42 protein-coding genes (1 of these 42 only partly in view) are annotated in these 45,439 nt (G+C 44.0%); 34 read left to right on the forward strand and 8 right to left on the reverse strand.

Annotated features, from left to right (window positions below; translation table 11 throughout):
* The 13 genes from ABDW33_RS08375 to ABDW33_RS08435 all read left to right on the forward strand — a co-directional run.
* On the forward strand, window positions 1-392 hold the 3' portion of the coding sequence (locus ABDW33_RS08375; protein ID WP_343689604.1) for a hypothetical protein. Its footprint begins 388 nt before the window's first position; the window shows 392 of its 780 coding nt (coding positions 389-780); its start codon lies beyond the left edge, outside the window; its stop codon occupies window positions 390-392.
* Window positions 393-523: 131 nt separating this feature from the next.
* Window positions 524-1,129 carry a hypothetical protein gene (locus tag ABDW33_RS08380; protein WP_343689605.1) on the forward strand — a complete coding sequence of 202 codons (606 nt, stop codon included), beginning with the start codon at window positions 524-526 and terminating at the stop codon, window positions 1,127-1,129.
* Window positions 1,130-1,149: 20 nt separating this feature from the next.
* Window positions 1,150-1,938, forward strand: a complete 789-nt coding sequence (locus tag ABDW33_RS08385; RefSeq protein WP_343689606.1) for a glycosyltransferase family 2 protein — start codon at window positions 1,150-1,152, stop codon at window positions 1,936-1,938.
* Between the two features lie 95 nt (window positions 1,939-2,033).
* Window positions 2,034-3,143, forward strand: a complete 1,110-nt coding sequence (locus ABDW33_RS08390) for an EpsG family protein (RefSeq protein ID WP_343689648.1) — start codon at window positions 2,034-2,036, stop codon at window positions 3,141-3,143.
* Window positions 3,124-4,212 (forward strand): glycosyltransferase family 4 protein, encoded by a 1,089-nt coding sequence (locus ABDW33_RS08395; RefSeq protein ID WP_343689607.1) that lies wholly within the window; start codon window positions 3,124-3,126, stop codon window positions 4,210-4,212. The genes ABDW33_RS08390 and ABDW33_RS08395 overlap by 20 nt, the downstream gene beginning before the upstream one ends.
* Window positions 4,213-4,217: 5 nt before the next feature.
* A complete protein-coding gene (locus ABDW33_RS08400) occupies window positions 4,218-4,943 on the forward strand; it encodes a glycosyltransferase family 2 protein (protein WP_343689608.1) in 726 nt (241 codons plus the stop codon).
* On the forward strand, window positions 4,928-5,686 hold the full coding sequence (locus tag ABDW33_RS08405) for a glycosyltransferase family 2 protein (protein WP_343689609.1): 759 nt from the start codon (window positions 4,928-4,930) through the stop codon (window positions 5,684-5,686). The genes ABDW33_RS08400 and ABDW33_RS08405 overlap by 16 nt, the downstream gene beginning before the upstream one ends.
* A complete protein-coding gene (gene glf / locus ABDW33_RS08410) occupies window positions 5,683-6,801 on the forward strand; it encodes a UDP-galactopyranose mutase (RefSeq protein ID WP_343689610.1) in 1,119 nt (372 codons plus the stop codon). Before ABDW33_RS08405 ends, glf begins: the two co-directional genes overlap by 4 nt.
* A 4-nt stretch (window positions 6,802-6,805) precedes the next feature.
* Entirely contained in the window at window positions 6,806-7,918 is a 1,113-nt protein-coding gene (gmd, locus tag ABDW33_RS08415; RefSeq protein ID WP_343689611.1) for a GDP-mannose 4,6-dehydratase, read from the forward strand.
* A 5-nt stretch (window positions 7,919-7,923) separates the two neighbouring features.
* Entirely contained in the window at window positions 7,924-8,865 is a 942-nt protein-coding gene (locus ABDW33_RS08420) for a GDP-L-fucose synthase (protein WP_343689612.1), read from the forward strand.
* Window positions 8,847-9,947 (forward strand): mannose-1-phosphate guanylyltransferase, encoded by a 1,101-nt coding sequence (locus tag ABDW33_RS08425; RefSeq protein ID WP_343689613.1) that lies wholly within the window; start codon window positions 8,847-8,849, stop codon window positions 9,945-9,947. Before ABDW33_RS08420 ends, ABDW33_RS08425 begins: the two co-directional genes overlap by 19 nt.
* 76 nt (window positions 9,948-10,023) lie before the next feature.
* On the forward strand, window positions 10,024-11,595 hold the full coding sequence (locus ABDW33_RS08430; RefSeq protein ID WP_343689614.1) for a hypothetical protein: 1,572 nt from the start codon (window positions 10,024-10,026) through the stop codon (window positions 11,593-11,595).
* Window positions 11,596-11,662: 67 nt separating this feature from the next.
* Entirely contained in the window at window positions 11,663-13,558 is a 1,896-nt protein-coding gene (locus ABDW33_RS08435; protein WP_343689615.1) for an ABC-F family ATP-binding cassette domain-containing protein, read from the forward strand.
* 75 nt (window positions 13,559-13,633) lie between these two features.
* Here the strand turns inward: ABDW33_RS08435 and ABDW33_RS08440 are convergent, their stop codons facing one another.
* Complete coding sequence (locus tag ABDW33_RS08440; RefSeq protein ID WP_343689616.1) at window positions 13,634-13,933, reverse strand: hypothetical protein; 300 nt, start codon at window positions 13,931-13,933, stop codon at window positions 13,634-13,636.
* A gap of 150 nt (window positions 13,934-14,083) precedes the next feature.
* Here ABDW33_RS08440 and ABDW33_RS08445 point away from each other — a divergent pair, with 150 nt between their 5' ends.
* The 8 genes from ABDW33_RS08445 (at window position 14,084) to ABDW33_RS08480 (ending at window position 24,935) form a co-directional block, all read left to right on the forward strand.
* Window positions 14,084-14,368: a hypothetical protein gene (locus tag ABDW33_RS08445; protein WP_343689617.1), complete on the forward strand. Its 285-nt coding sequence runs from the start codon at window positions 14,084-14,086 to the stop codon at window positions 14,366-14,368.
* Window positions 14,369-14,587: 219 nt separating this feature from the next.
* A complete protein-coding gene (locus ABDW33_RS08450; protein ID WP_343689618.1) occupies window positions 14,588-15,625 on the forward strand; it encodes an aldo/keto reductase in 1,038 nt (345 codons plus the stop codon).
* 121 nt (window positions 15,626-15,746) lie between these two features.
* Window positions 15,747-16,364: a sigma-70 family RNA polymerase sigma factor gene (locus tag ABDW33_RS08455; protein ID WP_343689619.1), complete on the forward strand. Its 618-nt coding sequence runs from the start codon at window positions 15,747-15,749 to the stop codon at window positions 16,362-16,364.
* Between the two features lie 54 nt (window positions 16,365-16,418).
* Window positions 16,419-17,588, forward strand: coding sequence for a FecR domain-containing protein (locus ABDW33_RS08460; protein ID WP_343689620.1), 1,170 nt, complete (start codon window positions 16,419-16,421; stop codon window positions 17,586-17,588).
* Window positions 17,589-17,872: 284 nt separating this feature from the next.
* Window positions 17,873-21,421, forward strand: coding sequence for a SusC/RagA family TonB-linked outer membrane protein (locus tag ABDW33_RS08465; RefSeq protein WP_343689621.1), 3,549 nt, complete (start codon window positions 17,873-17,875; stop codon window positions 21,419-21,421).
* A gap of 115 nt (window positions 21,422-21,536) precedes the next feature.
* On the forward strand, window positions 21,537-23,135 hold the full coding sequence (locus ABDW33_RS08470) for a SusD/RagB family nutrient-binding outer membrane lipoprotein (protein WP_343689622.1): 1,599 nt from the start codon (window positions 21,537-21,539) through the stop codon (window positions 23,133-23,135).
* A 10-nt stretch (window positions 23,136-23,145) separates the two neighbouring features.
* Window positions 23,146-23,652, forward strand: coding sequence for a redoxin domain-containing protein (locus ABDW33_RS08475; RefSeq protein ID WP_343689623.1), 507 nt, complete (start codon window positions 23,146-23,148; stop codon window positions 23,650-23,652).
* Entirely contained in the window at window positions 23,652-24,935 is a 1,284-nt protein-coding gene (locus ABDW33_RS08480; RefSeq protein ID WP_343689624.1) for a cytochrome c, read from the forward strand. The genes ABDW33_RS08475 and ABDW33_RS08480 overlap by 1 nt, the downstream gene beginning before the upstream one ends.
* Before the next feature lie 338 nt (window positions 24,936-25,273).
* Here the strand turns inward: ABDW33_RS08480 and ABDW33_RS08485 are convergent, their stop codons facing one another.
* Window positions 25,274-26,932, reverse strand: coding sequence for a 7TM diverse intracellular signaling domain-containing protein (locus tag ABDW33_RS08485; RefSeq protein ID WP_343689625.1), 1,659 nt, complete (start codon window positions 26,930-26,932; stop codon window positions 25,274-25,276).
* A 121-nt stretch (window positions 26,933-27,053) separates the two neighbouring features.
* Here ABDW33_RS08485 and ABDW33_RS08490 point away from each other — a divergent pair, with 121 nt between their 5' ends.
* Both ABDW33_RS08490 and ABDW33_RS08495 read left to right on the forward strand, forming a co-directional pair.
* On the forward strand, window positions 27,054-27,857 hold the full coding sequence (locus tag ABDW33_RS08490; protein ID WP_343689626.1) for a hypothetical protein: 804 nt from the start codon (window positions 27,054-27,056) through the stop codon (window positions 27,855-27,857).
* Window positions 27,858-27,987: 130 nt separating this feature from the next.
* A complete protein-coding gene (locus ABDW33_RS08495; RefSeq protein WP_343689627.1) occupies window positions 27,988-31,251 on the forward strand; it encodes a carboxypeptidase regulatory-like domain-containing protein in 3,264 nt (1,087 codons plus the stop codon).
* Window positions 31,252-31,393: 142 nt separating this feature from the next.
* Here the strand turns inward: ABDW33_RS08495 and ABDW33_RS08500 are convergent, their stop codons facing one another.
* Genes ABDW33_RS08500 through ABDW33_RS08520 form a run of 5 tightly spaced genes read right to left on the reverse strand, consistent with a single transcriptional unit; the run spans window position 31,394 to window position 35,535 of the window.
* Window positions 31,394-32,062 (reverse strand): hypothetical protein, encoded by a 669-nt coding sequence (locus ABDW33_RS08500; protein ID WP_343689628.1) that lies wholly within the window; start codon window positions 32,060-32,062, stop codon window positions 31,394-31,396.
* Window positions 32,063-32,080: 18 nt separating this feature from the next.
* On the reverse strand, window positions 32,081-32,707 hold the full coding sequence (locus ABDW33_RS08505; protein ID WP_343689629.1) for a hypothetical protein: 627 nt from the start codon (window positions 32,705-32,707) through the stop codon (window positions 32,081-32,083).
* 9 nt (window positions 32,708-32,716) lie between these two features.
* Window positions 32,717-34,927, reverse strand: a complete 2,211-nt coding sequence (locus tag ABDW33_RS08510) for a TonB-dependent receptor (RefSeq protein ID WP_343689630.1) — start codon at window positions 34,925-34,927, stop codon at window positions 32,717-32,719.
* 21 nt (window positions 34,928-34,948) lie between these two features.
* Entirely contained in the window at window positions 34,949-35,329 is a 381-nt protein-coding gene (locus ABDW33_RS08515; RefSeq protein ID WP_343689631.1) for a hypothetical protein, read from the reverse strand.
* Between the two features lie 29 nt (window positions 35,330-35,358).
* Window positions 35,359-35,535 (reverse strand): hypothetical protein, encoded by a 177-nt coding sequence (locus ABDW33_RS08520; RefSeq protein WP_343689632.1) that lies wholly within the window; start codon window positions 35,533-35,535, stop codon window positions 35,359-35,361.
* A 309-nt stretch (window positions 35,536-35,844) separates the two neighbouring features.
* On the opposite strand from ABDW33_RS08520, the gene ABDW33_RS08525 reads away from it, so the two are divergent.
* A complete protein-coding gene (locus tag ABDW33_RS08525) occupies window positions 35,845-36,957 on the forward strand; it encodes a histidine kinase (protein ID WP_343689633.1) in 1,113 nt (370 codons plus the stop codon).
* Between the two features lie 2 nt (window positions 36,958-36,959).
* Window positions 36,960-37,697 (forward strand): LytTR family DNA-binding domain-containing protein, encoded by a 738-nt coding sequence (locus ABDW33_RS08530; RefSeq protein ID WP_343689634.1) that lies wholly within the window; start codon window positions 36,960-36,962, stop codon window positions 37,695-37,697.
* Window positions 37,698-37,731: 34 nt separating this feature from the next.
* On the opposite strand, the gene ABDW33_RS08535 is transcribed toward ABDW33_RS08530, so the two are convergent.
* The gene (locus ABDW33_RS08535) at window positions 37,732-37,908 is read right to left on the reverse strand and encodes a hypothetical protein (protein WP_343689635.1); all 177 of its coding nucleotides are present in this window, start codon (window positions 37,906-37,908) and stop codon (window positions 37,732-37,734) included.
* A gap of 268 nt (window positions 37,909-38,176) precedes the next feature.
* Between ABDW33_RS08535 and ABDW33_RS08540 the strand changes: the two genes are divergently transcribed.
* The 9 genes from ABDW33_RS08540 (at window position 38,177) to ABDW33_RS08580 (ending at window position 45,421) form a co-directional block, all read left to right on the forward strand.
* The gene (locus ABDW33_RS08540; protein ID WP_343689636.1) at window positions 38,177-38,584 is read left to right on the forward strand and encodes a hypothetical protein; all 408 of its coding nucleotides are present in this window, start codon (window positions 38,177-38,179) and stop codon (window positions 38,582-38,584) included.
* Window positions 38,577-39,980 (forward strand): class I adenylate-forming enzyme family protein, encoded by a 1,404-nt coding sequence (locus ABDW33_RS08545; RefSeq protein ID WP_343689637.1) that lies wholly within the window; start codon window positions 38,577-38,579, stop codon window positions 39,978-39,980. Before ABDW33_RS08540 ends, ABDW33_RS08545 begins: the two co-directional genes overlap by 8 nt.
* Window positions 39,977-40,582 (forward strand): hypothetical protein, encoded by a 606-nt coding sequence (locus ABDW33_RS08550; RefSeq protein WP_343689638.1) that lies wholly within the window; start codon window positions 39,977-39,979, stop codon window positions 40,580-40,582. Before ABDW33_RS08545 ends, ABDW33_RS08550 begins: the two co-directional genes overlap by 4 nt.
* Window positions 40,579-41,037, forward strand: a complete 459-nt coding sequence (gene fabZ / locus ABDW33_RS08555) for a 3-hydroxyacyl-ACP dehydratase FabZ (RefSeq protein WP_343689639.1) — start codon at window positions 40,579-40,581, stop codon at window positions 41,035-41,037. The genes ABDW33_RS08550 and fabZ overlap by 4 nt, the downstream gene beginning before the upstream one ends.
* Window positions 41,034-42,209, forward strand: coding sequence for a beta-ketoacyl synthase N-terminal-like domain-containing protein (locus ABDW33_RS08560; protein WP_343689640.1), 1,176 nt, complete (start codon window positions 41,034-41,036; stop codon window positions 42,207-42,209). Before fabZ ends, ABDW33_RS08560 begins: the two co-directional genes overlap by 4 nt.
* Before the next feature lie 2 nt (window positions 42,210-42,211).
* Entirely contained in the window at window positions 42,212-42,961 is a 750-nt protein-coding gene (locus ABDW33_RS08565; protein WP_343689641.1) for an SDR family NAD(P)-dependent oxidoreductase, read from the forward strand.
* A 14-nt stretch (window positions 42,962-42,975) separates the two neighbouring features.
* The gene (locus ABDW33_RS08570) at window positions 42,976-44,187 is read left to right on the forward strand and encodes a beta-ketoacyl-[acyl-carrier-protein] synthase family protein (protein ID WP_343689642.1); all 1,212 of its coding nucleotides are present in this window, start codon (window positions 42,976-42,978) and stop codon (window positions 44,185-44,187) included.
* Window positions 44,188-44,217: 30 nt separating this feature from the next.
* Window positions 44,218-44,493, forward strand: coding sequence for a hypothetical protein (locus ABDW33_RS08575; RefSeq protein WP_343689643.1), 276 nt, complete (start codon window positions 44,218-44,220; stop codon window positions 44,491-44,493).
* A gap of 805 nt (window positions 44,494-45,298) precedes the next feature.
* Window positions 45,299-45,421, forward strand: coding sequence for a hypothetical protein (locus tag ABDW33_RS08580; RefSeq protein ID WP_343689644.1), 123 nt, complete (start codon window positions 45,299-45,301; stop codon window positions 45,419-45,421).
* Window positions 45,422-45,439 lie beyond the last annotated feature (18 nt).

Genomic DNA, 45,439 nt, shown 5'->3' on the forward strand with positions numbered 1-45,439 from the left:
ATGAAAGCCAACCGGAGAAAAGGAATGGAGACGGGCTCAATTGTTATGATTCGATCATATCGGATTACAATAAGTTCTATGGAACGAATCATACACTCAGCGAACTGAATGGTAAAACAATCAATCTCTGTTCTTCTTTTATACTGAAGAAGCACGTTTTTTTTAAGATGATGGAGTATATTGCTGCGGTGATTGAAAGCGGTAAGCTGAATATATTCGATACCGCACACCAGTTCCGTATTCAGGGAGGTTTGCTGGAGAGATATTACGCTGTCTGGCTGGCTTTTAATGACCTTAATACAACGGTAGTGCCGTTAAAGCATCATTTTATAGAGAGTGTAAGACAGGATTCTTTATTTAACCGTATACTAAGAAAACTTGGTTTGAAATAATAATAATAATGGAGCTATTGATTATTACCTCTACTGTATATGTGAGTAGCTGTTTTACCGTATTGACAGATCCTACTTTACGTACAGCGCAATATTTAGATAGTATTCGGTTTTACCTGCATTCATCGATATTGAAAGATGTAATAGTGTGTGATAATAGTGGTTACGATTATTCCAGACATCCAGAGCTGATGCAGTTAGCTAATGAGCAGGGAAAGAGACTGGAGATACTTTATTTTTCAGGGGATAAGCTGAATATGGAGGTAAAAGGAAAGGGATATGGAGAAGGCGAAATACTGGAATATGTGCAAAAAAATAGTCGGTTATTGCATGATGCCCAATCATTTTGCAAAGTGACAGGGAGAATTCGCATCCTGAACATTGATAAACTGTTAAAGGAAATAAATCCCGCATATCCATATTTCCAGAAAATGAATTTCAATCCTTTTGTCAATCAGAAAAAAGTAGATACACGCTTTTATCATTGTACAAAAGATGTATTCAACAGGAATTTGCTCTATGCTTACAAGGCAGTAGATGATAAAGCTATTTATTACCTGGAGAATGCTTATTATGATTATCTTAAGCAAGGAGGAGTAGTTTATAAAAGCTTTTGGCATCTACCCAGGTTTGTGGGAGTTTCTGGCAGCACTGGTGAATCGTATACTGTTGGAAAGGCTAGATGGTGGAAAGAAAAAATATTGCATGCAATTTTAAAGGTGTCCGGACTTAGGTAAACCGGGAAGAAATAATTGGAATGAAAGAACATCAGCCGTTAATATCGATAATAACAGTAGTATATAATGGTATTATATCATTGGAAAAGACAATACTGAGTGTATTGGGGCAGTCCTACCAGAATATCGAATATATCATCATTGATGGCGGATCGACAGACGGAAGCGTAGACATTATAAAGAAGTATGCTGATCGGTTGGCATATTGGGTGAGTGAGCCGGATGGGGGCATATATTATGCAATGAACAAAGGTATTGATCGGGCCAGTGGGGAATGGATTAATTTTATGAATGTGGGTGACTGGTTTTATAATGCTGATTCGGTGAATGATGTATTTGGAGCTAACGATCTGAGTGATTATGATCTGGTGTACGGCAATACGGAGAAAAGACGGGAAGATAAAAGCGAAATATACATACCTGGTGATGCCAGCAATTTCTATAAAAGGCTCATGATTCATCAGAGCACTTTTAGTCGTACAGCGCTGAATAGGAAGTATAAATTTGATACTACATTCAAAGTATCAGCAGATTTTGATTTTATGTTCAAAGTCTTTTTATATAAGCATAAAACCCTGCATGTAAATGTAGTAGTCTCCAGCTTTGATCTGGTAGGATTTTCTCATGATAATCGTTATAGAGGTTTTTCAGAAGATAGGGTCATTGCGTTTAAACACAAAGGAAATTTATTGCTTAGCTGTAAGGTGTATCTTTTTTATGTGTATATCACAGGAATAGGAAAGACAATTGATTTAATGAAAGCTTATCTGCCAGGTGTTTACAAGAAATTAAAAAAGATGAAAGGATGATACCATACTATCTTTTTTTTATGTTTTTTGGACTTGGTGCATCTCTTGAGTATGTCAAGCAGGATGATCATAAGGTACAGCTGTTGAAGCGACTCATGATTGCTGTTGGGCTGTTTATTATACTTTTTTTTGTAGGGTTCAGATATAAAATAGGAAGTGATTGGGCTGTATACCTCCAGGGATATAATGAAGTTGTACCGCTTGGCCAATTATTAGGAGGTAAGAACCTTAATTTTTCGGATGACTTTACCGAGCCGGGTTTTAAAATCGTGTCATCTCTATGCAGCTATCTCGGGATGAACTTTTTTATGTTTGTATTCCTGATCACCGTATTTAATACGTTTTCCCTTTATTACTTTATATACAGAAATGACTTCCGGAATAAGTTGGTATTTCTTGCTATCATTCTAATCCTAACTGTTTTTCTTGAGTTTGATATTCTGCGTCAGTCTATAGCTTTTCATATCGTTTTGTTTGGATTTATTGGAAACAGAATTAAGCCTGTAAAGTTTATTTTACTGGTGGTATTGGCTATGATGTTTCATTATACCGCTATAATATTTTTATTTTTTTATGTATTTCAGCGAATGAAACTGACACGCAGGAAGATTCTTTTTTTTACAATAGTATATGTAATCTCCCTCTTTGTTACTATACCTATTATCACTTCGATATTACTTGCATTGAAACCATTGGCAGGAGGGGTATTATCTGCGGTAATTGAGAAAGGTAGTAATCTTGTGGCTAATTTCGAGCTTACCAGGAATATCAGTTTTACATCTATCTTGAACCTGGCCTTCCTCTGCCTGCTTTATATGCGTTGGAATAAATTGGAGTTGACAGCAATAGAATCAACTCTTGTGAAGATGTTCCTTTTTTACATTTTGCTGATCTCCACTTTAAAGGAAGTGCAGGAGGTAGCAGACAGGTTTTCTTATTATTACAATATTGGCATTGCCTTTATGTTTGCCTTGCTAAGCAGCCTGATTACATTCCGAGCCAGGAATAAAATATTGTTGTTGGTACCAATGCTATTTATCCTGATGCGGTTGTTTTTGCATTTCAGGCAGGAGGCAATTGTATATGGTCAGACACCGTACAGAAATTATTTTTTTATGGATGAGTCGGATGAGCTGGAGATTAGGGTGCGTTATGATAAGATGATGACTATAAAACAAGCAGAGAATGACGGAAAGAAAGATTAGGATATCATTCATTTTACCCGGGAGGGGAACTAAGCCGGTGGGTGGTTTCAGGGTGGTGTATGAATATGCCAACCGTTTATCGGCAGCAGGGTTTGATGTCCAGCTTATACACACGGCCTGGTTGTTCAAAAGAAACCCGTTTGTGGATGGAGTGATCAGGTATTTGTATTGTCTTTTCTTTTACAGGTTCATTCAGCCATGGTTTACGCTGGATAGAAGTGTTAAAAATAAATGGATCTTCGCACCGTATAATTTTCTATTGCCGGATGCGGATTTTGTAGTCGCTACTTCCTGGGAAACTGCCGAGCATGTAGCCGGGTTCCCGGCCAGGAAAGGCCGTAAGTTATATTTGATTCAAGCCAATGAATCTGAATTTACTTATGTTTCAAATAAGGGCTTAGAAGAAGCTTCGTTAGAGACATGGAAATTGCCTATGCATAAGATTGCTATTTGTACCTGGTTGCAGGAAAAAATAAAAGATTATTCCGGACAGGATAGCACAGTAATTTTTAACGGACTGAACTTCGATGAGTTTTTTATTGAACCAGGTATAAAAAGGAAGAAGAACACAGTAATGATGTTGCATCATCATTCTCCTCATAAAGGCAGTGCGGAAGGGCTGTCAGCATTGCGTCTTTTGAAAAACAGGGTAAAAGACCTGCAGGTAATATTGTATGGTATGCCAGCAGCTCCTGATGGTTTGGAAGAGTGGATGAAGTATTACCAGATGCCCGATAGGAAAGAGCTACGCAGGCTATACAATGAAGCGACGATATTTTTATCACCATCGCACTCAGAGGGATGGGGGTTGCCGGTTTCAGAAGCGATGCAGTGTGGATGTTTAGCGGTAACTTCTGATATAGGTGGGTTTAAGGATTTTGTAAGAAATGGTGAGACTGCCTGTTGTTTTCCGGTTGGAGATGTTGAATCAATGGCGGCAATATTGCAGGAATTGCTTTTGGATGATGAGAAAAGAGAGCAGCTGGCCAAACAGGGGCATGCTTTTATACAGCAATTTACCTGGGATCGTGCAGTGGCTGATTTTATCAAGATATTAAAAATGCAATAATCAGAATGGTATCAGTATGTATGGCCACCTACAACGGAGCTGCATTTATAGAGGAACAGATTCGTTCTATTTTAACGCAGTTGAGAGCTGAAGATGAGTTGGTTATCTCTGACGATGGCTCTGGTGATGGTACCCTGGATATTATATGCCAAATAGCAGATGATAGGATCCGGTTATATCATGGCAATTTTCGGGATGTTATCAGAAACTTTCAGTATGCCCTGAGTAAGGCAAAAGGAGACTATATTTTTTTGGCGGATCAGGATGACGTGTGGTTACCAGGCAAGGTAACGAAGATGATAGAGTTGTTGCAGAAATATGATCTGGTGATCAGTGATTCGGAAGTTGTGGACGAGCAGCTGCAACAGTTACATGCTTCATTTTTCGCTTATTTTGGATCTGGTAAGGGCTTGCTGAAGAACATCGCCAGGAGTACGTATTATGGTTCCTGTATGGCGTTTCGGAAAAGTTTACTGAAGAACGCACTACCTTTCCCTGCTACCCGGGAAATTGGTCATGACCTGTGGATAGGATTAGTTGCAGAGATGATAGGTACAGTTTATTTTTATCCGGAAGCCTTGATCAAATACAGAAGGCATGGAGAAACCTTTACGTCAGCAGGAACAGGGAAAAGCAAACGGGGTTTGATCAAAAAGTTGAAAGGACGGATGATAATGATGAAAGAAGTTATTAAATATTACCTGAAGTATAAAATATGCAAAAAGGTTTAGTATCTATAATTACACCGGTTTACAATGCGCAGCGTTTCATCCCGGAAACGATCGAAACAGTGTTAGCACAGACTTATGCTAATTGGGAGATGTTGATTATTGATGATGGATCAAAGGATGATAGTGCGAAAGTAATTAGTGAATATGTGCAAAGGGACGGTAGAATAAAGCTGTTTTCCCAGCAGAACGGTGGTTCCGCCGCTGCAAGAAACAACGGTATCAGGCGGGCCAACGGGCAGTACATTGCTTTGTTGGACGCAGATGACTTGTGGGAGCCAACCTTTTTGGAAAGACAGCTGGCGCTGATGAAAGAGAAAAATGCAACGCTTGTTTATGCCTCACACAAAAGGATCGATGAGTTCTCAAAAGAATGCATGAAACCTTTCATTGTTCCGGAGAAGGTCGACTATAATAGCATGTTGTGCACCTGTTCAATTTCCTGTTTGACAGGACTGTACGATACGGAGCGTTTTGGTAAGATTTATCTGCGTGAGGAGTTTAAAAGCCTGCGTGATGACTATATCTACTGGCTGGAGATTATTAAGCATTGTAAGGTCGCTTATGGTAACACTGATGTAATTGCCAGCTATCGTGTATTGAGTAATTCCACTTCAAGGAATAAAAAGAAGGTAATTAAGCCCCAGTTCATGGTGTATTATAAAGTTGAGAAGTTGGGCCTGATCAGGAGTATGTATTACTTAGTGAGATGGGCAATAAATGGTTATTCAAAATATAGTACATGACGGATATTAAGTATGATTATTTAATAGTTGGTGCCGGGTTATTTGGCGCTGTATTTGCATATGAAGCGGGCAAAGCAGGTAAAAAATGCCTGGTAGTAGATAAACGTTCCCATACAGGTGGTAACGTCTATTGTGAAAACATAGATGGTATCAATGTACATAAATACGGGGCGCATATTTTTCATACCAGCAACAAGGATATCTGGGATTATGTAAATCAGTTTGCCGTATTTAACAGGTATACCAATTCTCCTTTGGCGAATTATAAAGGGGAGTTATATAATCTTCCTTTTAATATGAATACTTTTTACCAGTTGTGGAAGGTTGCTACGCCTGAAGCCGCTCAGATGAAAATCAGGGAGCAGGTAGAAAAGCTAAATATTAAGGAGCCTAAGAATTTAGAAGAGCAGGCGTTATCTCTCGTCGGTCCGGATATTTATAATAAGCTGATCAAGGACTATACAGAAAAGCAGTGGGGCCGGCCGGCTACTGAATTGCCTGCATTCATTATAAAGCGTTTGCCATTGAGATTTACTTATGATAATAACTATTTTGATGATAAGTATCAGGGAATTCCAGAGGGAGGGTATAACGTAATAATTGATAAAATGCTTGCAAATGCAGATATTTGCCTAAATGTTGACTTCTTTGCGGAACGGGAAGCCCTGTCGGAAAGGGCACATAAAATTGTATATACCGGTATGATTGATCAGTATTTTAACTACTGCTATGGGAAATTAGAATACAGAAGTCTGCATTTTGAGCATGAACAAAGGAATATTCCTAACTATCAGGGTAATGCGGTCGTTAATTATACAGATAAGGAAACTCCATATACAAGGATCATTGAGCACAAACATTTTGAATTTGGTACCCAACCTGTAACTGTGGTGACAAAAGAATATCCTGCTGATTGGTCGGAAGGGAAGGAACCCTATTATCCAATTAATGACGATAGGAATAGTAATTTATATAAACAATATAAGGAACTGGCTGAGAAAGAGATGAATGTTATCTTTGGCGGCAGGTTGGCAGAATATAAGTATTACGATATGCATCATATCATAGCTCATGCTTTGAAAAAAGTCAGGCTAGAACTTGATAATTCCAAATAGTATCATGAAGAAAGCATTAATAACTGGTATTACAGGGCAGGACGGTGCGTACCTGACCGAATTGTTGCTATCTAAGAACTATGAAGTTCATGGCATCAAACGTCGCTCCTCGTTATTTAATACAGATAGGATAGATCATTTATATCAGGATCCCCATGAGCAGGGTGTGAATCTGAATCTCCATTATGGTGATCTCAGTGATTCTACAAATCTTATCAGGATCATTCAGCAGATTCAGCCAGACGAAATTTATAATCTGGGTGCTATGAGTCACGTTCAGGTCAGTTTCGAAACGCCTGAGTATACTGCAAATGCTGATGGTATTGGTACCCTGAGAATACTGGAAGCAGTAAGGTTACTTGGCCTGGTTAATAAAACAAAAATATACCAGGCATCTACCTCCGAATTATATGGATTGGTGCAGGAAGTGCCCCAATCTGAAAGGACTCCTTTTTACCCTCGTTCTCCATATGCTGTGGCTAAAATGTATGCTTACTGGATCACTGTGAATTACAGGGAAGCATACAAAATGTTTGCCTGTAATGGCATCCTGTTCAACCACGAAAGCCCTTTGAGAGGCGAAACATTTGTTACCCGCAAAATCACCCGTGGTGTATCTAAAATATTCCTGGGAATGCAGGAAAAACTGTTTATGGGGAATATAGATGCACAACGTGACTGGGGACATGCCAAGGATTATGTAGAAGCCATGTACCTGATTCTTCAGCAAGAACAGCCAGAAGACTATGTCATAGCGACCGGTATTACAACTCCTGTAAGAGAGTTCATTAAGATGGCCTTTGCAGAAGTTGGTATTGAACTGGAATTTACAGGGAAAGGGATAGATGAAAAAGGGATCGTGAAAAGCGTAAGTGCAGAAAACCTGCACGTGAAGCCGGGACAGGAAGTATTGGCTATTGACCCGCGCTATTTCCGTCCTACAGAGGTAGATCTGCTGATAGGAGATCCCACTAAAGCTCAGACAAAACTCGGGTGGAAACCCAGGTATAATTTACAGGCACTGGTAAAAGAAATGATGGCGGCAGATGTTGAGCTATTTAGAAAAGAACAGTTACTCAAAAATGCTGGATTTAAAGTGTTAAACCAATTTGAATAGAAAAGATGCAACAGCAGGATAAAATTTTTGTAGCCGGTCACAGAGGTATGGTAGGATCGGCCATTGTTAGAAGACTTCAGAAGGACGGTTTTAATAATATTGTGACCAGGTCTTCAAAAGACCTGGATCTACGCGATCAGCAGCAGGTAAGTAAGTTCTTTGCTGAAGAAAAGCCTGATTACGTATTCCTTGCAGCAGCTAAAGTAGGCGGTATTATTGCCAATAATACCTACAGAGCACAATTTATCTATGAGAATATGATGATACAGAACAACGTTATTCATCATGCTTATTTGAATAATGTAAAGAAACTAATGTTTCTGGGCTCCTCCTGTATTTATCCTAAATTAGCACCACAGCCACTGAAAGAGGAGTATCTGCTGACAGGACTGCTGGAACCCACCAATGAACCTTATGCTATCGCCAAGATAGCCGGTATCAAGATGTGCGATGCATATAGGGCACAATATGGTTGCAATTACATTTCTGTAATGCCTACCAACCTGTATGGTCCAAATGATAATTATGATCTGAATAACTCTCACGTTTTACCTGCTTTGTTGCGAAAATTTCATGAAGCAAAAGTTAATGGTATCCCTGAAGTGGTAGTATGGGGCACAGGTACCCCATTGCGCGAATTTTTGCATGCTGATGATATGGCTGATGCCTGCTTTTATCTGATGCAGCATTACAATGAAGAGGGATTGGTGAATATTGGCGTTGGGAAAGATATCAGCATTAAAGACCTGGCGCTGATGATTAAAGAGATTGTAGAATATGAAGGTCAGCTGGTATTTGATTCCTCCAAACCTGATGGTACCCCCAGAAAACTCATGGATGTTGCAAAACTACATGGTCTGGGCTGGGAGGCAAAAATTGAATTAAAGGAAGGTATTAAAGAGGTTTATAAGCAACTAAAGACCAGCCTATGGAAGGAGAAAATATGATGAATAACCACAACCACGTTTTTATTATGGCCGGCGGCGTAGGCAGTCGTTTCTGGCCTAAGAGCCGTAATAATTACCCCAAACAGTTCATAGACATACTGGGCATAGGTAAGTCATTGCTACAATTGACCTATGAGCGGTTTAATAAAATAGTCCCCGCTGGTAATATATATATCGTCACCAATATAGCCTATAAGGGACTTATCCTGGAACAGTTACCCGAAGTATCAGCCGATAATATACTTTGTGAACCTTCCAGGAATAACACAGCACCTGGTATTGCGTATGCCGCATTTAAAATATTAGCAAAGGATCCAGATGCCGCGATGGTTATCGCCCCTTCTGATCATTTTATTCTCAGAGAAGAAGTGTTCCTCGGAAAGATCCGACAGGCACTGAATATCATAGCAGAGAAGGATATATTATTGACACTTGGAATTACCCCTACCAGACCTGATACCGGTTATGGTTATATCAAGTTCGCAGAAAATGGGAAGGAGGATATTCAAAAAGTGGTGAAATTTACAGAAAAACCAGTCCTTTCCAAAGCGCTTGAGTTTTTGAACAGTGGCGATTATGTATGGAATGCAGGTATTTTCATCTGGAAGGCACAATCCATACTCAATGCCATCAGGCAGCTTACCCCCGAATTATATGACCTTTTCAGCAAAGGCGAGGGCGCTTACAATACCCCACAGGAACAGGCATTCATTGATCAGTATTATCCACAGTCACCCAATATTTCAATAGATTATGCGGTAATGGAAAAAGCAGAGAATGTTTACACCATGCCTGTTGAGTTTGGATGGAGTGATCTTGGTACCTGGGCTTCTCTGTTTATGGTAGCCGAAAAGCAGGATGAAAGCAATAATGTTTTTTCGGGTGGAGATGGACAACTGGAAGATACCTCAGATTGTATTATTCATATTCCTAAAGATAAGTTGGCAGTGATTCGCGGTCTGAAAGACTTCATCGTAGTAGATGATGGAAACGTATTACTGATTTATCCTAAAACAGCAGAACAGGAAATTAAACGTGTTACAGAACAGCTGAGGATACAGAATAAGATCAGCCATTTATAATGGCCTTTTAATTTACGTCGGCCCGGTTTTCATGTAAAAGAGGATATATTTGTGGCTGGCAAGCTAATTCTTATCTATGTTCAAATCGTGTTTCACCTCATTAGGATTCCTGGTATGCTGCCTATTGGCAGCATCTACGTCTGTACATGCTCAAAGCATTGGACGGCAGTATTCACTTGGGTTTTATCAAAATTCCGCTGATAGCCTGGGATACCATTCCTCCCAGCGTGACTACAGCCTGGAACCTTCGTTTGATCTTCCAAAAGGAGATACAACCCGTAAGCAAAGCTGGCTGTATCGCAAATTGTTTAGAGAACACCTGTTGGAATTAAAAGAAGATGATTATACCTTTTATGCAAGTTTCCTCCCGGATTTTCAGGTAGGGCATAGCAGTGTAAATGGTACAACATGGTTGAATACCCGGGGTGTAATAGCTGGTGGTACTATCGGGAAGAATCTCACATTCAGGACCGAATTTTACGAGAACCAGGGAAAATTTGCAGCCTATATCGATGAATACGGCCGGACAAATAAAATTGTACCCGGACAAGGCGAGTGGAAGCCGTATAATAAAACTGCGTTTGATTTCGCTTATTCGTCCGCACTCATAAATTATAAGGCTGGTCGTCATTTTGATTTCCAGCTGGGATATGACAAGAACTTTATCGGCGACGGTTACCGTTCAATGTTGATGTCCGACGCTTCGTTCAATTATCCATTCCTGAAAGTGATCGCTAATCTGGGCCGTGTACAGTATACTACCATGTGGGCACAGTTCGTGGATATGCGCTATCCTAAATCCTCTTATGACAACGGTTACCGGAAGAAATGGGGGGTATTCAATTACCTGGACTGGAACGTCAGCAAAAAGGTGTCCATTGGATTGTTTGAAGCCGTTATATGGCAGGACTCTGATTCTACCGGCAAACGCGGATTTGATGTCAGTTATCTGAACCCGATTGTTTTCCTCCGCCCCGTTGAATTCTCTGTAGGTTCTCCTGATAATGCACTGATGGGCTTAAACCTGAAGTATGCGCCTTCTGTGAATAGTACTTTTTATGGTCAGTTTATCCTGGACGAATTCGTCTTAAAGGAAATGACCAGCGGTTCCGGTTGGTGGGGCAATAAATATGGAGGTCAACTGGGTTTCCGTTCCAACAATATCTTCAAGGTGCCTAACCTGAATGTGCTGACAGAAGTAAATGCGGCTCGCCCTTATACATATTCTCAGCGTACCACACTCAATAACTATGGCCATTATAACCAGCCACTGGCCCATCCGTTAGGCGCCAATTTTGTAGAGTGGGTCAATATTGCAGATTACCGGTATAAGCGTTTCTTCCTGCGTGGACAAATCACCTATGCAAAGTATGGCCTGGACTCTGCAGGGATCAATTATGGGAAGAACATCTTTGAATCTTATTATTCCCGTGCAGAAGATTTTGGTAATCATATCGGACAGGGACTCAAAACAACCCTCACCAATGTACAGGGTACTGTTGCTTACCTGCTGAATCCAAAGTACAACCTGCGACTGGAAGCAGCTGTAACTGCCCGTCAGGAAAAGAACTACCAGTATACCAAGAATGAGCTGATCTTTAATCTTGGCCTGAGAGCAAGTTTCAGGCAGTTATACTACGATTTTTAAGCTATAACAGCTATAACTTAATAAACCCCGGGCCACTCGCCCGGGGTTTTTTTTATAACTTCGCCCTATGCATTATGTTACAGTAGAAGGGCTTACAAAGTCCTACGGCGCAGGCCCCTTGTTTAAAGATATTTCTTTCCATATCGAAGAAGGTGATAAAATAGCCCTTGTGGCGCTGAATGGTACCGGTAAATCCACGCTGCTGCGCATTCTGTGCGGTCAGGAAACTCCGGATGCAGGCACCGTGTGGATCCACAAGGATGTAACAGTGGTAATGCTGGAACAGCAAAATGCTTTCAACGCCGGAGAAACCATCTCCCGGCACATTTTCTCACAGGGACATCCTGTACTTGCCGCTATCAGGGATTATGAAATGCTCACTGAAGAAGGAGAGGAGCCGGATCTGGATAAACTCACCAAGGCAATTGAACGCATGGATGAGCTGAATGCATGGCACTTCGATTCCAAGGTGAAGCAGATCCTTGGCAAACTGAATATTCATCATATGGATCAGCTGATGGGTAGCCTGTCAGGTGGCCAGGTCAAGAGAGTTGCATTGGCCAAAGTGCTGATCGACATCGGTTTTGAGCACAGACATACCCTGCTCATCATGGACGAACCGACCAACCACCTGGACGTAGGCATGATCGAATGGCTGGAGAACTACCTGGATCAGGAGAAAGTGACCCTGCTGCTCGTAACCCACGACCGTTACTTCCTGGATAGCGTATGTAACGAAATCATGGAACTGGATCAGCAACAACTTTTCATATATAAAGGCGATTACGAGAACTATCTCGAAAAGAAAGCAGCCCGTGAGGAGATGGCAAAATCCAGCGTGGAAAAGGCACGCAACGTATTCCGGAAAGAGCTGGAATGGATGCGTAAGCAGCCTAAAGCCCGTACCACCAAGTCTAAGTCACGTATAGATGCTTTTACAGAAGTAAAAGAAAAGGCGAGTGTAAGACTGGAAAAACAACAGCTGGAACTGAATGTGAAAATGACCCGCCTGGGGGGCAAGATCATCGAAATGAAAAAGGTCTACAAAGCATATGGGGACCTTCAGATCCTAAAGGGCTTTGATTATACTTTTAAGAGAGGAGAACGGGTAGGTGTGGTAGGAAAGAATGGGGTGGGGAAATCCACATTCCTCAACATGTTGCTGGGACTGGAACAACCTGATTCAGGAAAGATCAATACCGGCGAAACAATTGTATTCGGTAACTATGATCAGCGTGGCCTGGTGATCAAAGAAGACATGCGGGTCATTGAATTCGTGAAGAATATCGCCGAAAACTTCCCGCTGGCCGATGGTACCAAGGTCAGTGCCGCACAGTTCTTACAGCTATTCCTGTTCCCACCGGAAAAGCAATATACTTACATCTCCAAGCTGAGTGGCGGGGAAAAGAGACGTTTACATTTGCTGAGCATACTCTTCCGTAATCCCAACTTCCTGGTGCTGGATGAGCCCACGAATGACCTGGACCTGCCTACTTTGAGCATCCTGGAAGACTTCCTGTTGGATTTCCAGGGTTGTCTGATCATTGTGAGCCACGACCGTTACTTCATGGATAAACTGGTAGATCACCTGTTCGTGTTTGAAGGACAAGGCGTAGTAAGTGACTTCCCCGGCAATTATACCCAGTATCGTGAATGGGAAAAGGATAAACCTGAACAGGAAAAAGAACCAGAGCCGCAGAAAGCAGCTACACCTGCTCCTGAAGTGGCAACCCCACCGGCAGAAAAAGGTCGCAAAATGTCTTTTAAGGAAAAGCGTGAAATGGAACTGTTGGAAAAGGAGATTGCTGACCTGGAAAAAGAGAAAGCAATGCTGGATGCAAAAATGTCGGCAGGTGATATTCCTTATGCAGAACTGGAGCCGATGGCACGCCGCGTAGGTGAGGTGATTGGCTTGCTGGATGAAAAGGGAATGCGCTGGTTGGAATTGAGCGAATTGAGTTAACTGCGCAAGCTAAAGTTAATATAATATTAAAAAGGGCTGACTATCCGAGGTCAGCCCTTTTTTTATATGGACGAATTAATCTTTCTTGTCCTTGATCTCAGATGGTTTCAGGTATACTTTTTTACCCTTATCATCTACATAGTATTTGTTGTCCTTTTTATCGATGTAGACGGTCTGACCACCCGGACCTACTTTTCCTTTATAGGTCTTGTCAGTAATCTTGCTGGCACCTTTCACCGCTATCGAAGCAGTCTTGTTACCTACCTTTTTAGCAGTACTGTCTATGCCCTGTGCCATACCTGCATGGCTGGAGAGTAAAGCGGCAGCAGTAATGGTCATAGCCACTAAACCTGCACGTATTGTTTTTGGTTTCATGATATCAGATTTTTATACTGGAGATTATTCAATTTTGATGCCAGTACATCATTTGATGAGTCGGGCTGCAATGGATTAGCCTGGTATGTTCGTTGAATGATATATTTACAATACATTTGTTTTACATCATCAAAAAAATAAAAAATTACTATGGCTAAGTTACCCAAGTTTATGATCGCAGATGATCCAGTGACGGATCCAGATAACGAATATATCTTTCATACAGAACAGCCTCGTTTCTTCGCTAAGCGTGTGGAGGAAGATGAAGAAAGCGCCTACATTGATATCGTTCATGAGATTGACAATGTAGAAGAATTCTTCAAGAACGATCCGGCTAAAAAAGAAGAGCTGCTGGATGAACTGGAAAACTGGTATTATGCTTATCTGGAATGGTTGGATGAAGATGAATTTGGTGATGAAGACGACGAAGAATAGTCTGCAATAACTTATCGGATAACAGAGGTTAGCTCAAAAGTAAGCTGAAGGCTTCGGGAATCGTAGATACGAAATTTCGTTCCATCAGGAGCCCCGTACAAAACCGGGGAAAACTACTTTTGAGCTAACCTCTTTCTATTTACTATTTAACAGGATAGTAAACAGGTTTTTCTGAGCGGGGGACTTAATTTTAGACATAGATCAAAAAGTTTTGAAACCATGGAATACAGACAATTAGGAGGATCCGGATTAAGAGTGCCCGTATTGAGTTTCGGGACCGCAACCTTTGGTGGGGGCAACGAATTTTTTAAAGCATGGGGTAGTACGCAGGTGGAAGAAGCGCGTCGCCTGATAGATATCTGTTTAGAGGCAGGCGTCAATTTTTTTGATACTGCCAATGTGTATTCTGCAGGTGCCTCAGAAGAGATTCTGGGTAAGGCGCTAAAGGGACTGCGCGACCAGGCTCTGATTTCTACCAAAGCAACCTTCCCTTTAGGAGAGGGGGTAAATGATTATGGTTCTTCCCGTTTTAACCTGATCAAAAGTGCCGAAGCAAGCCTTAAAAGATTGGGCACGGATTATATTGACGTCTATCACCTGCATGGCTTTGATGCCAATACACCGGTAGAAGAAACGCTGAATGCGCTGAATACCCTGGTACAGAGCGGCAAAGTCCGTTACATAGCATGTTCTAACTTCTCCGGCTGGCACCTCATGAAATCACTGTCTGTCTCTGAGAGATATGGCTGGTCTAAGTACATCGCGCATCAGGCATATTATTCACTGTTGAACAGGGACTTTGAGTGGGAACTAATGCCATTGGGTATTGACCAGCAGGTAGGTACCATCGTATGGAGTCCGCTGGCAGCTGGCAGACTGAGTGGTAAATACCGCCGTAACCAGCCAGCGCCTGCCGATGCAAGGGTAGCACAGGGTGGTAGTCCAATCCCGGCCACTGCTATTGCCGACGAAGTATTCTACAACATTATCGATGAACTGGAAGCAATCGCGAAAGAAGTAGAGAAGACGGTCGCACAGGTTGCTATCAACTGGCTACTGCAGCGGCCTACTGTTTCCAACATCATCATCGGGGCAAGGAATGAAGAGCAGCTAAAACAGAACTTTGGCGCTGTAGGCTGGAACCTGACCCTGGATCAGGTAAAACGACTCGATAAGGTAAGTGAAGTACCACCGGTATATCCGTACTGGCATCAACGGGAATTCCCGATGCTGAATGCAGCACCAAAATTATATTAAGCTTGAATGCTTCAAGTTGAAGAGGTTATATCTTTATAGATATAACCTCTTTTTTTATGTGCCCCCTTGACGATACGCGGATTTTTGTATTTTTATCCGGGTCACAATACAATTTATTTTCATGGATGCGGCAGCTACCAGTTTTAATCAAAACATGACGAGGCCACCATTAGATAGCGCCTTCTTTCAGCGTATCGCATCCGGTGATCAGACTGCATTTGCATTGCTGGTCTCCCACTATCATAAGCGGGTATACTCCGTGGCATACCGGCTTACCAGGTCGGTGCCCCTGTCGGAAGAGATTGTACAGGACGTATTCCTGAAGATCTGGTTGAAAAGAGAAATACTGGTAGAGATCGCCAACTTTTCGGGCTTTCTGCACACCGTATCTACCAACATGATCTACAGCGCCCTCCGCCAGCAACAACGGGATGTACTGAGCATCAGTGATACTGAACTGGATGCATGCTCGCCGGCCGCGAATGCTACTGAAGAAGTAGTACAGGACAGAGAATATGAAAACCTGCTCGAAAAAGCAATTCGCCGCCTACCAGAACGGCAGCAGCAAACCTATATCCTGATCAAAAAGGAAGGGATGAAAAGAGATGCCGCGGCAGCAGCCATGAATATCTCTCCCGAAACTGTAAAATCCAATCTGGAACAGGCAATGAAAAACATCCGGGCATTCTGTATGGCCAACCTGGATCTTATGATGATTATCATCTGGCTGGGCAGGTGAAATTTTTTTTACCCTTTACCCCCCAAACCTATTTTTTAAGCGTCAATATTAGTAATGGATTCATTAAACCGTCTGGAAGAGTTATTTAATCGCTGCATGAGTGAGCAGGCTACCGAAGCAGAAGTAGCCGAATTAACCCGCTTGATGCAGCTACCTGAGAACGAGGAGAAAGCCAGGCAGTTAATCGAAAAGGCACATGAGACAGCCCCGGAAATGGAGCTGCCTATGAGCACCATTGCCGCCATTACCACCGCCATCTTCCAGGCTGAAGAAAGGAAAGAACTGGTAGTGATGGAAAAGAAGAAGCATTCCCGCTGGTTACGCTATGCTGCCGCCATCCTTTTAATAATAGCGGCCAGCCAGAGCGGACACGTGTGGCAGTTTTATAAAAGCAAACCCGTCGCCAAATCACAAGCCGTACACGATATCATGCCTGGCGGAGATAAAGCAATCCTTACACTGGCAGATGGATCTACCATTGTGCTTGATAGTACGGGCAACAAACAGATCGCTAAACAGGGTGGTACCACCGTAGTCAAAGCCAAAGGAGGGGAGCTTACCTACAACGCCGCCGGTAACAGTAACGAAGTTTTATACAATAAGATCAGCATACCACGTGGAGGCCAGTTCCAGATCACATTGCCAGACGGTACGAAGGTATGGCTCAATGCCCTGTCTTCGCTGCGTTTTCCAACTGTGTTCAATGACAACAACAGAACAGTAGACCTAACAGGAGAAGCCTATTTTGAAGTACAGCAAAATGCAGCTAAACCTTTCATAGTGAAAGTAGGAAGCATGCAGATAGATATACTGGGCACCAGTTTCAACATCATGGCTTACCCGGATGAAAAACAAATTCAAACAACGTTAATAGAAGGAGCAGTGAAAGTCTCAGCCCACGGACAGTTTAAACTGCTGCAGCCAGGACAACAATCACAGTTAGAACAAGATGGAAGGCTCAATGTGTTAGCCACCACGGACATTGAAAGCGTTATCGCATGGAAAAATGGATATTTTAGGTTCAATCAGGCAGACATACAAACCGTCATGCGTCAGCTGTCACGCTGGTATGATGTCGATGTGAATTTTGATGGTCCTATACCCGGTTTTCGTTTTGTTGGAGAGCTTAAGAGAAAAGCTAGTTTATCAACCAATTTGAAGATCCTGAGTTATAGTCAGGTCAATTTTAAGATGGAGGGCAATACCATCACTGTAACACCATAGCGTAGCGTCTATATCTATTTAATATCTAACCAAAAACTAAATCATCATTATGAGCAGTAATCAAATGAAGCATCAAACTATTGTCTAAACTACTGAAGGCTTTACATAAGTAAGCCGGGATCGCTGCAACAATCCCGGCAGTAGTCTGGTCTGGCTATAAGCAAATAGCCATCATGAAGAACTATTTCATTTCGTAACCAAAACCTACTCAAGGTATGAATTTATCCATGCACGGCAAAGCCTGGCCTGGCAGCCGTTTTATGTCCTCCAAAATCTTTTTGATCATGCGCCTTGCTACTTACTTGATATTAGCTTGCTGCCTCCAGATCCACGCAAAGGGCTTCTCACAAAAAGTTACCTATTCCGGCAGGAATGTGGCTTTAACCAGTGTGCTGAACTCTATTAAGGATCAAACCGGTTTCCTCTTTTGGTACGATGCCCGCCTGCTTGACAACGCGAGGCCGGTAAATATTTCTGTTAAAGATGCATCGATCGAAGAGGCCATGAACATGTGCCTGAAAGATCAGCCCATCATTTATAAGATTGAAGATAATACGATCGTACTGAGCCCTAAAAGGCTGATCTCTCCTTCACTGGCTCCCCGCCAGGTGATTACAGGTGTCGTAAGAGACCAGGCAGGCAATCCTCTCCCTGGCGTTTCCGTACGAATCAAAGGCGCTCAGAAAGGAACCTTAACCAAAGCAGATGGTAGCTTCGAGCTGGATGGTCCGGCTGGTGCTACCCTCGTGTTTTCTTTTATTGGTATGGAGCAGAAAGAGGTGGTCGCAAATTCAGACGAACCACTCAAAATAATACTGCAGGCCAAGACCGGTGCACTGGGTGAAGTAGTGGTTACCGGCTTTGGAGAATCCCGCAATAAAAGTTCATTAGGATATGCAGTATCATCTGTAGGTGGTGCAGACATCCTGAAAGCCACCCCTATCAACCCGATCGCTGCCCTGCAGGGTATGGTGCCCGGCTTACAGGTACAGTCAGGTATCGGTGGCCCCCAGGGTACTACCCGCTTCCTCATCAGAGGTAGCGCATCCCTGGATCCATACGGCAACCAGCCACTCGTTGTGGTAGATGATATCATCATGGACCAGGACGTAATCATGCCAAACAAAGGCAGCGATCAGGACATGGGTAATATCCTGAAAGACATCAACCCCGATGATATCGAATCTATCAGTGTACTGAAAGGTGGTGCGGTGACTGCATTGTATGGCAGCCGTGCCGCAAATGGGGTTATCCTCATCAAAACAAAGAAAGGATTCAAACAAAGGGGGCTGGGTGTAAACGTGAGCGCTGACATGTACACTGCTACTCCTTATAAAACCGTTGACTTCCAGAACCAGTTCGGCTCAGGCTATGGCCTGGCTGACTTTGCTAAAGATGCCAATGGTAACCTGAAAATCAACCCTGATACCTATGGTTACAACTTTGGCCCTGAAATGACAGGTCAGACGGTAATAGACGTAACAGGCAAAACTATCCAGAACAATCCCCGTCCACACAATATCCTGGATGCTTTCCGCACCGGTATCACCAGGAACTTCAATGTTGGTTTATCTAATGGTAGTGACCTCGGTACCTACCGCTTGTCTTATTCCAACCTGTACTCTGAAGGTGTCACACCTAACAACGACCTGAGTCGCAATAACATCGCGTTCCGTGGTACTACCAAGATTGCCAATGTACTGATGGTAGATGCAAACGTTACCTATGTACAGAGCACTGCTGTAAACCCTGCAAACGTAGGCGCGAATTACGGTACCATGAAGAATTTCGTATACGGTGGTACCCGTAACTACGATACCAAATACTGGATGTCAAATTATATCGATAAGGTAAACGGTGGTGTTAATCAAAACGACCCCAGTGGTATGACCTCCTATGTATGGTTCCCACTCCTGGAGAATAAAATGACACAGACTGAAAATAACTTCAGAGGTAGCATTGACCTGAAAGCAGATCTGACCACACACCTCAGATGGCAGGGCCTCGCCAGTGTAAACTATATCGGTACCAACTGGGACAATAAACAAAGAGGTCAGGATGTAGGGTTTGGTAACCCAAGGTACAATGTGAGCACTACAAACAAAACGATAGAGCGTTATCAGTCCAGCCTCGTTTACACAAATGACCTGACACCGTTCTTCAGCCTGATGGTACAAGGAGGTGGTGAGGTAAACAGAGGCGTGCAACAAAGCCTGTCTGCACAAATGGAAAGCTATATCCTGCCAGATGTATACCGCCTGTCGAACTCTAATGGCGTTTCAACTGTAAACGAATCTGCACCTAATAAATATCAATCCAGCTCCGCATTTGCACAGGCACAACTGGGGTATAAAGAATTTCTTTACTTAAACCTGTATGGCAGAAATGACTGGAACTCTACACTCGTATACAACGACGGACATGGTAACTATTCCTACTTCTATCCCGGTGCCGACGTTTCCTGGATCTTTACTGACAACTTCAAACTGCCTGCTGCATTTGACTATGGTAAACTGCGTGCATCATTTGCCAGCGTAGGTGGTGGTACTACCAACTATACTGCGAATACCGGTGCCTATACAGCAAATGGTTCTTATAACGGTGTAGCCAGCTACAGCTATAGCTCCAATACACTGCCTAACCAGTCATTGTTGCCAACCCGCTCACATAAATTCGAATCAGGTATCGAATTGAAATTCTTCAAGAACAGACTGGGCGCAGATATCACCTTCTACAATCAGGATAGTAAAGCACAGATCATCAGCTTCTCTTCACCTATCGAATCAGGTGTAAGTGCAACCCTGATCAACGGTGGTAAAGTACGCAACCGTGGTTGGGAAATTCGCCTGAATGCTACACCAATCAAGACGAAGAACTTCTCATGGGATACCTACTTCAACTATACCCGCAATAGAAATAAGGTCCTGAGCCTGCCTTATGGACTGGATTATGTATCGCTGGGTAGCGGCGATGGTTTCAGTGTGATTGCCAAGAAAGGCGGAGATTACGGTACTATCATCGCTAACTATGGCTATGCATCGTACAACAGCCCTGATGGTAAGCATAGCGAAAACAACGGTAAGAGAGTGCTTAGCATGTCAAGTGCAAAAGGTTCCTCTGTATATGTAAGAGCACAGAACTATAATGATGGTCTCAACAAGAACCCTGCAGTGGGCAACATTACGCCTGACTTCCTGGGTAACTGGCGCAATAACTTTAACTATAAACAATTTCAGTTAGGTTTTGTACTCGATAGCAAATTCGGTGGTAAAGTATACTCCTTCACACATGATCTGGGTAGCTGGCTGGGTAGCATGAAGAGCACACTGCCTTTCAGAAATGAGAAACTGGGCGGTAAGAAATTTACAAATGCCGCAGGCGTAGAAATGGAAACCGGTATGATCATCGACGGTGTATACAGAGATGGTACTGTCGTAACTGGTCTGGATGGTGCATCGCACGACCTGTCAGGTATGACAATGAAAGATGCATATGACAAAGGCTGGATCAATCCCACCAACTCATTCGCCTACTACCAGAACACTCATAGCTGGGGCAATGGTATCCGCGAAGCATCCATGTTTACCTCTTCATGGGTATCTCTGCAGCAGGTTAGCCTGACTTACGATATGCCTAACAAGGTAGCAGCAAAACTGAAACTGAACGGTCTGCGCTTCTCTTTAATAGGTAACAACCTCATGTACCTGTACAACAGTGCAAAAGACCACGTGAATCCTGATAACCTGAACAGCAGCGGATCGGATGCATTCCAGGAAGTATCTGCAATGCCTTATATCCGTAACATCGGCTTCCAGATCTGGGGCAGCTTCTAAGGTGTGATTTGTTTAATCAGAAAACTAGTTAAAGATGAATAGATTTAAATATATATTCCTGCTGCTCTTGATTCCTATATGCATGATCAGTTGCAGCCGAAAGAAATTTGCTGAAATGAATACTGACCCGGATGATGTATTGACTGTAAATCCTGAACAGGAGTTTACATCTGCATTGACGGCCATCAATGGTTCCGACTTCGAATACTATTACGATTACAACAGGGCCATGTACTACTGGACACAAACCTTTGTGACCATGAACGGCGCCTCTGCCACTGTCTATGAAGGTAGCGGTAACCTCAACCAGCGTTACAGCAACTTTTACACGCGTGTAGGCAATCAGCTGAAAGACGTACAACAGCTGATAGAGAAAAAGTCAGGCAGCGATCGCGAAAAGTATACTTACCTGTATGCAATCACTTACATTCCCATGGCTTATTATGCCAGCTATGTGTCAGATGTACAGGGTAGCATCGCTTATACAGAAGCTTTCCTGGCAAGGTATACCGGGTTGCTCACGCCAAAATATGATGCACAGGAAGTATTGTTCGATACGCTGCAGGCACAGCTGAAAAGAAGTGTAGCGACATTAAAGACCAATCCTACTGTATCCCAGGCCAATCTGGGTAACCAGGATATTTATTACGGTGGTAATGTGAGTTACTGGATCAAGGCTGCCAACAGCCTGCGCTTAAGACTGGCGATGCGACTGATAAACAGGGATGCTGCAAAAATGAAAACACTGGTAAGTGAGATCCTGGCAGACGATGGTGGACTGATTAGCTCCAATGATGAGAACTGGCAGATTGAAGGGGCCATCACCTATGCAAAGGGCGGTAACTACAACCCCGAAAGTAACGGGAATGTATCCGGTGCCAGGAACTACGTTGACTTCATGGTGAACACCGCCGATCCACGCACAAGGATCTTTTTCCAGCAATCCTTTACCAAAGATCAGTTTGACTCAGCAAAAGCCCAGAAGATCCTTCCGGATACGCTGCAATGGGATGGAAAGTCCTACAGGGGACAATTTGCAAACCCTGCTAAGTCCACCGACCCTACCGTCAACTACTATTATTCTGACCTGAAGTTCCGTTACAATGGCGCATCTGTAACAAAGAGATGGGTGTCAGAAATCCAGGACTCATTATTTTATAATCCAACCGGGCAGCATTCAATTACATTCCCTATCATTACATATGCTGATGTATGCTTTATGCGGGCTGAGCTGGCTGCAAGAGGGATCACCAACGAAGATGCACAAACCTTGTATTATGCAGGTGTCTCCGCATCTGTCAGCGCGTATGACCGCATGGGTAAAATAGCAGGTGTAACCGGCTATAAAGCACTGTCAGCAGATGAAATTGCTACGTATATTACCAAACCCGGTGTGAAGTATGATGCCGCCAATGCACTGGAACAGATCTGCGTGCAGGAATATATCAACAGCTTCAGAAACCAGAATGAAGCATGGGCTACCATCAAGCGTACCGGCTTCCCGTCTCAGACAGGCAACATTCTGAAGCGTGAACCTGTTGTTGTAGACAGCGATGAAAAGGTAATGCCAAGACGCTTTTCTGTAAGCTATCCTTCTGTATCCGACCTGAACTATGCAAACAGGCTGGCGGCTATTCAGGAGATGGTGAAAGTAAATGGATTCAGTACCCCTGACGACATCAAGGGTCGTGTATGGTGGGATACCGCTAATTAATAAATATTGTATGAGGGCCTTCGTATTGTTATTACTGATTTGCAATTTTGCCACCGCGCAGAATGTACGTCGTTATCATACACCGATGATAGCTATCGTATGGTTATCGCCGGAGTGCCCGCTATGCAAAAATTATACAAAACCATTAAATGAACTGAGCCAGAAATACGCCGGCAGCCTTACTGTTGTCGGCGTATTCCCTGGTCACTGGTACACACAACAGGATTTTGCCACATTCCAACAGAAGTATAAGGTCTTTTTTCCATTGTTAACCGATCAGGCAAATAAATTGGGAAAACAATATCGTGCCACGGTAACACCGGAAGTATGCCTGCTCGATAGCAACCGCAAAGTAGTTTACCAGGGAGCGATCGATGACTGGGCCACCCGCCTGGGGCAGACTAAGATCACTGCCACCGCGCATTATCTGGAAGACGCCATTATCAATACCATGGCCGGCAAAGCAGTGAATCCCGCTGTGACCAAACCGGTCGGTTGTTACATTAACGATAACTGATGAGAGCATTATTTTTATTAATGGTGATATTACTGCCCGCACGCCTGTTGCTGGCACAGACTTACGCTGATGTACAGCCTGTGATAGCAGCAAGGTGTGTAGGGTGTCACCATACTGGTGGATCAGCACCATTTTCACTCGCTACCTTCGAAGAGGTAAAGAGACGGACCTCTTTTATCAAAGAAGTGATTACTACTGGTTACATGCCTCCTTTCAAGGCAGATGTGCATTATAGAGACTACGCCAATAACCGTATTCTTACGCCGGCAGAAAAGAAAGTGATCCTGGACTGGATATCCGGCAACGCCCCCAAAGGAAAACCTGTCATTACCCCAGCATCAACGCCCGTTGACACCACTGCCCCCGATCTGATCATGAAAGCCGATAAAGCTTATACCGTGAAAGGCGACAATCAGGAACGGTTCGTGGTATTCAAAGTCCCCTTTGAACTGAAAGACACCGCCAATATTGAACGGCTGGAACTATACACCAACAACAAAAAAGTCATTCACCATATCAATTATGGTTTTTATGCCGTGCAGGATGCCGGCAAAGATATCAATATCGCCCCCTCATTTGTAGAAGCAGATACCGATACTGCCGGACTTGAAGTAAAGCGTTACGGTCCACTGAAGCGAAATATGGTGTACTACTCCGGCTGGATTCCGGGTACTACCGAAGAGTTTTATCCCAAACAGTTTGGCTGGGTGCTCCCTAAAAGAGGGGTCGTGCTGTTAACTGTACACTATGCCGCCATAGCTGCAGACGAAATCTCTAATGTAGGAGTAAAGCTATTCTTCAAGAAAGGACCTGTACAGCGCAAAGTCCAGATTATCAGTCTCGGATCGGGAGGAATTGCAGAACGAGACATTCAGCCCCGGTTTGTCATCTTCCCGAACCAGGTGAGCACTTATACCCTGAAAGTAAAAACACAGGAAACGCAATCCATCATGTACGTATGGCCACATATGCACCTCCTGGGAAAAGAGTTCACTGCCTATGCCGTGACACCGGAGCGGGACACCATTCCATTGGTACATATCCCGGCCTGGGATTTCCGCTGGCAGGAACTGTACCGGCTGCCACACCTGGTAAAGATCCCGGCCGGTTCTGTCATCCATATGACCGGGGTGTATGACAATACGAAGGATAATCCGGTGAACCCCAATCAGCCGCCCAAACTGGTGATGTCCAGCGGGGATATGCGGGCAAACGAAGAAATGTTTACCCTGATGATGATCTATGTACCTTATGAGGACGGAGATGAGAAAATTACCTTGTGATCACCTGGCCAATCCCATGACTGACCAGAAAAGACTTCCTTTTCCAGCCAGTCAGTATATGGGTTGGGATGGGGCTAATTGCGTTATCAATTCATTACGCTTTGATAGAAACTTAAAAGTGGGGCCTCTCTGCTAAATATTGTTGGGGCCACAAATATGAATGCGCTTACGAACAATTCTTTCCTCACGTTCAGGTGAGAGAAAGGGGATTAATTTCACTACAGGACAATAGGCCGATATGCTGTTATCAATTGTGAGGTAAAGAAAGGGTAAAACGCTCAAAATCGGATAAAATGAGCGTCTACAAAGTGTATACAAATGAAAAGGCCTATTTGTTATTATTTGATATTCAGCTTTTTGTTTAGTCTGGCTTTGGCCTGCCGTACACTCGCTGCCTCAATATTGAGTAGCGCAGCAATCTCTTTTGTAGACAGGTTGATGTGGAAATAAGCATATAATCTCAACTCATTATTGGTGAGATTGGGGTGTTTTGCCTTGAGTTTTTCGAAGAAACCAGGATGTACCTGTTCAAAATGTAACCTGAATTTATCCCATTCCGCATCCAGAAATTTATGTTCCCGCAGGGATGTCTTGATGGTTTTGATACCCGGATGTTTTATATGAGGGTATAATTCATCAATATCATGCAGTTGCTTTTTCAGGTCGTCCAGTAGTTTATTTTTCTGATGGATGTAAAGACTATTACTTACCAGCTCCCGGTTATTAGTATCCAGTTTTTGTTGTAGCTGCTCGTTTTTGTCTTTTTCTGCCTGTATGGCCAGGGAAATCTGCTCGTTTTCTTTTTCAATAAGCCAGTGGTGATGTCTGCTCCGGGCAATATCTGCTTCCAGTCTGGCTATTTCATATCCCTTGGCATCCAGTTCCTCATGGATGGTTTTGATGCGGGTGACCAGTACAATGGTGAAGGTAATGAGCTGTGAGATAATAGCGATCTCAGGCAGCAGGGAGCTGTTGTTGGTGTAGTTGGGGGTAGAATTAAAAATAAAAAAGACAGCCAGTCCGGTGGCAAATACAATCGGCAGGGCGTTCGCAAACATAAAAGCCCTTGCTGCCCTGATACGTTTTTTACAAGCTACTATGCTGGTAATCAATATGCCCAGAGATAGCAGGCAGATAAAAACATCATCATACAGAAGGGTGTAATTGTCCAGATAAAACCAGCCGGAAATGGTCACAAGCGCAGGAACAATCTCGAAAACCAGGTATCCGACCAGTAAATACCGAAGCACCGCATCGTAAACAGGCAATAATTCCCTGGTGCGCAGGTAAGAGCGCGTCAGCTGGATCAGTCCTGTAAACACGATCATACAACCGATATGTAAAAAGAACGAGTTGAGATTATACTTGTAAACGGTACCATCTGGCATCACCCTGAGTTGATACCAGGAAAAAGGGAGTAGCTGGGTGACGAAATGCTTGAAGGAAGTAATGAAGATCATAGCCCCCAGTTGTACCGCCAGGTACCAGAGATTGACACGATCACGCAGCTGAAACCAGTTGTATAAGTTATATGCGGCAAAACAGGCCAGTAGGGAAATCGTGATGATCCAGGAGATGGTCAGCAGGTGATCCCGGCTGGAGGCGGCAATTTCCTTTTCCAGTCTGATAACCGGATGTACCTTATAACCATAGTGTTGCACCTCTTCCTCGTTCAGCTGAAGGTAGAGAGCCGTGGAGGAATTGCCCTTGAAGGTCAGGTATATTTCCCCCCTTTCCCGCCGACGGATAGGGGTCGCCGGGCCGGCTTTATGGGCTTTGCCATCTATATATAAGGTATAATTCAGTGGCTGTGACAGGGAGAACCGGTACTTTTCGTCGTTGGGATAGGGGTTCCCCACTATAAAAACGGCAGCATCCGGGCTGATTTCCAGCACCGGTTCATTGTTCAGATAATGGATTTTAGATTGTGCGCGAGCCCCCATCGCCGCGAACAGTAGTATAATAGGAAATAAATAGTAGACAATCCTCTCTGGCATAAGTACCTAATAGCGGGGAAAGGTAGAGGTTAATCAGCTAAAAAGCAACAAGATGGGAGTTGTATATTGGGGGGATGAAATGGATAGCAAAAGATCCATAAGAAATATTATCTTGTGTAAAATGAAATGGTTTATTACCCTCCTGTTGCCTTTTTTTATATACTGTGGACAAACACCTAAACCGACAATATCAGCCAAAGAAACAACAAAATCAATAACAGATACAATACAAGATCAGGATGCTGAAGCTAATTATACCGAAATTGGGAAATATGAAATCGACTCCCTGTTCTCACATAATAAGGACTCGCTTTCTTTTAACTACGAAGACATCTGGGTAGCTATAAAGATTGGCTACCTATTCAACAAACAACACAAGGATGCAATCATAAGGTATTATCCAAACGACTCAACAGCACATATCATCATCTTAAGACAATCCGGAACCAAATGGGATACTATTTTTTCTGAAATGACCGCTCCGGTCCGACAGGGTACATACTCGGACTTTATTACAGTAAACGATTTTAATGGAGATCACATTCCCGACTTAAAAGTGATCAGGAATTTTTGGGAAATACATACTGGGGAGATTTCTGACCTATGGCTCTATCGAAATAACCATTTTATCCAGGTAAAGCATTTCGATCAGATCGTTTCAGCTGAATACCAGGAAAAGACAGGGCTGATCTTTTCGTACCAGAGTGCTGGCTGTGCCGATATGGCGATGCAGTTCGGAACTTACAGAATAGTAGCCGACACAGTACAACAGATTGATTCCAGGTATTGTGGTTGTTGTGATCCAAATGATAGTTGTGAGATCGCAATTCAGGGAAAGCCGTCATTTAAGGTACCTTATAAGCAGGCCTGTAAGTATGTACCGGGTTATTATCAGCAGTTCGTAAAAGACAAACTGGAAATGTAACCCACACTTAACACACAATGTATATTGAATAGCTTGTAATTCATATAATTTAACAACCAAAATCAAAATCAGGCAACTCATGTCGATCCGAAATTGTCTATTAACACTTGTGTTAATCTTTTGTCTACCTATGTTCCTACTGGCGCAGGAAACAACCTCCGAAATTCACGGTATCGTTACCGACGGCCAGACTGGAATTCCCGGCGCTGTTATTACAGCTGTACACACCCCAACCGGGACCCGCTATGTAACCACCAGCCGTGCTGATGGCCGCTACAACTTTGCAAACGTTCGTGTGGGGGGACCTTACACTATTGCCGTATCCTACATCGGTTACGCAGACCAGCATCTGGACAACATCAACCTGTCGCTAGGACAGGAATTCACCGGTAACTTTACCATGGCTCCTTCTACCAAACAACTGGGTGAAGTAGTGGTAAAAGGCAAACAGGATAAAACCTTCAACAACAGCCGTACCGGTTCCCAGGAAATCATCAGCAGAGACCAGTTGGAAAAACTGCCTACTATCAGCCGTTCTGCACAGGACTTCACCCGCCTGGAGCCAACCAGCAGCACCGTAGCCGCTGGCCAGAGCTTTGGTGGCAGAAGCCCTCAGTACAACAACTTCACGGTGGATGGTGCAAACTTCAATAACTCCTTCGGCCTGTCGGGTACCCTGGGTGGCCAAACCGGCGCACAGCCTATCAGCCTGGATGCGATCGAGCAGGTACAGGTGAACGTATCTCCTTACGACGTTCGTCAGGGTGGTTTCTCCGGTGCCGGTGTAAATGCCGTAACCAGGAGCGGTACCAATACCCTGAAAGCATCTGTATATACCTATATTAAAGGTGCCGGCACACAAGGTTATAAAGTTGGCAACAGCACAATCGCTAAAACACCCCTGTCCTTTAATATACGTGGCCTTTCCATCGGTGGACCGATCGTTAAGAACAAAGTATTCTTCTTCCTGAGCTTAGAGTCTTCCCGTCAAACTGCCCCTGCTACCAGCTGGGTACCTTCTGACGCCAGCCACCCTGCCAGCGCATCTGCCGGTATCTCAAATGCCAATGCAGATACCCTGAATGCACTCGCTACTTTCCTGAAAGATAAGTTTGGTTATGATCCGGGTGCCTTCTCCGGCTACTCTTTCAAAACCAATAGTGACAAGGCAACCATCAAAATCGACTGGAACCTGAATGAAAAGCATTCACTGACCGTAAAGTATAACTACCTGAAATCATCCAGCGACCAGTTTGCGAGCAACAGCCGTCCTGCAGGTGTTACCAATGGTCAGCCAAGCCTTAACGCACTGCCTTTCTCCGGTAGTGGTTACGTGATCAATAATAACTTCAACATCTTCATCGCGGAGTTAAATTCAAGGTTCAGTAACAGGGTGTCCAACAAATTCCAGGTAGGTTATACCGCCCTGCGTGACTTCCGTAAACCTAACTCCTCTTCCAATACTTTCCCACTGGTCGATATCCTGAACAATGGTAATATTTATACCACTTTCGGATACGAACCATATACTTACAACAACGTACTGAATACAGACGTGTTCCAGATCTCCGATATCTTCACTTACTATACAAGTGCACACGAGATCACCGTCGGTACACAGGACTATTACAGGAAATACCAGAACGCATTTGCTCCCGGTTACCAGGGTGCTTACCAGTTCAACAGCCTGACTGACTTCTACAACAGTGTGAACAATGGTACTGCAAATGCAAAGAGCTATTACCTGCAGTACTCCGCACTGAAAGATGGTTCTTTCCCATGGGCATATGCAGGTTCCACAGAACTGGGCGTATTTGCACAGGATAAATGGAGAGTATCTGATCGTTTCACCTTCACCTATGGTGTTCGTTTTGATATGACCATCTATAAACAATCCTTCACTGATAACCCTGATTTTGATAAACTGACTTTCAAAGATGGTCAGAGCTACAACATTGGGAAAGCGCCTGGCAATGCAGTACTGGTTTCTCCACGCGTCGGTTTCAACTATGATGTGATGGGAGACAGAACCCTCCAGTTAAGAGGTGGTTTCGGTATCTTCTCCGGTCCTCCACCATTCGTATGGTTGAGCAACCAGGCTAGTAACAATGGTATTCAGTGGGGCTCCTTCACAAATAATGCCGGTGTTGCATTCAGCGCCGATCCAAATACATACCGTCCGGCATCTGCTTCCGCTAATACTGCTTACAGCGTAGCCCTGACAGATAAGAATTTCAAATACCCTTCAGTATTGAAAGGAAGCCTGGCAGTAGATAAGAAGATCAGTGACTGGGTATTCACCGTAGAAGGTACTTATACCAAAGATATCAATGCGGTTTACTTCTCTAATATCAACCTGAATGAATCCAATGGCTATGCATTAAACAATGGCGGCGATAACCGTATGCGTTATAATACATCACTGACTACTGTGCTGAATAAAAGTAACAGGTATTATGCAGACGGTAGCTCATTATCCAGCCCAAATATTGGTAATGCTATCCTGATGAAGAACAATAACAAAGGGTATACTTACAATGTAACTGCAAAGATCGAGCGTACCTTTGGTAACCTGTACACCAGTGTTGCTTACTCTCATGGTGACGCAAGAAATACGTCTGAAACAGGTAGCACCGCATCGTCTATGTGGAGTGCACGTGCTGTAAGCGGCGATCCTAATGGCGGTAACCTGGGTTATGCTTCTTACAGATTGCCTAACCGTGTCATCGCAATGGCATCTTACAAGGTATCCTATGGTAAATACTTCGCTACTTCATTCGGTGCCATCTTCGAAGCTGCACCAGCAGGTACCGTTTCTTACATCTATAATGGTGACCTGAATGGGGACGGTTTTAACAATGACCTGATCTATATTCCAAAGAGCGCTACTGATATTAACCTGATCAATGTGGGTTCTTATAATACCACTACACATACAGGGTCTACTACCGGTACGGCTGCTGATCCAAGATCTGCATCCCAGATGTATACCCAGCTGGACAACTTCATCAGCCAGAACAAATACCTCGCGTTCCATCGTGGTGAAACAGCCAAAGCAAATGCTGCGGTATTACCTTACTACAAGAAACTTGACGTAAACATCACTGAAGATATCTCTGTAAAAACAGGAAAAGACAGGCATACACTGAGACTGTCGCTGGATATCATCAACGTAGGTAACTTCCTGAACAGAAACTGGGGCATCGTACAAGCGGCTACAGTGAACAACTTCCTGAAGTTCGAAGGTTTGGCGGATGATGGCAAAACACCATTATTCTCATTCCCTTACGCTGATTCAAAGAACCAGATCCCATATGTGAATAGCTATGCTAATAACACCGCATTGCTGTCCAGATGGCAAATGCAGTTTGGTATCAGGTACCTGTTTAATTAATTAAGCAGTTAATTGAAAATACTTAGGGCTGACCATGTAGCATGGTCAGCCCTGATTTATGGAGGTATCCTGTGGTGAAGACGGTTGATCGTTAAATAGTACCCAATGTCTTCATACACTTTTTGGATCAATACCGGTTTTATTATTTCGTGAGTGCCAGCGAGGCCGCCGGCCCTTTTATTTTAGCATTCCAATAAGCGATATACAGTGTTCCTATGATAGAGGGCAGTATCCACATCACCAGTGTCTGTATATGCAATCCTGCTACCAGGAAAGCCGTAACAGAGGCAATCAGCGCCGCTGTCATCCGGCCTATATGGCTACTCAGCCATGCATTTTTCTTTTCTCTGAATACTCTGAAAGTGTAAAAATCCTTCAACGTCATATACAGCCCAAACCCTCCGAAGAACACAAATAACACCGCATTACCTCCTTGATGGGCAACGAGCTGGTAAATACCTATCAGCAGCATGAGCACAGAGGCTCCCAGCATAGTCCCGGATATTGTTTTGTCAACGGTATCCGCGCTGCTTTTAATACCGCCTTTGAAGGTAAGCGCACGATTGCCTGCCAGTACCAGGTAGATGGTAAACACCCCGATCAGGAAAAGGAACAGGTTTTCGTGGCCTGGCATTCGCGCAATTACCAGCGATACCAGCGAGCTGATGATCATCGAATAAGAAAATGTTTTGCCACTGTTTTTGTGTAGCCTGGTACCTTTCTTTACGCCTATGCTGGCGATCCCACTGATCAGTCCAAGGCCGCCACTCAGGGCATGTATATAAATAAGGACTTTTACAAGCGTTTCCATAGTTGTAACGATTGAAGGTTAATTACATTTGGCGAGGTATCTTTCTGTTTCGGCCAGCCCCCAGTGTGGGTAAAGTTCTGCTGGCTTTGCTGTTTTGAACAGTTCTTCCGCTTTTACAAACAATGGTTTTGCTTTTTCTTTACCTCCGCCTATATATTCAGGCTTACCAAAGGTATTGGCCCCATCCAGGAAATACAGGCGTGGATTGTTCGGATCCAGTTTATAGCCTTCCTGCAGGTAAGTATATGCTTTGATACCAAAGGTTTTAAAACGTTCCATGGGGTTTACCAGCATCTGGAGGGTGGCTGCCATATTGTGAATGGTGCAGAGCTCTGCATTCTTTTCAATCTTTTCGCCTTTTTCTGCCAGCTCATTGGCTTTCTGACCAATCGCGTCCCTGTCTGATTTTGGATCGGCAAAGCCGATGCGCGTCTGTGCCAGGCCTGCATAGTAATAAGGCAGCCACTGTGTTTTTTCTGCATCCCCTATGCGTTCAAATGCCTGTGATACAGCCGCAAGGTCTTCAGTGGTTTTAGCAGAATCAAGTAACTGGAGGTTGTGCTGCATGGCGGCTACATATTTGCTGCTTTGTGCACGGGCTCCCATGGAGGCCAGCAAAGCGATGGCTAAGATGATTTGTTTCATGGTGATATTTTAAAGGTTATCAATTGCGTCTTGTCTTCTGTCTATCCCCCAGTTCAGTATCAGGCCTACAAAGAAGGTCCGTTGGGCGGGTGGCAGAATAGGTTGTTTTACCAGGGCATTGTAAGAGTAGTTGTAACCTGCGATGTTTGTCCGGCCCAGCAGGTTGGTCGCTGAAGCATACCAGATGGCAGCTGCTTTGCCCATGCGGGTCAGGTGATAAATACTCAGGTCCAGTGTCTGGTAGCCGTTCGTTTTGCCCTGATCCTTGATGTAGTAGCTATGACCGGTGCTATCAGGTATGATGGCATAATAAGGTCTGCCGGTGGCAAAGGTATAAGTGAGGCTCGCACCTGTACCGATCTTTGTGAAAAAGCGTTTTACAGAAGCAGACGCTGTGTGATTGGCAGCAATACCAGGCATCAGTGAGGTAGGATAATTCAGGTAATCCCGCTTGGTGTCCAGGTAGGAATAACTGATGCTGTAGTCGAGATGTTGAAAAGACGTCTTGTCCCGAAAATACAGTTCAATCCCTTTTGCATACCCACTGCCACTGTTGCTGTAGGAAGGGACTGTTTTAATCAGGTCTTCGTACTGCTTGTAGAATGCTTCCACTCTCAGGAAGGTACCCTGTACCTGTCGCTGATAATTGATGATATAATGAGTGGCCTTGGTATAACCCAGCCATGGGGCGACCTGCAGGTAATTGTTTTCGGGTTTCTGATAAAACTGTCCGAAGGCTGCAGAGACCGTTGATCCTTTGCCCATCCTATAGGCCAATGAGGCACGGGGTGCCACTTTGGCCTTTTGGAGGATGGAAGAATATTCTGCCCTTACACCAATCGTGGCTACGAGCGAACTGGTAAAGTAAAGTTCCGTTTCGGCAAAGCCTGCAGTCAACTGGTCTGGCAGGTGTTTGCTGATGGAGTTGTATTGAAAATCGTATTGCGCATACCAGTATTCGCTACCGAAACGAATGGTATTCAGGTTGCTGAATTTTTTCTCTATCACCGCCTTGCCCTGCAGCAGGGTCTCTCTTCTGTCCAACCGGAAGTTCACGGTATCCAGCCAGTATTTTTCGAAAGTATATTGAGGTACATTGTGCGCATCCTGCAATTGGCTGCTGATGCTGTCGTGTGTGATGCTATAGCTGGCAGAGAGGGTCATCTTCCATCCGTCTCCCAGGTTCTCTTTCCAGTTGAGGGCATTGAACCAGTTATAATTGCTGAGGGTAATGGCGTTCTTCATATCCACCGTGTCGATGTTGAAGGTACGTACCCCCAGTTTATTATAACTGAAAGTAGTATAGTATTTAATCATCCCGTTTTTGGTCCTGATGCGGAAGTTGGCGTCTGCATTATGAAACCTGGGACGGATAAAGTAATCAGGTGTCTGTTTCACCAGTGCATAATACAGGCTGGTGTTGGTATATTGATAGTTGAAGCCAAAGGAAGATTTGCCATTCTTTGCCAGGCGCTGTACGCCCAGGCTATTCTGAATAGGAGAGAGGAAGGCGTTGGCTTCTGACTGTTGTGGCAGATCGATCGTCTCCATGATCAATACAGAGCTGAGGGCTTGTCCGTAGAGAGCGGAGTACCCACCGGTGCTGAAGGCAAAGCCTTTGAACAGGGTAGCGGGGTACCTGCCCCGGGTGGGTATATTGGAGGCGCTCAGGTAGTAAGGTCGGTTTACCAGGGAGCCGTCTATGAACTGTTTGGCCTCATAGCTGTCTCCTCCTCTTACAAAGAGGCCTTCCTGGTTGCTGATCTGTTGTGCGCCGGGCAGGGTATTGACCGCCCGGGAAATGTCTGCGTTGGCACCGGCCGTGGTTTGCACGTCCAGCGAACTTAATACGGTAAGTCCTTTTTTGCCCATCCCACCCCCAAAGGCACCTGCGGTGACCGTGACGGCATTGAGTTCACTGATCTTTTCTTTCAGGGCAAAATCTGCCAGTATGGGTTGGCTACCCAGGGTAATGGTTTGTTCCCTGGTTTCATACCCCGTGGCCGAAGCGACCAGTGTGAAAGTACCTTTTTCTGTGGTACGGATCCTGAAATGCCCGGCTGAGTCAGTAGTAGCACCATCATAGGTGTCTTTCAAAGCAACAGATACACCGGGTATTGCCTGCTTTTTTGTGTCAGTAACCGAGCCGGTTATTTGCGCCTGCCCAAGGGCTACGGTGGTTATAAGCAGGAACAATATGGTAAGTATCTTTTTAGGCATACAGTCAATATTTGTAGCGGGTTAATTTAATTTGGATGCGTACAGTTCCCTGATTCTTACGATTTCTTTCTTGAAGAGCAGGAAACTCACGGGTTTATTTAAATATCCAACGTTGGCTAATTGTCTGGGTAGAACATCCAGCACATAGTCATACGGATACTTGGTTACGAAAACATATACAATGTCCTTCTGGAAAATGTCATCAAATACCAGGTTTTCAATACCTGAAATACTGATGTCTATAAAAACTATATCCGGGGCGGACTTTCTGATAGTGGTCAGTATGTCGGAGGCTTTGGTCGATTTGGCGATAAGCCTGGTCCCTTCCGTCTGACTGATATAGTATTCCAGCATATCAACACCGAGCGGGTCTTCGTCTATTATGATGCAGGTCAAAATCATTGCTGGGTAGATAATTGGTGAAATATGGATTAGGCAGTAATGGTTGCTAAACTCGATACACCGGTAGGCAGGGTGTTGATGGAAGAATAGTTGTTATTCTGCCCATTAGAACCTTTGCCACAACCGCAGGCGTTCAGCTTGCTGATGATTTCTTTGTTCAGGCTCAGGTTTGATTGTTTGCCGGTAGTTTGTTTAACTTGTTTCATAGTGGTAGTTTTTTGTTGTTGATTACGATACAAACTTTCATCTTTTTCCGCCGGACAAAAATTCTTTTAGACCAAAGTGATGTCTTACCCAACGAAATGATCACAGCTTAGGCATCAGGGATTTTGAAATTTGGGAAAATCGGGTTTATCAGGGGAAAATGACAAGAGCAGGTGGGGGGATACTCATCAAATTTTGGGCTGGAAACCCGCTTTAAATAGGGAATTACACCAAAAAAAACTTATCTTCATGAGCGTATGTAGTAATGACCCGTACCAAAGACGCAGATTTCTAATTGTTTAGTGGAGGACATGAAACCAAGACCCTTTGATTTTACCCGATTACTTATCCCGGAGAATGTAAAGTATGTGCACATCGTATTCTGGTGTATTATGTTGATCCTGTACACCTTGAATATTATGTTCCTTTACTCGACGAACGGACTTATTTCCCTCATATTCGGTTTAAGAAACCTGTTGGGGGCGATGTTTTTCTTTTACTTCATCTTTTATGTACTGGTACCCCTGTTCCTGAAAAGGCGGGAACGGTTCCTGTTTTTTATAGGTCTGCTGGTGCCCTTCTGGATCTGGGCAGTGATTAATTATTCATTTATGTCACTGCTAATCAATTACTTTACGATATCCGACCGGGACTTGCTGGCATCTGTAAAGGTCATCGCCGACAAATCGATCTGGCAGATCATTGCCCCACATACCATTTTTCAGACCTCTATCGGGGTATTAATGATCGTAACACCCCCTATCACCATAAAACTCGTCGAAGAGATCTCCCGGTCCATGACCCGGGCACTCCGCCTGGAAAGAGATAACCTGAACCTGGAGGTAAGTTTTCTACGATCACAGCTGAATCCACACTTTTTATTCAATACACTGAATAATATCTATTCGCTGTCTGTCAGAAATAATCCCCGGGCACCGGAACTGATTATGCAGCTATCCGATATGCTGCGCTATACGCTCTACGAATCAAATCGGGAAGAAGTAGAATTGTCGAAAGAAGCCGATTTTCTATATAACTATGTACAACTGGAAAAAGCCAGGTACGGGAAAGATGTAGACATTCAGTTTGTGTATGATGCTGAATCCCTGGAAGGATATAAGATCACACCACTGCTCACATTCCCGTTTATCGAGAATTCATTCAAACATGGCCTGGATACAACAACCAAAAATCCATGGCTCAGGATTTCATTTGAGGTGGAGGACAACACCCTGTATTTTGAAATCGCAAACAGTAAAGGGGACGAATCATTATTTAAACACAATAAAGAATCCGGAACGGGGGGGATAGGGATCGCTAATACGAAGAAACGCCTATCCTTGTTATACCAGAATAAACATTCATTATCGATTAACAATAGTCCGGACTCGCATAGCATCAACCTTAACATAACTCTTATCTAGCCATGAAGAAAATCAAATGTATCATCGTTGATGATGAGCCATTATCCCGCGAATTGTTAGAGAGTCACATTGAGCGCATCCCTTTTTTAGAGCTTGTCAAATCCTGCGCAGATGCTTTTGATGCAATTGATATATTGCAGACAGACAGCATAGAACTCCTCATTACCGATATCCAGATGCCGAGGATCAACGGACTGGAATTGATCAAATCATTGTCTAATCCGCCTTTCCTCATCTTTGCCACGGCGTATTCCAACTATGCAATTGAAGGGTATGATCTGAATGCGGTTGACTTTTTATTAAAACCTATATCATTCGAAAGATTTTTAAAAGCCATCAATAAAGCCAAAAAAGATATAGATCAAAAAGCAGGTGAAACCGCAGCTGTAGCAGCCCCGGTAAGCCAGGCACAAACACCCCAGCACCTGTTTGTAAAAGATGGACATAAATTGTCGAAGATCCTCTTCGAAGATATTCTGTACATCGAAGGCATGAAAGACTATATCAAAATCGTCACGAAACAAAAGAATGTAGTGACTTACATGCGTATGAAAAGTATTGAAGAAGTACTGCCTGAGACGCAGTTTGTGCGCATACATAAGTCTTATATTATTCACCTGCCGGCTATTAAATCGGTCGTGGGCAATTCAATTGAATTGATAAATAATGAATCCATCATTATTTCAAAGCAACACAAACAGATGTTGATCGATCGATTGAATGTAGCTGGTAAAGTATAGTAAAAAGCCCCGTTAGTATTGCGGTCAGCCCGCTTCAGCCTTGTGCTGGAGCGGGCTGACTGTTTTTAAGGACCTGCTCAGGCCCGTGTTCATTTCCCGGCCTGTGGCCGGCCGTTGCACCACGCAGCCCATCGTTGACCAGTACGGTAGCAGCTACAAACGATGCATACCATGCAAAATGTACTGATCCGGGGTCGCCGGCAACTGCCATATCTAAGAGGTGGTTTATTTGGTGTGGTAAACTCTCAATTTCGTCTAAAAGAGTTTTTGTGCGAACACTTTTGTTAGACATTTGAATCATCGAAGCAAACATGATCACAACGAAAACGAAAAACGAAAACGAAAATGTTCGCCACACGATACAAGATTTGAAGAGAATGAAATTTGGTTGTGTAGAAACAGCATCTTGTCTAAAAAAATTTTCAAAGTGTACGTTTCGAAGCAATTTTAAACCATCAATCAAAACTGAAAATAAAAACATGGAACTTAAAAATTACAGCACAGTATCGAATGCCTTCTACAAGGTGGTGCAAGCTGAAGCAAAGATAGATGAACTGATCACAGCTATCAAAACCACCAGCCTGCCTGCTCCTGAAAAGTATGCATACCAGGCATTCTGCTACGCGATGATGGCAAAAGAAGCTTCCGGAATGTTGCAGAAAGGAAAATATATTCAACAATACGGTGAGTTCATCGGTAAGTCTATCGTGATCAACAGCGAGTGCTACGAAGCAAGACTCATGCGCTTCATTGTTGAAAAGAAATTGTCAGAAGTAAACTTTGTTAGTCACAAACAAACAGACATAGAATTTCTGACAAGCAATGTCGAAACTATACAGGACGATTGTTTAAAGCACGTAACCTTAAAAGCCCTTTCAAATGTATAAGGACTCATTTTTCATCCCATTTACTGAACATCACGACTCGATTATTATTGATGCTACACAATCGAAGAGCTATACTTATGAAGAAGTGTATGGCCAGATTGCGGATATAGCAGCCGGTATTGAACAACTGCAATTAGCAAAACATTCTATCGTCGTAATCTATGGTTACAAGAATGCCTTCAAATCATTGTTGCTGTTCTTCTCCTGCCTGAAATGTGAGCTGATCCCTTTCCTGGTAGAAGCAGGTGGATTGAGTAAAATTACAGATCTCAAATTCAACGCGATCCTTTCAGAAGCAGCCATCAACGATAGCATCGTAGACAATGCAACAGCACATAGGATCAATGATGCATTCCTTTACTGCAACATGTACGAGGATGTTTATGTAGGCGATGAAAATGATCTGCTTGTAGTATCCAGTTCTGGTACAACTGCCGGCACTCCTAAAAAGATCCTGTTAGGTAAGCAGCAAACCCTTGCAAACATTGCGTCTAACAGGGAAGCGATGTCGATCACAAAAGATGATGCAACGCTGGTGCTACTGCCTGTATCCTATTCCTACGGCCTCATTGCACAATTCCTTACACACTTCTTTACAGGTGCAAAGATCGTACTGGGCGAAAGGTTGCTGGGTATCTTACAACTGCCGCAGCTCTTTCAGAAACACCAGATCACGAATGTGTTTATGACACCGCTGTTGGCAAGACTCATCTTATACTATTATCAGAAGATCCCTAAGATCAAAAATAACCTGCGGTTCATTACTATGGGTGGAGACAAACCACACCTGCCTACATTCCAGAATGTATTCAGATTGTTCAGCTGCCCGATCTATAGTACCTATGGCCTGGCTGAAGCGGGACCCAGAGTCGCAACCTGCAAATATACAGACGTGCCCGAAAAGGATAGTGAAGCCTGCATTGGCGTGGTCAATCCAGGTATCACACTTCGGGTAGCACCGGCAGAAAAGTACCAGGATAAATACAACGATACGCCAATTGGTTATCTGCAGATAGAAACACCTTCCATCTACCTCGGTTATATCAGGGGCAATGTGCTGGACAAACCCTCTTCCAATACAGTGCTTACCACAAAAGATATCGTGGTGAAAAAAGATGACCGGTACTTTATACTCGGCAGGGAAGGAGATTTCATCGAATACAAAGACAGGATTATCTGGTTCAACAGCTTGTCCGACGAATTGTATCATGCACCGGAAGTACTGAAGGTAAGTATCCGCAAAGATAGTGAAGACCGGATGGAAATAGGGGTCTTTCACCGGAACAGGATCAACATACCCGAAGTGGAGCAGGCGCTGAAAGATAAGTACGACCTGCATGCAGGGGATCACTATGATCTGAAATTAATAGAGTTTAATAATACCTATTACAAATGACCCATCTGTTCATTGCTGCAATAAAGTCCACAGTTGACGAGCGCTGTATGGATACGATACAGGAATATTTCAGCGATGAATTGGTAAACAGGTTAACCAAATCACCCGGGGCGGGGCACTGGCTAAAAAGAGTGACTTCCAGGTTAATGCTTGTACAGATCTTCCCTTTACTGGGACTGGATGTGCGACTACTCAAGGGACTGCAATACAACAGGCATGGTAAGTTAGTGATGGATACGGGGACCCCCAATATATCTATTTCCTATAGCAACAACATCGTAGCATGTGTAGTGAGTGAAAATAAAATAGGCGTCGACATTGAAGACATCAGTACGCCGCCAGCCGGCAGAACAATGACCCTGCTGGAAAAGTGGACAGGCCGGAAGGTAAAGGACCAGATGGATTTCTTTATGCTCTGGACACAGATTGAATCGATCGCCAAGCTATACGACGACAAGGGACTTGCAGACATATTCTACGGCAATCTGCTATCAGAAAAACATTATACCAGACAATATCTTTTAAACAATAATTACCTCGTATCCATGTCAGCACAGACATGCCTGGATACTACTGGCCAAATTAAAACATTGACTATATGACAACGGCAGAATTTGATACCCTGAAGCCATCTGCGCTACTACCCCACAGAGAGCCAATGTTGCTGGTGGATAAGGTATTGCACACAGACTTTAAAAATACGATTACCACCGAAACCGAAATAGGGGAAGATATGATTTTCCTGAAAGGACACTTCCCCGGTTATCCCTTACTACCAGGTGTCATCATCATCGAAGCGATGTTCCAGGCATCTGGTGTGCTGAACCGGGTGGCTACACTGGAGAGGGATGGTGAGGCTAAGCAGAAAACGAAACTGGGCAAGGCGGTGAAAGTAAAATCAGCTACGTTCTACAAAGAGGTGTTACCCGGAGATAAGCTGGTGATTACGGCTGAACGCATCAAGAATATCTTAAACTTCAGCGAATACAAAGCAGTTGCCACTGTAAACGGTGAAGTAGTATGTAAAGCAGAAATCACTTTATCTATAAGCATATGAAAAATAATAACAAAATCCTGATCACTGGCCTTGGCAGCGTTTCCCCACTGGGATATGGTTCTGCCGCCGCATGGGAGAAGATCCTCGCAGGTGAAAATGGTCTTAAAATAAAAACCGACTGGACCAATACCAGTATTCACCCCCAATATTATGGCGAAGCACCCGCAGTGGAATTTGCCAGCGAAGTAAAGTGGGACGATCGTTTTCCTCCCCAGCAATATTCCAAACTTGGTATGCTGGCCTGTAAGAAAGCGCTGGACGATGCTGGCATCGTACTCGAACCATCTGACAACGAAATTGGCCTGGTCATAGAAACCAGCCTCGGTGCCACCGCTTCTGTAGAAGATTACCTGTACGACCTGTACCGGTTCGGATTGCAGAAAATCAGTCCGGTGAAGTTTACAAAGACCGTTGCCAATACCGTACTGGGCGACATTTCACGGGTTTTCAAACTGAATGGTCCCAGCTCGCTGATCTATAATTCCAACAGTATCACCTACGGGTTTGATCTGATCAGGAAAGGTCTTGCAGACATCGTGATCTGTGGTGGAGTAGACCACTATACAGAGTTCAGGATACTGAGTGAACAGGAAAACAATCACCTGGTCGATGTAAATGAAGATACGGATCCATTCAGTGCATCCGGAACAGAGAAAGACGATCGCCGCAATATACTGGGAGATGGCGCTGCCTTCCTGGTACTGGAAAGCGAAGAAAGCGCTGTTCGCAGAGGAGCAAAGCGCTATGCTGAACTGGTAGAATACCACAGCTGCTTCGACTATCAGAACGTGGAAGATACCACCAGGCGCTCAAAAGAAGTAGTGAAGTCAGCGATCGATGCCCTCAAACCCATCGTCACGTCCAAAGGAAAACTGGTGTACCTGAGTGCATACACCACAGCTGAACAACTGGAGAAGAATGAACGGCACCTGTTAGAAGACCTCAATCAACAACACGAAACATACAGTCTGCGGCACAAAGCCTACACTGGCGACATGAAATCGGCCAGCAGCATCATGGGGGCAAGCATTGCCAGTCAGATCCTGTATAGCGACCGATTCCCTGAACCGGATGCTGCCGGAGATTATCCTTCCGGGTTCGGTTATGCCCTGGTCAATACCAGCCACGAAGGTGGTGGTAGTTCTCATCTCTTACTTAGAAAAACAAATTAATCATGAAAAATATATTCATCACCGGTGGTTCCAAAGGAATCGGTAAAGAACTGGTAAGAACATTCGCCCGCCTGGGCCATCAGGTAGTATTCACCTACCAGTACTCCGCAGAAAGCGCACAGAAAGTAGTGGATGAACTCCACGCAGAAGGTTTCCCCAATGTTTACACCTTCAAGTGTGATATGGGCAATGAAGCAGAAGTAAAGGCCCTGTTCAGGGGAAATAAAGAGATCCTGAAAGAGGTAGATGTACTGATTAACAATGCAGGCATCCGCGATAGCAAGCTCAATGCAAACCCTAAGCCTTTCCTCATGACATCGTCTGCCGAATGGTGGGAAGTGATGCACAACAACGTCAATGGTGTGATGAATACCTGTCGCGCAGTATTGCCTTCTATGATCAAAAGAAAGAACGGAAGGATCATCAATGTGACGTCGCTGGCAGGTATCAAAGGCAACCCAGGGCAATCAGCTTATGCCGCCTCCAAAGCCGCTATTAATTGCTTCTCCAAGTCACTCGCCAAAGAAGTGAAGGGCATGGGTATCATCATCAACTGTGTGGCCCCGGGATTCATCGAAACAGATATGGTAGACAATCTGCCTGATCAATATGTCAGCAACAGGGTCGGCAACAGCCTGCTGAAGCGCATGGGCACGACCGATGAGATCTCTAATTTCATCTCTTACCTGGCGCTGGATTGTCCCGAATTTTTAATCAACCAGGAAATCGTGATCGATGGTGGTATGAACTAAAAAAACTATGTAACATGAAAAAGAGAGTCGTTGTTACCGGTATCGGCGCCATATCAGCACTAGGCAATAATATCGCTGAGATGACCGAGAGCCTCGAAAATGGCAGCATCAGATATAATGCGATCCCATCGGACAGGTTCAGCACAGCCCACAAGCTGTTTGCCAATAACAGGGGATTTATGATGGATTATGACCTCTATCAGAGCTCCTGGGATAAAGATGTATCTATCATGAGTGAAGTAGCCGTAAAATGTATACAGGAGGCATTGGAAAGTGCCCGCCTGTCAGAAGAAGAGCTACACGCCAGCCATGCGGGCCTCATCATAGGTACGTCAGTAGGAGCCAGTTTCCCTATCCTGCAGCGCATCAAGAAGTCAGTGCAGGAAAATGAAGATGACTATGAGCTGGCGCTCTATTCCACTCCGAAGATCTTAGGTAAGATAGCCCGCGCTTTCAAACTAAACGGGTATGTCTCCGCCATCTCTACTGCCTGTGCTTCCGGCACCAACTCAATAGGCAGGGCCTTTGACCTGATCGAAAATGGCAAAGCCGATATCATGATCAGTGGTGGTATGGACATCTTCACAGAGCTTACCTACACAGGTTTTAATTCCCTGATGGCCATCTCCAAAACAAAGTGTAAGCCCTTTACCAAATCAAGAGACGGTATGTCGCTGGGCGACGGGTGTGCCATCCTGATACTGGAAAGCCTGGAATCGGCTATCGAAAGGGGAGCTACTATCTATGCAGAAATCAGGGGGTATCACATCCTGAACGAAGCATACCACGCTACAGCACCGCACCCGGATGGCATCTATGCGCTGAAGTGTATGAAGAGTGCCCTCGCATATGGCGGTATGAGTACAGACGATGTGGATTATATCAATGCACATGGTACCGGTACCGGCAAGAATGACAGCGCAGAACTGAAAGGGTGTGAAGCCTTACTGCAGGAAAAGACCACCAAAACCTATGTGGGATCTACCAAGTGCCTGACGGGGCATACCCTTGGTGCAGCAGGCAGCATAGAAGCGATCATCAGCATTCTGAGTATGCAGCACAATGCACTCTATGCAAACTACGAGGCGGACGATCTGCCTGCATCTGAAAAGATCGAATTCGTCACACAAAACAAAGTTAACATTCCGCTGGATACAGTATTGTCCAACTCATTTGGCTTCGGCGGAAATATGGCAAGCATCTTACTCACAAAATATAAAAACTAACAATTTAAAAACCTTTAAAAATTTATAATTATGGAACACAATGTAATCGAACAAAAAACTAAAGAAGTTCTCATCAGCGTACTGAACCTGAACAAAACTGTTGATGAATTATCTAACGATCAGGCCTTATTTGGCAATGACGAAAACCCAGGCCTGTTTGATGATTCACTGGCTGTACTGGAAGTGACATCTGTACTGATGGCAGAATTCGAACTGGAAGCATCTGACTTCGGCGAAGAAAGCTTCAAGACTGTTGGTACCCTTGCGCAGCGCATCTACGATGTATTGCACCTGGCTGTTGTATAATCGGTAATACATGCCCCATGCAAAAAGAATTAATTAGAAACGGTCTTTCCACCATTGTAACACCGGAGGGAGCCCGTACTATAAGGAGGCCCTTCAGACAGGTTTGCATCAACAAATAGGCATCCCGGTTCAACCCACTCATCAATCAAAATCTCTATCACATGTCCATGCTCGAACTCAACGTAGTAGAACTGGAAGCACGTCTCGAACTGGCCGGCGCTACTGTTATCGATTCTATCGAAGTAAACTGTTAATCACTTTCATAAACCTTTTAAAACTTACACACATGCAAGAGTTAAACGTAGTAGAACTGGAATCCCGCATTGAGCAGGCAGCTGCTGTAGGCATCACTATCAATTGCGACTAATTACACACCATTTTTTTTTACACCTTTTAAAACTTACACACATGCAGGAAACACAAATCGTAGAACTGGAAAGCCGCATTGAACAGGCAGCAGCTGCTGTAGACATCACCATCAATTGCGACTAATTACACACCATTTTCACACCTTTTAAAACTCACCCACATGCAAGAGTTAAACATCGTAGAACTGGAAAGCCGCGTAGAACTGGCGGCAGCTGCAGCAGCAATCGACATCACGATCAATTGCTAATCCGGCAGGGCGCTATTCAGAAGGAATAGCCAATTACACACCATTTTCAACCTTTTAAAATTTACCCACATGCAAGAGTTAAACATCGTAGAACTGGAAAGCCGCGTAGAACTGGCGGCAGCTGCAGCAGCAATAGACATCACGATCAATTGCTAATCCTGCAGGTCGCTATTCAAAAGGAATAGCCAATTGAATACCATTTTCAACCTTTTAAAATTTACCCACATGCAAGAGTTAAACATCGTAGAACTGGAAAACCGCGTAGAACTGGCGGCAGCTGCAGCAGCAATCGACATCACGATCAATTGCTAGTCCGGCAGGGTGCTATTC

The organism is Chitinophaga sp. (genome assembly GCF_039596155.1).
In the GTDB taxonomy this organism is placed as follows: Bacteria; Bacteroidota; Bacteroidia; order Chitinophagales; family Chitinophagaceae; genus Chitinophaga.

Bases quoted from the DNA above. Each gene is read 5' to 3' on its own strand.
- ABDW33_RS08420 (WP_343689612.1), top strand. From the start codon at position 7,924: ATGCAACAGCAGGATAAAATTTTTGTAGCCGGTCACAGAGGTATGGTA.
- ABDW33_RS08430 (WP_343689614.1), top strand. From the start codon at position 10,024: ATGTTCAAATCGTGTTTCACCTCATTAGGATTCCTGGTATGCTGCCTA.
- ABDW33_RS08445 (WP_343689617.1), top strand. From the start codon at position 14,084: ATGGCTAAGTTACCCAAGTTTATGATCGCAGATGATCCAGTGACGGAT.
- ABDW33_RS08455 (WP_343689619.1), top strand. From the start codon at position 15,747: ATGGATGCGGCAGCTACCAGTTTTAATCAAAACATGACGAGGCCACCA.
- ABDW33_RS08530 (WP_343689634.1), top strand. From the start codon at position 36,960: ATGAAGAAAATCAAATGTATCATCGTTGATGATGAGCCATTATCCCGC.
- ABDW33_RS08535 (WP_343689635.1), bottom strand. From the start codon at position 37,908: ATGGCAGTTGCCGGCGACCCCGGATCAGTACATTTTGCATGGTATGCA.
- glf (WP_343689610.1), top strand. From the start codon at position 5,683: ATGACGGATATTAAGTATGATTATTTAATAGTTGGTGCCGGGTTATTT.
- ABDW33_RS08560 (WP_343689640.1), top strand. From the start codon at position 41,034: ATGAAAAATAATAACAAAATCCTGATCACTGGCCTTGGCAGCGTTTCC.
- ABDW33_RS08470 (WP_343689622.1), top strand. From the start codon at position 21,537: ATGAATACTGACCCGGATGATGTATTGACTGTAAATCCTGAACAGGAG.
- ABDW33_RS08395 (WP_343689607.1), top strand. From the start codon at position 3,124: ATGACGGAAAGAAAGATTAGGATATCATTCATTTTACCCGGGAGGGGA.
- ABDW33_RS08490 (WP_343689626.1), top strand. From the start codon at position 27,054: ATGAAATGGTTTATTACCCTCCTGTTGCCTTTTTTTATATACTGTGGA.
- fabZ (WP_343689639.1), top strand. From the start codon at position 40,579: ATGACAACGGCAGAATTTGATACCCTGAAGCCATCTGCGCTACTACCC.
- ABDW33_RS08515 (WP_343689631.1), bottom strand. From the start codon at position 35,329: ATGATTTTGACCTGCATCATAATAGACGAAGACCCGCTCGGTGTTGAT.
- ABDW33_RS08425 (WP_343689613.1), top strand. From the start codon at position 8,847: ATGGAAGGAGAAAATATGATGAATAACCACAACCACGTTTTTATTATG.
- ABDW33_RS08540 (WP_343689636.1), top strand. From the start codon at position 38,177: ATGGAACTTAAAAATTACAGCACAGTATCGAATGCCTTCTACAAGGTG.
- ABDW33_RS08400 (WP_343689608.1), top strand. From the start codon at position 4,218: ATGGTATCAGTATGTATGGCCACCTACAACGGAGCTGCATTTATAGAG.
- ABDW33_RS08575 (WP_343689643.1), top strand. From the start codon at position 44,218: ATGGAACACAATGTAATCGAACAAAAAACTAAAGAAGTTCTCATCAGC.
- ABDW33_RS08390 (WP_343689648.1), top strand. From the start codon at position 2,034: ATGATTGCTGTTGGGCTGTTTATTATACTTTTTTTTGTAGGGTTCAGA.
- ABDW33_RS08440 (WP_343689616.1), bottom strand. From the start codon at position 13,933: ATGAAACCAAAAACAATACGTGCAGGTTTAGTGGCTATGACCATTACT.
- ABDW33_RS08405 (WP_343689609.1), top strand. From the start codon at position 4,928: ATGCAAAAAGGTTTAGTATCTATAATTACACCGGTTTACAATGCGCAG.
- ABDW33_RS08385 (WP_343689606.1), top strand. From the start codon at position 1,150: ATGAAAGAACATCAGCCGTTAATATCGATAATAACAGTAGTATATAAT.
- gmd (WP_343689611.1), top strand. From the start codon at position 6,806: ATGAAGAAAGCATTAATAACTGGTATTACAGGGCAGGACGGTGCGTAC.
- ABDW33_RS08475 (WP_343689623.1), top strand. From the start codon at position 23,146: ATGAGGGCCTTCGTATTGTTATTACTGATTTGCAATTTTGCCACCGCG.
- ABDW33_RS08465 (WP_343689621.1), top strand. From the start codon at position 17,873: ATGCGCCTTGCTACTTACTTGATATTAGCTTGCTGCCTCCAGATCCAC.
- ABDW33_RS08435 (WP_343689615.1), top strand. From the start codon at position 11,663: ATGCATTATGTTACAGTAGAAGGGCTTACAAAGTCCTACGGCGCAGGC.
- ABDW33_RS08485 (WP_343689625.1), bottom strand. From the start codon at position 26,932: ATGCCAGAGAGGATTGTCTACTATTTATTTCCTATTATACTACTGTTC.
- ABDW33_RS08520 (WP_343689632.1), bottom strand. From the start codon at position 35,535: ATGAAACAAGTTAAACAAACTACCGGCAAACAATCAAACCTGAGCCTG.
- ABDW33_RS08480 (WP_343689624.1), top strand. From the start codon at position 23,652: ATGAGAGCATTATTTTTATTAATGGTGATATTACTGCCCGCACGCCTG.
- ABDW33_RS08565 (WP_343689641.1), top strand. From the start codon at position 42,212: ATGAAAAATATATTCATCACCGGTGGTTCCAAAGGAATCGGTAAAGAA.
- ABDW33_RS08545 (WP_343689637.1), top strand. From the start codon at position 38,577: ATGTATAAGGACTCATTTTTCATCCCATTTACTGAACATCACGACTCG.
- ABDW33_RS08525 (WP_343689633.1), top strand. From the start codon at position 35,845: ATGAAACCAAGACCCTTTGATTTTACCCGATTACTTATCCCGGAGAAT.
- ABDW33_RS08550 (WP_343689638.1), top strand. From the start codon at position 39,977: ATGACCCATCTGTTCATTGCTGCAATAAAGTCCACAGTTGACGAGCGC.
- ABDW33_RS08510 (WP_343689630.1), bottom strand. From the start codon at position 34,927: ATGCCTAAAAAGATACTTACCATATTGTTCCTGCTTATAACCACCGTA.
- ABDW33_RS08450 (WP_343689618.1), top strand. From the start codon at position 14,588: ATGGAATACAGACAATTAGGAGGATCCGGATTAAGAGTGCCCGTATTG.
- ABDW33_RS08495 (WP_343689627.1), top strand. From the start codon at position 27,988: ATGTTCCTACTGGCGCAGGAAACAACCTCCGAAATTCACGGTATCGTT.
- ABDW33_RS08570 (WP_343689642.1), top strand. From the start codon at position 42,976: ATGAAAAAGAGAGTCGTTGTTACCGGTATCGGCGCCATATCAGCACTA.
- ABDW33_RS08505 (WP_343689629.1), bottom strand. From the start codon at position 32,707: ATGAAACAAATCATCTTAGCCATCGCTTTGCTGGCCTCCATGGGAGCC.
- ABDW33_RS08500 (WP_343689628.1), bottom strand. From the start codon at position 32,062: ATGGAAACGCTTGTAAAAGTCCTTATTTATATACATGCCCTGAGTGGC.
- ABDW33_RS08460 (WP_343689620.1), top strand. From the start codon at position 16,419: ATGGATTCATTAAACCGTCTGGAAGAGTTATTTAATCGCTGCATGAGT.